Raw genomic sequence first — 54,107 nt, 5'->3', positions numbered from 1 at the left:
TCTTTGCCGAATTAGACCGAAAATCGGATGAATATCGTAATAGTTTGATTAATGCACAATATGTCATAGCGAATAAAGATTTATACAATCGGGTAAATCGCGGGGATAAAAACTATGCGACAACGACGGCGGATTATGTATTAAGTTCAGCGATAAGAGAAGGAAAATCTTATTATCAGCAAGCGGGTAAAGAAACCGTCAGCCAAGTTTATGGTAATGCTAGGGCTGAGGTAAACCGTTATCGTGAACTTGAGCAATATCACGCCAATCAGGAGAGTGATAAAGACGGGCAGCTGGCGAGAAAATACCGATATCAAGCAAATAACCTCTCAAGCTCCCTTTCTCAAAACTATCAAAGCGGCACAGGGTTGTTTAGTTTGGGTGAGCTTTATGCCAACAAGGAGCCGTTGGCTAAAACGATGTTTGAGACAATTGCAGAGAGTGGGTATGCGGTAGGGGTTGGTGGCACAGCGAAGGCTGGAACAATATTAAATTATGCTGAAACCAAACTACCGAAAGGCATAAATGCAAATGAAGCACTGCCGGTTGTTGGTAAAACGACAGGGTATGAAAATCAAACCACAAGGATTTCGGCAGGGGCAGAAAATATAGCGTTGTATCCCAAATTAAAAGAGGATTTAGCAAAGCAGCAACAAGCTGGCTTTGAAAAAGTTATCAAAGACTTAAGTAAAAAACCTGAAGGTAGTGTTTTGCTGATATCTGATTATCGTCAGCAGTTGGCTGAGGCTAGAGCTACTTTACCATCTAGTCTACAAGGGAAAGGAAATGCAGCAGTAGCTCAAATTAATATTGAAGGATTAGCGACTAAAACATTAGCTGGACATAGTCAAATAACAGAGGCCCAAGGTGTTTTTGTTGGAGAGGGAAAAACGAAATTCACATCTTTAAGTTTACCTAATAAGAAAGGGTTTTTAATAGATAGAAAGGTAGATTCTGAGTATAAGATACTATCCAATCTAGCCGATCAACTAGGATCAAATAGACAAGCAAAAGGTAATGTAACAATCTTTACTGAGCGCCCTGCTTGCCTAAGTTGTTTGAGGGTGGTCGATCAATTTAGTAAAAGTTATCCAAATATTAAGGTCAATGTTTTTGATAATAATGGGAAACAGGTTAAACTCAATGGAGAAAAATAATGAAAGAACGAATTAAATACAACATATTAAAACAATGGTTCTTTGAAGATGCCTATATTTGGTGTCAAAGAAAATTTGAAGAAGGAAAAATAAGGAATTGGCATAAAGGATTTAATGAATGGGGGGGGGCTTTAGATAGCTTTGATGGTCACTTTGATTTACCAATAGAAAGATTAATGCTAAATGTAATTTTCATTATAACTAATGGTGCAAGACACCTATTAAGTCATCAGATAGTATTTAATGAAATACAAGATATTTTGCGTAATCATAATTTTGATGATTTAGTTGCTGATCTAGGTGAAGAAGAAAAAAAAGATTTTCTTTATGATTTAAATTTGGTTCTAAATAATAGAGAAATTGAAGAATAACGATTTAAAACGAAAATAAATTACCACTAATAGGAAGTGAAAAGCATCAGTGCCGGCATTTCAACAGATATGGCACAAAATGCGAAAAACGATGTTTGAGACAATTGCGGAGAGTGGGTAGGGCTTATTTGCAAGCCCAGTATAGTTATGTTGATTTAGTAGATACAGGCGTTAATGGCGCAAGAAACTATGTACGTCACTCGCTAAAATCAATGGGTGAGCAACCTGTGGGAAGCGTGTTAAAAGGTGTTGCAACCTCAGCAGGTGTTAAAGCAGGGGTTGAAGCATATGATTATGCAAATGGAAAACCATTAACACTTGATAATCTAAAAAATTCAGGTGTGAATGTGGTTTATTCGGGCGGTTTAGCCTCTACAACTGCCGGAATTCCGATAATCCCAGCAACAGGTTTAGGCGTTATGGGAGATTGGGCTAAGGATGGAAAATATGATGTTGTTAAAACAACTGGAGGAACTTTAATTGGTAATGTTTTCGATAGTAAATTAGGTAATAACCCTTATGCACCTAGTTACAGGAAAAATACAATTAGTTCCATCAACGGTACATAATCCAACAGGACATATTGGCTGGGAAGGCATGAAAAAAGGTAAATAAAAGAGGTTAAAGATGAAAGGTTTTAATAGAGAAAATTCTTCCATTTTGGGATTTATAACTTTGTGTAAAGCAATGAAATCAATAACTGATGATGAATTTAAGCAGTTTTTTTATTCATTAATAAATGATTCTGATTTGGAAGAATTACCTTATTTTATTTGGGATTCAGTAGATCTTCGTGATTCAGATATGTCTGATATTTATAATATGGTTGGATTTGTTCCGAGTAGCAATCTTAATGATGATGAAATAAATGCTATTTATGGTATTACAGTTAAGAGATTTGGTTCTATCTTTGACATGCTAATTTCTAATGAGGAAGCACTGGATGCACTAGAAAGAAATCCACATATATTGGAACGTTTTAAAAGAGAATTTCCATTTATAAAACTAGATTTTGATGTATCTACAACAAAAGGGCTTGCTGAAATCCACGTACGCACGAATTAATTTTTCCGCGTGTGAAACTGTGTTTCACACAGGCTACGGTTGATTGAGAAGTTTAAGGCTTTAGAGAGATCTAAAAGATAAAGTGGAAGCCTATGTCGGTAAGGGTTATTTAAAAGGATAAGTGATTAAGAGAAAGAAAAAGCACCGATAAAATCGATGCTTTAAAATCTGGTTGCGGGGGTCGGATTTGAACCGACGGCCTTCGGGTTATGAGCCCGACGAGCTACCAAGCTGCTCCACCCCGCGTCTGACGTTGTGCACTATACGCTATTCAAAAAATTTTGCAAGCTTTCAACAAAAATTTATTGTGTGTTTGTTGTTAAAATGAACAGAATATTTATCAATTAGTGCGCTTAATTTTATCTAATAGGCTAGTTTTTATATAAAAAATACCTGTATTTGACGGCATTTTCTCAGAAACAGGTATTTATATAAGGATCAATCGGTTCTAAATAGCCAAACGAACTAGAATTTCATATTTAAACTTACAAAATAGTTTCGTCCTGGAGCTGCATAGCGAGCAATACTTCCATACTGACTTTCTGCGTGTACTGAGTTAGTCGAGCTACGACGAACGGATTCCCAAGTGCTATATTGTTTGTTTAAAAGATTATATATACCGGCATTAACCGTTATATTTTTTCCTATTTTATAATAGCCTAGCAAATCTATTGTTTTCCAAGATTTCGTTTCTATATGAGTCACCTTAAACTTGTTGTTTGGATGATTTGGATCTTTTGCAAGGAATCTTGTTGTGGCTAATTCGTTAGCATCTTTTGCTTTCGAGTAGGTCATAATCAGAGAACTTCCCCATTTTTCAGAAGGTGCATCATAATTAAGTCCGACAATAACACGAGCAGGTTGTATTGCATCAAATGGATAGAGTGTACCATGTATGAGATTATCGTCTATTCTCGTTGCTTTTTTAGGTTTAGATTTCTCATAGGTGATATTTGCGCTAAAACCCGATGGGATCATCTGCATTATTGAGTGAAGATCAAAGTATCCTTGAACGCCATATCCCTCAATCGTTGCATTAGAGAAATTGTAGTCTTGCCTAATTGATGATTTTCTCTCTGTTGCACGACTTATTAGATTTTCATAACGACTAATAAATTTATTGGCTTCTACATATCCCCAATCACCTTTAAACCCTATACTCACTTCACGATGAGTCGATGTTTCGGGTTTTAAATGATCAGTTGGTCTTTTCCCATGAGGTGACCAGCCATAAACTTCTTGACTACTTGGATTTCTAAACCCTGTAGAATAGTGATAGGCGATATGAATTTGCTCAATGGGTTTGAACATAACATTAAATTTATAGGTGGTATTGTCATATTCTCTTGAAACCAAAAATGTTTTATCCCCTGAGACGAAGTTACGATCTCGAAGGAAACCACCGCCAATATCCAGATATTTTCCAAAAGAGAGCTGATTGTACAAACTGAAATATTTATTTTTTCCTTTAAGTTTGAAAGAACAGCGTCTATCTTTGCTACATATATCGGCTCTCATGAGATCTCGTGAATCTACTCGTCCTAGATGATGGGGAATATAAATTTCATATCGTCCCCCATTTTTATTTGGTCTCAGTTCATTTTCTAGCCCGCCATATCGCATGACATAGGCGTGGTGATTCTGTGTAACCTGATAACGAGTAGCACCAGCGGTCATATTTATGCGGTAAGTTATTGGTTCAAACTGAAAAGTCTTATCATATTTTAGACCTAAATGTGAACGTTTTTCTTGATAGAATACATTGTCTAGATCTTCTGATGAGCCAGGTTTATCTCGACTTGCACGACAATTTTTATCTGCCACTGGATATTTACTACAACTCAAGGTACGATAATCCGAATCAATACTGATTTTTTGTAGATCCAAATTAAACTCAAGTTTATCTGCCCATTTATTTTTAGGTTCAATAATATAATAGAGGCTTTGACGTTGTTTACGATGTTCTTCGGTACTAAAACGAGTTTTTGTATAAGCCAAAGGTGCATACGGACCCATCGCTATATCGTCAAGATAGGCTCCCCCGCTACCGGGATGTGGGATCTGATTTACAAAATCTCTTATAGTCTGATCATATTCTCTTTTTAACTCATCATACGCTTTCCACGCTTTATCTTCCGGGGTATTTACTCCTGATTTATCGTATTCTTTCTTTTTTTCACGGAATTCAATTAATTTTTTCTTATATTCATCAAAGGCCTTGTAGTATCCATCCCAATCATATCCTTCCGGACAATCTTTGCAGTAAAAACCATCACCTGTAGGCGCTCTAGGGTATTTAGGTCTAGGATCCGGAACTGAAGGTGGCGGAGGTGGAACATAATAGTAAGCACGTTCCTTCATATCTCTAGTAGCGTAACGCTGTTTTGTATCCTCAAAGATTCCTCCGAGCAATTGGTTTGGCGCAATTTCATATTCAAGGCGTGCCAAATAAGAATAGGTTTTGCTTTTTAGCGGATCCGGTGCCTCTCTATCTGGACCTGTATAATCTTTGGCTGAAACCATTTCTGTTGGATGCACCATTTGCTTAAGTTGTTTGAGTTCTTCAGGGGTAAATTCTCTCCCTTTATTGGAATCTTTATAGTCGTCCATAGCGCTTTTTAAATCGTGAAACTTGGTAAAACGAGAGAAATAAAAAGGCTCTGTACAGGTTTCACATTTATAGAATATGCCGTTAGGATTCACTTCGTTTGGTGTTGAGGTGTCAAGTCGATATTTATCAACGTATACGCCTAAACGACGAAGTTCTACTTTTTTATTCATTACATCATTGTGAATTTTTGTTTCTTTGCCGTTACGATTGGTGTATTGAAAGAGTCCTTTTAAATTCCCGACATTAAATGCAGTCCCTAATGATTGCATGAATTGGCTGTTTTTACTGCTGTAAGCCGTTTTACTTGTTAGCGCAAACTTTTCTCCTTCGGATAAAATGTCATCTACGCTTTTCGTTTTAAAGTTAACTGAGCCACCCAGGGCACCATTGCGGGCTAGGAATGATTGGCTACCCTTATCAATTTCAACGCTAGAGATATTTTCGAGTTCTACCTCATTTCTTGCTCCACTTCCGACCGGTTCATAAAAATCACTGATATTCGTGGTGTGGGATTGTAGCTGTGGCATACCATCAACAGTGATAGCCACTCTATTTTTGTCAACGCCTCGTATTGCAAAGCCTGATGTTCCACCTCTGTTTTGTTCAACAACAGAAATACCGGCATCGTAACGAATAAGATCTCGGATGTCATTGACTTGCTGTTTTTCTAACTGTTCGGTGGTTTTAACAGTTTTTGAATTATTTGAGAGCTCACCGATATCAGCTTTAACGGTAATTTCTTCTAATTGCTCTATATCATTTTCTTGAGGATTAGCGAGAGCGAAGGGAATAAATATTGTTGGGCTCAGGAAAACAGCCTTGATGATGACAATTTTTTTGTTATGTCGGATATATTGATGAAATAATGGCATTTACCGTGTCTCCTTAAATGTCATATTTAAATAAAAATAAAGGGTTAATGTTAGCTTTTCCACGAACTACGGCGTATTTGTTCTGTTAAAGTTATGTTAAAGCCTAATGAGTATATTTAAAATGATAATAGTTATCAATATTAAATTTGAGATTTAAGAATATTGATGAGAAGTGGAGGAATAGATTGGGTAAATAATGCTAGTGGTTTTATATAATTTTTGATAGCGTATGCAACCCTATAAAAATTCATGTTTCGTTAGGAATTAAAGTATGAAATTTCGTCAAAATTTTGGTATTAAAGTTTTCAGTGTTTTAGCTGTTGCCTCAATTTTAGTGGCTTGTGGCGGTTCTTCTAATAAAACTATATCAAATAAAGATGGATCGTCGATACTTACGCCAACAGGTGATGACCCACAAAAATTTGGTGCAAAATATCGCGGTCGCAGCTATCAACAACCGATTTTATCGCCGGTGTCTCGTGTAGAAAATCAAAGTGCGGTCATTAATCAAGGAGATTTTTTAACACAGCTTTCTAATGTGAAAGCCTATTCTGGCAGATTGTCCGACCGTTTCTACGGTAATTATCAAAAAATTACCAATTGGGTGCTTGCCGGTGCGGATGTGAGAGAATTGTCGAAATATGGCATTTCCCCGCAAATTATGAAAGGTTTTGACGGTTATCAAAATGTGTTGATGACGGGGTATTATTCTCCGGTCATTCACGCCCGCCGCACACCGCAAGGGAGATATCAGCACCCGATTTATGCGCTACCGGCGAACAAACGTTTTACCCGTGCGCAAATTTATGCAGGAGCATTGGAAGGAAAAGGGTTAGAGTTGGCATATAGCGATTCGATGCTGGATAATTTCTTGCTCGGCGTACAGGGCAGTGGTTACGTGGATTTTGGTAATGGAAACCTGAATTATTTTGCCTATGCCGGACAAAATGGCTTTAAATATCAAGCGGTTGGGCGTTTACTGGTGGAAGATGGTGAAATTCCGAAAGAAAAAATGTCAATTCAAGCGATTCGTGACTGGGGCAAAGCGAATCCTTCACGGGTGCAAGGTTTGTTAGAACGTAATCCGTCTTATGTGTTCTTTAAAAATGATCCGAGCGGGAAAGTCAAAGGTTCTGCGGGTGTTCCTCTTGTTCCAATGGCGGCAGTGGCATCCGATCGTAATGTGATCCCGTCAGGTTCTGTGTTATTGGTGGAAGTGCCGGATATTGATGATAACGGCAACTGGAAAGGCACGCATAAATTGCATTTAATGGTAGCATTGGATGTGGGCGGTGCGGTGAACGGGCATCACTTTGATTTATATCGTGGCATTGGCGATCAAGCGGGGCATATTGCAGGGCTTTCAAAACATTATGGTCGTGTTTGGGTTTTACAATAATGGCACGTGTAGATAATTATGAACAACGTTTTGGCGGTATCGGGCGGCTTTATACCCCAGAGGGATTGGCACGTCTTCGCCAAGCGCACGTATGTGTTATCGGTATTGGCGGTGTGGGTTCGTGGGTGGTGGAAGCCTTAGCCCGTTCCGGGATCGGACAACTGACCCTGATTGATATGGACGATATTTGTGTCACCAATATCAACCGCCAACTTCCGGCGTTGAGTGGTAATATCGGTAAACTCAAAACGGAAGTGATGGCGGAGCGGGTGAAACTGATTAATCCGGAATGTACCGTTAATATTATTGATGACTTTATTTCGCCTGATAATCTGGCGGACTATCTTAATCGCGGCTACGATTATGTGATTGATGCTATTGATAATGTCAAAACCAAAGCGGCGATGATTGCTTATTGCAAACGCAATAAAATAAAAATTATCACTGTGGGGGGAGCCGGTGGACAAACGGATCCTGCACAAATTCAAATTACGGATTTAAGTAAAACGATTCAAGACCCTCTGTTGGCAAAAGTGCGGTCGGTTTTACGCAAAGATTTTAATTTTACCCAAAATCCACAACGCAAATTTGGTATCGATGCCGTGTTTTCCACCCAACCGTTGATTTTTCCCAAAATAGGGGAAGGGTGCGAAATCTCCGCCACAATGAATTGTGCCAATGGGTTTGGGGCTGCCACAATGATTACCGCAACCTTTGGTTTTTTTGCCGTTTCAAGAGTGATAGAGAAATTGTTGAGGAAATAAATATTTCACTAATCTTCAAGGCAACATAGGTTGCCTTTCTTTTTATACAAAATCATTGCAATTTATTTAAAAAAGTGTAGGCTTTGGTATCTCTTTGAGAATCATTATTAACAATTTAAGGAGACAAAATGAAAACCATATTAAAAATAAGCGCCATTTCAACCGCACTTTTCAGCCTTCCGATGATGGCAAATGCGGATGTATTGGTATCGGTAAAACCTCTTGGTTTTATTGCTTCAGCCGTTGCAAATGGTGTAACGGATACCCAAGTTCTTGTACCCACAGGTGCTTCTCCTCATGATTACAGTTTAAAATTATCCGATATTCAAAAAGTGAAATCGGCGGATTTGGTATTGTGGGTAGGCGAAGACATTGATTCATTTTTAGAAAAACCGGTGAGCCAAATTGACCGACAAAAAGTGATTACCATTGCTGATCTTGCTGAGGTTAAACCTTTATTAAGCCAAGCACACCACGAACATTTTCATGACGATGACGGACATGATCACAATCACAAACATGAGCATAAACACGAACACAAAGCCGGGGATGAACATCATCACGATCATAATGACGAAGGATTAAGTACCAACTGGCACGTTTGGTATTCACCGGCAATTAGCCAAATTGTGGCACAAAAAGTGGCGGATAAACTTATCGTACAATTCCCGACTAAAAAAGCCTTGATTGAGAAAAACCTTGCGGATTTCAACCGCACTTTGGCGGAACAAAACGATAAAATCAAAGTCCAACTCGCCCCTTTTAAAGAAAAAGGTTTCTTTGTTTTCCACGATGCCTACGGTTATTTCAATGATGCCTACGGTTTAAAACAAACCGGTTATTTCACCATTAATCCACTGGTCGCACCCGGTGCGAAAACCCTTGCCCATATCAAAGAAGAGATCGCTGAACATCGTGTCAACTGTTTGTTTGCGGAACCGCAATTTACCCCGAAAGTGATTGAATCTTTGGCGAAAGGCTCGGCGGTGAATGTGGGGCGTTTGGATCCCCTTGGTGATGGGATAACCCTAGGGATAAATTCCTATGCCAATTTCCTTCAAGCAACGGCCGACAGTTATGCGCAGTGCTTGGGTAAATAATCGTAATGTTTTGATAGATGGTGGGGAAACCCGCCATTTTTTGTTTCTGAAATCCATACTCACCTAATTTGAATGGAAACTTATGCTATAATCGCCAAAATTTTTTTCTTGAGATCCCAAATGAAACAACTATTCGCCACCACCTCCCGTGGCTTTGAAGAACTGCTAAAGGTTGAGCTGTCAGAACTCGGCGCTGTGGATACCAAAGTGGTACAGGGCGGTGTGCATTTTCAAGCCGATGAGGAAACCCTTTATCGCACCTTACTTTGGTCTCGCCTTGCCTCACGCATTTTATTGCCTTTAATTGAAACCAAAATTTACAGTGATTTAGATCTCTATGCAGCGGTTTCAGCCTTTAACTGGCTTGCACACTTTGATGAGCGGGTCACCTTTTTTGTGGATTTCAACGGCACTAACCGAGAAATTCGCCACACTCAATTTGGCGCAATGCGGGTGAAAGACGGCATTGTGGATTACTTTGAACGCCAAGGTAAAGCCCGCCCGAATGTGGATAAAATGCAACCGGATGTGCGTATTCATGCTTATTTGAATCGTGAAGAATTCGTGATTTCCCTTGATTTGAGCGGGGAAGCATTGCATTTACGGGGGTATCGTGAAGATACCGGTCAAGCCCCTTTGCGTGAAACCTTAGCTGCTGCAATGGTGATGCGTTCCGGTTGGGAAGTGGGGATGCCGTTGGTGGATCCTATGTGTGGCTCCGGAACCTTGCTTATTGAAGCGGCACAAATGGAAGCTCATATCGCCCCTCAATTACACCGGCTGCATTGGGGCTTTGATTTTTGGAAAGGGCATAATCAAACCCTTTGGGAAAAAGTGAAAAATGAAGCCATTGCGGAGGCGAAAGAAAAACAGGGCAAAATTTTACCGCACTTTTATGGTTTCGATCTTGATCATCGGGTGGTCAAAAAAGCCCAACGCAATGCAAAAAATGCCGGCGTTGCGCATTTAATAAAATGGCAGCAAGGTGATGTGAGCGCACTGATTAATCCGACACCAAATGAAACCGGCACGGTGATTTGTAACCCACCTTATGGGGAACGTTTAGGCACAACACCGGCGTTGATTGCCCTTTATTCTGTTTTCGGACAACGTCTGAAAAAAGCCTTTGGTGGTTGGAATGCCTCGATTTTGAGTAGTGAGCCAACCTTGCTAGATTGCTTGAGAATGCGGGCAAACCGTCAATTTAAAGCAAAAAATGGACCACTGGATTGTGTGCAGAAAAACTATCAGATTTCCGCTCGAATCAGTGAAGAAAATGCAGAGGTAAACGCCCTTGAATTTAACCGCACTTCAGAAGTGGCGGTGGATTTTGCCAATCGCTTGCAAAAAAATATCAAGAAAATTGAAAAATGGGCGAAACAACAGGGGGTAGAGGCTTATCGTCTCTATGATGCCGATTTGCCGGAATATAATTTGGCGGTAGATCGTTATGCCGATCATATCGTGGTACAGGAATATGCCGCTCCTAAGAATATTGATGAAAATAAAGCCCGTCAACGTTTGTTAGATGCGGTGACCGCAACCTTGAACGTGACAGGTGTGGAAACCAATAAACTCATTTTAAAAGTCCGCCAAAAACAAAAAGGCACAAACCAATATGAAAAGTTAGCCAATAAAAGCGAGTATTTTTATGTGAACGAATACGGCGCACAACTTTGGGTGAATTTGACCGATTATTTGGACACCGGGCTCTTTTTGGATCATCGTCTTACCCGAAAAATGCTAGGCGAGCTTGCGAAAGGGAAAGATTTCTTGAATTTATTTGCCTATACGGGCTCTGCCACCGTCCATGCGGCTTTAGGGGGGGCAAAATCCACCACCACAGTGGATATGTCGAATACTTACCTTAATTGGGCGGAACAAAACCTGATCCTCAATGATCTTGAAGGCAAGCAACATAAATTAATCCAAGCAGATTGCCTGCAGTGGCTGGAAAAATGTGATCGTCAGTTTGATTTAATTTTTGTGGATCCTCCGACTTTTTCCAACTCAAAACGCATGGAAGCCAGTTGGGATGTTCAACGGGATCACATTCAATTAATGGGGAACTTAAAACGTATTTTACGCCAAGGCGGCACCATTATTTTTTCCAACAATAAACGAGGCTTCAAAATGGATTTTGCAGGGCTAGAAGCCTTGGGGCTTAATGCGCTGGAGATTTCTCACAAAACCTTACCACTTGATTTTGAACGCAATAAACAAATTCATAATTGTTGGGTGGTGACGGAAAAATAGCCTAGTATGTCTCCATTATAAAAATCAATTATTGCAATAAGTTAAAATGAGGGCACACGTAGTGTGTCCCTACAAGCGGCCCTAACTCACAACCCGTTCATCGCATTAATCAGCCGAATTTCATCAAATTTTTCAATATCTTTTGCATAAATGGTGGCTTCGGTAATTTTCCCTTCCCGTAATAATTTTTCCCGTTGCGTGCCTTTTAATAATGGGGTATTAGGTGTGAACCATTGGTTGCCTTGGCGAAAAATGAGATTACCAATGGCGCAATCTGTCACTTTTCCGTTTTTAATAATCATAATTTCATCGCAATTTCCCCGCTGGGCAAAAAGGGCATTGAGTAAATCCCGATTGGTATATTTCAAGTGGTAATCAATGTCATCACAGACTATTGGTTGAAAAGTGCGGTAGGTTTTTCGTTGATATTCAAAATATTGAATTTGTATGCTTTGGGCATTGTAATCAATACGGCAACGCACCAACTGATTTTGTAAGTGAGTTGGTAATCGGATTAGCTCAAAAAGATTGAAAATTTTGACCGCACTTTTACCATAAAATTGGCGTAAGCTTCGTTCATAACGGGCTTGATGATATTCAATGTTTTGAATGTTGCCCTGTTCAATGGCAAGGGTTTCAAACAGGGGAAACATTAGTTTTTCTCCTGAGTTTGGTAAAACGCGGGTAAATAGACTTTCTCAAGCAATTCTTGGTATTCCTCTTCCACACGGCTTTGAATGGTGATGCCGCCGCCGCTGTGAAAGTAATATTTCTCCCCTTTCTGAGCAATAAAGCGAATGGCTACGGCACTTTGTAGGCTTTCACCGTCAAAAATCCCAAAAATCCCGGTGTAATAACCACGGGGTTGCTGTTCCGCTTGTTGGATAATTTGTACGGTTTTTTCTTTAGGTGCACCGCTGATTGAACCGGCGGGTAATAATGTGGCAAGCAGATTGCCAATCTTGTGCCGCCAATTTTCATCTAATTCACCGCAAATTTTGGAACTTGTCTGCAAAATTTCGCCTTTTTGCGTGGCAATGCTTTCCACATAACGAAATTTTGTCACCTGAATATTGCTTGCTACTATCGCTAAATCATTACGCATTAAATCTACAATGGTGTAGTGTTCACGCTGTTCTTTTTCATCATTTAACAAGCGGTTTTCCGCATCCGGTAAATTGGCATTGATGGTGCCTTTCATTGGATAGGTGAAAATTTTATTATCTCGGATATGGATAAAACATTCCGGTGAAAAGCAGACAAATTGATTTTTTAGCCATAATTTATAAGGGACATCTGCTTGATAAAAAAGCGATTCAAAATCAATATTGCCTGTAATTTCAGTGGGGTAGGTTAAGTTTAGTAAATAGGAGTTTCCCTGTTGTAATTGTTGTTTTACCACATCAAAACCTTTCTGATATTGGGCAAAGGCAGGAGGATGTTTTTCAATATAAATAGCTTGTTGGGCTTGACCGAGATAGTTGGTTTTGCCTTGAAAATTAAAATAAATCCCTTGGTTTGCCGCTTCTTCTAAAGGAAAAATTAAGGGTTTTTGCTGTTCAAAATCAATCAAAAAAAAGAAGGGGAGGGAGTTTGCCCCATAATGATTGGCTTGGCGGATAAAATGTTGCATTGTGCTATTTCTAATTTAGCGTAAAATTGCCCGATTATAACGAAAGCCGAGCAGTTATGAAATTACTCATTATTGATAATCACGATTCTTTCACTTTCAATTTAGTGGAACTGGTTCGCCGCCTTGGTGTGGTTTTTGATGTGCGAAATGTAGAAGCGCTTCAAGAAACTACGCCTGAATCTTATACCCATATCTTAATTTCACCGGGGCCCGATGTACCAAGGGCTTATCCTCAACTTTTTGCGATGTTGGAGCGGTATCATCAGCAAAAATCCATACTTGGCGTATGTTTAGGGCATCAAACTTTGTGTGAGTTTTTTGGTGGCAAGCTTTATAACCTCGAACAAGTTCGCCATGGGCAAAAGCGGACGTTAAAAGTGCGGTCAAATTCACCGTTGTTTTTAGGATTACCCATGGAATTTGATATTGGGTTATACCATTCTTGGGCTGTGCAGGCTGAACATTTTCCCGAAGAATTAGCGATCACCGCCGTTTGTGATGAAAATGTGGTGATGGCAATGCAACATAAATCTTTACCGATTTATGGTGTCCAGTTTCATCCGGAATCTTATATGTCGGAATATGGTGAGCAAATTTTGCTAAATTGGTTAAATATTACCCGATAATAGGGCTTGATTCTTCAAATAAAATTCGTATTATAGCCGTCTATACGTCAATACTTCTAAATCGAAAAGAGAGAAATTATGTCTAGTTATTTATTTACCTCGGAATCCGTGTCTGAAGGACATCCGGATAAAATTGCCGATCAGATTTCTGATGCGGTACTTGATGAAATTTTAAAACAAGATCCCAAAGCCCGTGTAGCCTGTGAAACCTATGTGAAAACCGGTATGGCATTAGTGGGCGGTGAAATCACCACATCGGCGTGGGTGGATATCGAAAATCTCACCCGCAAAGTCATTTGTGATATTGGTTATGAACATTCCGATATGGGCTTTGACGGCCATTCTTGTGCTGTGTTAAATGCCATTGGTAAGCAGTCTGCAGATATTAATCAAGGCGTGGATCGTGAAAATCCTTTAGATCAAGGGGCGGGCGACCAAGGGATTATGTTCGGTTATGCCACCAATGAAACAGAGGTATTCATGCCTGCCGCCATTACTTATGCGCATCGCCTCATGCAAAAACAAGCAGAAGTGCGTAAAAGCGGTAAATTAGCTTGGTTGCGTCCCGATGCGAAAAGCCAGGTAACGCTAAAATACGAAAATAACAAAATTGTCGGTGTGGATGCGGTGGTGCTTTCTACTCAACATTCAGAAGAAATTAATCAAAAAGATCTTCACGAAGGGGTGATGGAAGAAATCATCAAACCGGTATTGCCAAGTGAATGGCTTGCAAAAGACACCAAATTTTTCATCAACCCAACGGGGCGTTTTGTAATTGGCGGGCCAATGGGCGATTGTGGGCTAACCGGTCGTAAAATCATTGTGGATACTTATGGTGGCGCAGCACGCCATGGTGGTGGGGCATTTTCCGGTAAAGACCCGTCAAAAGTGGACCGTTCAGCCGCTTATGCCGCACGTTATGTGGCGAAAAATATCGTGGCTGCCGGTTTAGCAGATCGCTGTGAAATTCAACTTTCTTATGCCATTGGCGTAGCAGAACCCACTTCCATTATGGTGGAAACCTTTGGTACGGGTAAAGTGGCCAATGAATTGTTGGTGGCATTAGTGCGTGAATTCTTTGATTTACGCCCCTATGGTTTAATTAAGATGCTTGATTTGATTAAACCGATTTATCGTGAAACAGCGACTTATGGCCATTTCGGCCGTGAGCAATTCCCATGGGAAAAAACCGACCGCGCAGAGGAATTACGCGTAGCGGCCGGGGTGAAATAATCTAAGCTTGAAATTTTGTAGGGAAGTGATTATATTGGGAAGACAATAGCGCATAGCGCTATTGTCTTAGTTGGTGTTTAGGTTGCTACCAAGCTGGGGAGCTGTGAGACAGCAACGCTAAACTGATAAATATCATAAGTAAGATTTTTATCATAAGCATCATCTCCTTTCAGAATTGTTAAACAAAGCTGATCGAGATTAAGTTACTGTCTGACCCGCCAGTCAGGCAATAACGAACCTGACCAACCGCTGGATATATTACCATATAAAACCGCGCTTTAGCGGTTTTTTGTTTTTCTTAATATTATGTTTTCATCACAGACTCAATTTCGTCATTTAAAAATGCAGGTTCAGCGCAAACTTGCGGGATCTTTGCGTCTTGCGGAACAGTATTTTAAACGTGATTTTCCTATGCCGACGGTCCATTATGATTTGCGGGGGGTAAAAGCCGGAGTGGCGTATTTGCAAAAAAATGAAATCAAATTTAACCGCACTTTATTGATTGAAAATACGCACGAGTTTATTCACCAAGTGGTGCCTCATGAATTGGCACATCTCATTGTGTATCAAGTATTCGGACGGGTTAAACCCCATGGAAAAGAATGGCAGGCTGTGATGAATAGGGTTTTTCATTTACCGGCAGATACTTGCCACCAATTTGATGTGAAAAATGTTCAGGGAAAAACTTTTGAATATCGTTGTGCCTGCCAAACCCATCTTCTAAGCCTCCGCCGCCATCATCGAGTTTTAAAAGAGGGAGTAGAATATTTATGCCGAAGATGTAAAGAGAGATTGGTATTGATGAAGGATAATTGATTACAAATAAAGTAAAAAAAGTGCGGCAATTCAGCGGGAGCATTTTTAATACTCATTAAAAATGATTATATACACCTGAATTTATAACCGCACTTTTCCTGAAATTTATCCCCAATCAACATTGGTAAAGGCATTATAAACCGCCCAAACGAAGAGTACTGCGATGATGGCAAGCACTAATTTTTCCCATTTGTTCAGATTGAATTTTCCGCCTTGGTATTGATAGCGGGAATATAAAAATAACCCGATTCCCGGCACATAAAGCAGAACGGAAAGCAGCAAATAATCCAGTCCGGCGGCGTATAAAATCCATAGCCCGTAGAGCGATGCCAGAAAACCTGTGAGTTTAATATACCAAGGGGAATTTTGTTGAATTGAGAGCTTCAATAAATATGCGCCAATTAAAAAATAAGGTACTAAAATCATTGAAGTTGAGATCAGTAATAATGCGTTATAACTTTTACCTGTGAGCAAAACCAATAACAAACAAAACTGTACGACAAATCCGGTAAACCAAAGGGAATGAATCGGAGTGCCGTTTTGGTTGAGTTTGTCTAAAATTTTGGGGAAAGCACCATTTTTTGCGCCACGATAAGGCACTTCGGCAGAGAACATTGTCCAGCTGATGTAAGAGGCGAGAACGGAAACAATTAAACAGGCGGTGATGATGATTTTTCCCGTGCCGCCCATCATATTTTCCAACAATCCTGCCATTGAGGGATTTGACATAGCGGCTATGGTTTCACGGGGTAAAATCCCTAATGAAAGCACGGTGATTGCCACATATAAGGCGAGGGCGATCAAAATGCCTAATACGGTGGCAAGCCCAACATCGGAACGTTTTTTGGCATGAGCGGATAATACCGCTGCCCCTTCAACACCGGTAAACACCCAAAGAGTAATCAACATCGTATTTTTCACTTGGTCGGATACACTATTATTTAACGCAGTAGCTTTCACATCTTGGCTAAAGGTTTCCGGATTGAAATACCACAGGGCAAGCAAAATAAACAAGATCAGCGGAAAAACTTTCACAAAAGTAGCAATTAGGTTCACGGTGGCAGCTTCTTTTACCCCTTTGGCAATTAAAATATGTACCAGCCAGACAATGATGGAAGAGCCGATAAATGAAGCGATAGTATTTCCTTGCCCGAAAATGACCGCACTTGGGCTATCGGTAAACGTGCCTATGCCTTCAAAGGCAACGACTAAATAACCCACGATGCCGATAGTTGCGCAGAGCCAATAACCCCAAGCGGACATAAAGCCCATCAGTTCACCAAAGCCTTCTCGTGCATAGGTGTAAATGCCTCCGTCTAACTCAGGACGAAGACGGGAAATGAAAAAGAAGGAGAGACCGAGAAAAATAATCCCGATACCGGTAATCGTCCAACCAATAATGAGTGCTTCCGACCCAGCCACTTCCGCCATATTCTGTGGCAAGCTGAAAATACCGGAGCCAATCATTGAGCTTAACACTAATGCAGTCAGAGACAGTAAGCCAATTTTTTTGTTTGACATAATGCTTTCCTAAAAAATAATAAAAAATTAAATGGAGAGAATGGTTTTCACATATTGTTGTAATGTTGGGATCACTTCTTGTTCAAACCATGGATTTTTTTGTAACCAAAGTTGATTACGTGGAGAAGGGTGAACTAAAGGAAAAAAGTGCGGTAGAAATTCACGATAGTTTTTTACGGTCTCCGTCACGTTTAAGGCATTTTGCGGTAAATAATATCTTTGCGCATATTGCCCTATTAAAATCGTGAGTTGGATATTGGGTAAAGTGGCTAAAATTTGAGGGTGCCATTTTTCCGCAAAACCTTTGCGTGGAGGTAAATCGCCCGATTTGCCTTTTCCGGGGTAGTAAAAATCCATAGGGATCACTGCAAACAGCCCCGAATGATAAAACATATCACGATCAACCCCCAGCCATTCACGCAGGCGATCCCCGCTTTTGTCGTTCCAATAAAGACGGGTTTGTTCCGCTTTTAAACCGGGCGCCTGACCCACAATATTAATGCAGGCTGTGCTTGGAGCGGCAAAAAGCGGTTCGATATGGCGAGCGGTGAAATCTTGATTTTGAGGATCATTGATAATCGCCCTTTTGATTTGATTGATCGTTTGCATAATCTGTTTAATTTATCTCATTTTATGGTTGGTTTTGGTTCATTGATAAAAACTTAGCCAAATTTTTCTGCTAATGCTTGGATATGTTCGGGACCAATACCACAACAACCACCAATAATGGTTGCACCGCTTTCAACCCATTTTTCTACCCAAATGAGATATTGTTGTGGATTGAGATCTTCTCGGATTTCATCAAGCCCGTCATTTGCCGTGGCATCTTTCGGTTGGGGTGGAAAGGCATTAGCGTAAGCACCGATACGAATATTTGTTGCGTGATGGATTTTTAACGTTTCCTGTGTGACGAGCAATGCCTGTTGAATCACTTCAGGTTGGCAACAGTTAAACAAAATCGCTTCTACGCCTAATTCAACCATTTTTTCAACCGCACTTTGCACGGTTTCACCAGAGCGTAAACGAGGAACGTTAGTAGGTTCATCGTCTTGTAAAGTGAAAGAAACCCAGAGTGGACGATCATCTTTTGGCAGCAAAGGTTTAATGGCTTGAGGTTCGGTCGCCGAACTTTGGGTTTCGCATAGCCAAAAATCCACATAAGGCGAAAGTCCGTTAATGATTGGTTGAGCGACCTCTTGTACCCGTTGAGGTTGGAATAAATCAAAACGGTAAGAACCGAATAATGGCGGAATTGATCCGGCAATTTTGATATGAGAAACATCTGAATTTTCAACCGCACTTTTAGCTAAACGCCCGGCAAGATCTGCCAACATTTTTCCATCAGCCTGAAAACGTTGCTCTCCAATATGAAAGGGCACGACAGCATAACTGTTGGTGGTAATCACCTGTGCGCCACTTTTGATAAAATCCTCATGCACGGATTGAACAGCACTTGGCTGTTGATAGAGGGCGAGTGCTGACCATTCAGGTTGTTGAAAAGGGGCTTTGCGACGTGCCAATTCACGCCCCATACCACCGTCTAAAATGATGATGTTTGACATTTTGCTTCCCTAAAATTTTCTAAAAAAAGACCGCACTTTAAGCGTGCGGTCGTGGTTGATTAAATTTATACATTAAAACGGAAGTGCATCACATCGCCGTCTTGTACGATGTAATCTTTTCCTTCTAAACGCCATTTTCCTGCTTCTTTTGCGCCGTTTTCCCCTTTGAATTGGATAAAATCTTCATAGGCGATGACTTCAGCACGGATAAAGCCTTTCTCGAAATCTGTGTGAATAACGGCAGCGGCTTTCGGTGCGGTTGCCCCCACAGAAACCGTCCAAGCACGCACTTCTTTCACACCGGCGGTGAAATAGGTTTGCAGATTTAACAAGGCGTAACCGGCACGAATTACACGGTTTAAACCCGGTTCTTCAATGCCTAAATCTTGTAGAAATTCTGTTTTTTCTTCATCGTCTAATTCTGCAATTTCCGCTTCAATGGCGGCACAAACTGGCACAACCACCGAGCCTTCTTTTTCGGCAAATTCACGAACTTTGTCAAGATATGGATTGTTTTCAAACCCGTCTTCATTCACATTGGCGATATACATTGTCGGTTTTAGGGTGAGGAAGTTATAGCTTTTAATGGCATGAAGCTCTTCTTTATCGAGAGGAACAGAACGAATCATTCCTGCTTCAGAAAGCACAGGAAGGATTTTCTCCATCACAGAGAGTTCAAATTTTGCTTCTTTATCGCCCCCTTTGGCCCGTTTTTGTAAACGTTGAATGGCACGCTCGCAGCTGTCTAAATCCGCAAGGGCAAGTTCGGTATTGATGGTTTCAATATCGTTTAACGGATCGATTTTTCCGGCAACGTGAACAATATCGTCATTTTCAAAACAGCGAACAACGTGGCCAATGGCGTCGGTTTCACGGATATTGGCTAAGAATTTATTACCTAAACCCTCACCTTTACTCGCACCAGCCACTAACCCTGCGATATCCACAAATTCCATTGTGGTGGGAAGAACACGTTCCGGTTTTACGATTTCCGCCAACGCATCAAGGCGAGGGTCGGGCATAGGGACAACACCAGTGTTAGGTTCGATTGTACAGAATGGATAATTTGCCGCTTCAATACCGGCTTTGGTGAGTGCATTAAAAAGGGTGGATTTGCCCACATTTGGCAAACCGACGATACCACATTTAAATCCCATAATTTTTCCTTATTAAGTCAAAAAAGCGGCGAAAATGACCGCACTTTTAAATTTTAAAACTGTTTAAACGGTTGGTGGCTTTCACCATGCCGTCTTTAAAAATCATCTCCACGCAATCCGTGGCTTCATCAAGGGCTTTTTCAAGGGCTTGACGATCGCTCGGAGAGGGTTTGTTCAGCACATAACCGGCAACCAAATCACGATGTCCCGGGTGCCCGATGCCTAAACGTAAACGATGGAAATTGTTGTTATTGCCAAGTTTCGCTACAATGTCTTTCAAACCGTTATGCCCACCGTGTCCGCCACCCAGTTTAAGCTTTGCACTGCCCGGTGGTAAATCCAGTTCATCGTGAATCACCAGAATTTCTTCCGGTTGAATACGATAAAATCCGCTCAACGCCGCCACTGCTTTACCGCTTAAATTCATAAAAGTAGTTGGTACAAGCAAGCGGACTTCTTTTCCGTTCACCAAAGTGCGGGCTGTTTTTCCGAAGAATTTATTTTCAGGATTAAGTGGAGCATTGAAACGGTGGACTAAACGTTCTATTAACCATTCCCCGGCATTATGGCGGGTTTCCGCATATTTATCTCCGGGATTGCCAAGTCCGACGATGAGTTTGATTTCAGACATATTGTGTAATGATTAAAAGCCTAATAATAAAAATAGTGGCGTATTGTAGCGAAATGCCGCTAAATTCTCAATCTATAACGCAAGAACAAGCACTCCCGCTAAAATCAATAAGCCTCCTATGATGAGTTTCAAACTCAATGGCTCACCCAAAATCACCACGCCCAAAATAATGGCGATGACCACACTTAATTTATCGATAGGTGCGACCCAAGAAGCTGGGGCAAGTTGCAAGGCTCGGTAATAGCATAACCAAGATAATCCTGTTGCGATACCGGATAAGACTAAGAAAGTGAAGGGCTTTGTCGTGATATGTTGTGGCAATTGCCATTCATTACGGGCGGAAATAATACCGGCGGTGACGAGCAATACTATGATAGTGCGTATAAAGGTGGCGAGGTTGCTGTTCATCCCTTCCACGCCCAATTTACCTAAAATCGCAGTGAGTCCTGCAAAAAATGCCGAACCAACGGCAAAAACTACCCAGTTCATTTTGTTTCCTTAATATCGCTAAAATTATTCACAAACTTGCTTACTCGTTTGTTCGCTTCTATTTGACTCCTTGGCAAGCCAACATTCAAAAAACGTTGTTTTTTGTGACCGCTCTTTTCCGCTATAATAGCCCAAAATTTTAAGATGAAGAAATCCATGATGAGCCAGATTAATATTGAAATCGCCTATGCTTTGCCGGAACGCTATTATTTAAAATCCTTTCAAGTGGAAGAGGGCACAATGGTGCAAAGTGCCATTTTGCAATCCGGTATTTTGCAACAATTTACCGATATTGACTTGCGTGAAAATAAAGTCGGCATTTTCAGTCGTCCGGCAAAATTAACCGATCTCTTAAAAGAGGGTGATCGCATTGAAATTTATCGTCCTTTACTGGCTGATCCAAAAGAAATCCGCCGTAAACGTGCCGCTGAACAAGCCGCTCAAGCCAATAAAGAAAAAGGAGTTCAAAAATGACCGCACTTTCCCAGACTGATTTTTGCTTACCTGAAAACATCACCCCTGAAATTTTCTTGCGAGATTATTGGCAGAAAAAGCCGTTGATTATCCGCAACGGGTTGCCTGAAATTGTCGGGCAGTTTGAACCGCAAGATATTATTGCGTTGGTGCAAAATGAAGATGCTACCGCTCGTTTGGTGAAAACCTTTGCCGATGATGATTGGAAAGTGTTTTTTAGCCCGCTAACGGAAAAAGATTTTAAAAATCTCCCGCAGAAATGGTCGGTGCTGGTGCAAAATTTGGAACAGTGGTCGCCACAATTGGGGCAGCTTTGGAACAAATTTGGCTTTATTCCCCAATGGCAACGGGACGATATTATGGTGTCTTATGCGCCAAAAGGTGGTTCGGTAGGCAAACATTATGACGAATATGATGTGTTTTTAGTACAAGGTTATGGCAGCCGCCGTTGGCAGTTGGGGAAATGGTGTGATTCCAGCACGGAATTTAAACCGAATCAGCCGATTCGTATTTTTGACGATATGGGCGATTTAGTGATTGATGAAGTGATGAACCCGGGCGATATTCTCTACATTCCAGCACGAATGGCGCATTATGGAGTGGCTGAGGAGGATTGTTTAACCTTTTCTTTTGGCTTGCGTTATCCGAATTTAACGCATCTCATTGAGGGCATCAGTAAAGGTTTTTGCCATCAAGATCCGGATTTGAATTTAAGCGAATTTGATTTGCCGCTTCGCTTAACCCAATCGGTGCAGCGTACCGGCAAACTTGCTGATGAAAATATTCAGATGATGAAACAACAACTCTTAGATAAACTCGCCCATTCTGAAGCCTTTGACAAATTATTCAAACAAGCGGTGGCAACGGCTGTGAGTGAACGCCGCTATGAACTTTTGATCTCTGAAGAGATGAGTGATCCTGAAGAGGTGCGTGCTGATTTAGAAGAAGGCGCATTAGTCCGTCAGGATAACAATTGCAAGTTAGTTTATACGGAAAATCCCCTTCGTATTTATGCCAACGGTGAATGGTTGGACGAATTGAATTTGATTGAAACGGAAGTTTTGAAGCATTTAGCCGATGGTGAGGCGTTAGATTGGGCATTTTTAACGGATTTAACAAATCAAACAGAAGATCCTGACACGGCGATGGTGTTATTGTTAGACAGCATTTGTAATTGGTTGGATGATGGTTGGGTATTAATCAATGACAATGTCTGAGAAGATTTATTCCGTTTCCCAACTTAATAGTGCCACACGCCAAATGTTGGAAAGCTATTTTTCCCAAATTTGGCTTACCGGCGAGATTTCTAATTTTACTCAGCCGGTATCCGGGCATTGGTATCTGACCTTAAAAGATGAAAATGCCCAGGTACGCTGTGCCATGTTTCGTATGAAAAATTTGCGTGTGGCATTTCGTCCGCAAAATGGTATGCAGGTTTTAGTGCGGGCTAATGTGAGTTTATACGAGCCTCGAGGCGATTATCAGCTGATTATTGAATCCATGCATCCGGCGGGAGAAGGGCTGCTACAGCAGCAATTTGAAGCGCTGAAAATGAAACTGGCGGCAGAAGGATTATTTGCTCAAAATCTCAAGAAAAATTTACCGCACTTTAGCAAAGCCGTGGGGGTGATTACCTCATCAACCGGGGCGGCCTTGCAAGATATCTTGCATATTTTGGCACGTCGAGATCCCAGTTTGAAGGTGGTGATTTATCCTACAGCGGTACAGGGCAAGGAGGCAGTGGCTGAGATTGTGCAGATGATCGAACTGGCGAATGCAAGACAAGAAGTCGATGTGCTGATTGTAGGAAGAGGAGGTGGTTCGTTAGAAGATCTATGGTGCTTTAACGAAGAAGCCGTAGCCCGTGCCATTTTTCGCTCTCAGCTGCCGATTATCAGTGCTGTAGGTCATGAAACGGATGTGACTATTGCGGATTTTGTTGCGGATCTCCGTGCCCCTACGCCCTCTGCTGCGGCAGAATTAGTGAGCCGAAATCAAGAAGAGCTAATTCAACAGCTCCGCCATCGAAAACAGCGTTTGGATATGGCTTTTGATCGTTTATTTAGCGAAAAAAGCCAAAAATTAAAACAGCTTATATTGCGTTTGCAAAATCAGCATCCACAAAATCAATGGCGTCTTCAACAAGCGAAGCACGAACAACTTGCTCGCCGTTTAGGCTTTGCAATGCAACGTCAGTTTGAAAAAACACAACAAAAGCTGACCGCACTTTCTTCTCGTTTGGCACAAAACCCTTTACCTTATCGCCTTCAGCGTCATCAACAACAATGGGTACAATTGCAAGGGCGGTTACATTTCAACGCAAGCCGCCACCTGACAGAACGCCAAAATAAACTGGCGATATTATGTGGAAAATTAGACGTATTAAGCCCTTTAAAAGTGCTCGCTCGCGGCTATTCCATTGCTCAAACTGCCGATGGAAAGGCGATCACAAGGGTGAAAGATGTACAAAAAGACACCATTATCACAACAAAAGTGGCTGATGGAGATATTGTCAGCCGGGTTGTGGAAATTCAGACAAAGAATATTTAATGGAAAAATACTGTAAAAGAGGTAAAAGTGTGTTCAATTTTGACCGCACTTTTTACGTTTAGGCGCAGTAAAAATTTTGGCTGGCAAGAATGAACACAAATTTGTACAATAGCCGACTGTTTTTATTGGATTGATGATAATTTTGGAAAGATGACGCAAAAATTACATATTAAAACTTGGGGTTGCCAGATGAACGAGTACGATTCATCAAAAATGGCGGATTTGCTATTAAGTACCCATGGACTTGAATTGACCGATATACCGGAAGAGGCGGATGTTTTATTATTGAATACCTGCTCTATCCGTGAAAAAGCGCAGGAAAAAGTGTTCCACCAGTTGGGCCGTTGGAAAGAATTAAAGAAAAATAATCCGAATTTAGTGATAGGGGTAGGCGGTTGTGTGGCATCGCAAGAGGGAGAGCATATTCGCCATCGTGCCCCTTATGTGGATATTATTTTTGGGCCGCAAACCCTGCATCGATTGCCGGAAATGATTAACCAAATTCGTGGTGGCAAAAGTTCGGTGGTGGATGTCAGCTTCCCTGAAATTGAAAAATTTGATCGTTTACCGGAGCCTCGTGCAGAAGGGCCGACTGCTTTTGTTTCCATTATGGAGGGCTGTAACAAATATTGCACCTTCTGTGTGGTGCCTTACACCCGTGGTGAAGAAGTCAGCCGACCGTTGGATGATGTTCTCTTTGAAATTGCCCAATTGGCAGAACAGGGCGTGCGTGAAGTGAATTTGCTCGGTCAAAATGTGAATGCCTACCGTGGGCCGACTCATGACGGGCAGATTTGTAGTTTTGCCGAATTACTTCGTTTAGTAGCTTCCATTGACGGTATTGACCGTTTGCGTTTCACCACAAGCCATCCTATTGAATTTACCGATGATATTATTGATGTGTATCGTGATACGCCGGAATTAGTGAGTTTCTTGCATTTACCGGTTCAATCCGGTTCGGATCGGGTATTGACGATGATGAAACGTAGCCATACCGCATTAGAATATAAATCCATTATTCGTAAACTACGCGCAGTTCGTCCGGATATTCAAATCAGCTCTGACTTTATTGTGGGTTTCCCGGGAGAAACCGCAGAAGATTTTGAGCAAACTATGAATCTTATTGCACAAGTCAATTTTGATATGAGCTTTAGTTTTGTTTATTCTGCCCGTCCGGGAACACCGGCTGCCGATATGCCTGATGATGTGACGGAAGAAGAGAAAAAACAACGCTTATATGTTTTGCAAGAACGCATTAATCAGCAAGCTGCACAATTTAGCCGTCGTATGCTGGGAACAGAGCAACGGGTGTTGGTGGAAGGCCCATCGAAAAAAGACATTATGGAACTGACCGGTCGAACGGAAACAAACCGCATTGTGAATTTCCAAGGTTCACCGGCGATGATTGGAAAATTTGTCGATGTGAAAATCACCGATGTCTATACTAATTCTTTACGTGGCGAAGTGGTGCGCACCGAAGAGGAAATGGGATTACGTATTGCCCAATCACCGCAAGAAGTGATGAACCGGACACGAAAAGAAGATGAATTAGGTGTAGGGCGTTATCACGGATAATTTCAAATAGGTCGGTTTTAACCGACCTTCATTTTGTCTGATGCTTTTCTCTCACCCGCCAGTAGGTGGCAAATTTGGGTTTGCCGGAATTTGTTAATCCCCGATATTTATAGGTAATGACAGCGCCTATTGGTGGGGGACTTTCACGTTCACTCAAATTAAACCCCGAGCCGATCTTGAATTCTCCCCGATGATTTTTACAGGTTAATGATCCCATTACATTTTCAAATTGCCCTTTGCCCTTGTGGTGTGCTATCACGGTACATTCTTCATCGTAGGCGGTTTTTAGCTTAAGGATTTGCGTACTGCGTTTTCGTTCATAAGGCGCTTTGGGATTTCTCAGTACGATACCTTCTCCCTGTAGGTTTTCCACTTCTTTTAAAAATCCATATAAGTGGGTTTTGTCCCTTATAGGAATTTGCTCAATGATTTGAATATAAGGTGTAGGATGGCTGGAAAGATAGGTTTTTAACATATCAAGCCGTTCAAATAGATCTCCCTTTGCATCAGGCACATCGAATACGTAAAGTTTTAATTTTTCCCAACGATCACCTTTGAAGGATTTTGTTATGGAGGAAATTTCTTCAAAATGGTTGCGCTCGCTAAACAATTCACCGTCTATCGCAAAAGGTGGGAAATCCTTGGTGAAATAAACCGGTGGAGAAAGCCGCTGTCCTTGGCGTGAGAGAAGTTGCGTTCCGTCCCAATAGCCTCGCACACCGTCAAGTTTTTCCGACATCACCCAGCCTTCAATATTTTGGTTTTCATAGTTTTTTAGAAGCATTACATCAATATCGGCATAAGTTTTTATGCTAACCAACAATATAAAAATAGTGCGGAGTAAGTTCATAAGATTCCTGATTTGTGGGTCAAAATTGACTAAAGGCTAAAAAAGTGCGGTTGTTTTTCAAAGTGTTTTAAATGTATTTTGCGATCTTGATCGAGAAAATAATACGTGATCAGTAAAAAAACAAAACATTCACAGACCCTAGATAAAAGATGTTATCTACTATAAAATGTTGCGAAAATTTCTCATTTCCTAAAAGGAGCAAAAATGTACTTAGAGCAAATCAAAGCAGAACTTGTGGAAGCGCAAGAAGTATTAAATAAATTTATTTCAGATGAAAATAACATTAAATTAATTCAGCAGGCGGCACGGTTAATTTCTGACAGTTTCAAACAAGGTGGCAAAGTTTTATCCTGTGGTAATGGTGGCTCCCATTGTGATGCGATGCATTTTGCGGAAGAACTCACGGGGCGTTATCGTGAAAATCGCCCGGGGTATCCGGCTATTGCGATTTCTGATGTCAGCCATTTAAGTTGTGTGAGCAATGATTTTGGCTATGATTATGTCTTTTCACGCTATGTTGAGGCTGTAGGGCAAAAAGGGGATGTACTCTTTGGCTTATCCACCTCGGGGAATTCTAAAAACGTTCTCAATGCTATTGAAGCGGCGAAAGCGAAGGGAATGAAAGTGATTGCGATGACAGGAAAAGACGGCGGAAAAATGGCAGGGCTTGCCGATGTAGAAATTCGTGTACCGCATTTCCGTTATGCGGATCGTATTCAAGAAATTCATATTAAAGTGATCCATATTTTGATGATGCTGATTGAGTTTGAAATGGCAAAAACAGCGTAAAGTGCGGTCATTTTTGGCATAGTTTTGGAAATCCCAAATTATTTTGGGATTTTTTTATTTTCAGTGCTTGCATAAATATGCATAAAAACGTAATATTTGTTCAATTTGTGAAATAAGAGAGTTGAAATGGCTATCAGTGTTAAAAATTTAAACTTTTTTTATGGTACTTCCCAAGCGTTATTTGATATTAATTTGGAAGCGGAAGAAGGGGATACGGTGGTATTACTTGGTCCCAGTGGTGCGGGGAAAAGTACGTTAATCCGAACGTTGAATTTATTAGAAGTCCCAACCTCAGGGCAATTAAGCATTGCCAATAATGAATTTGATTTATCAAAAGCCACGACAAATCCGAAAGCGATTCGTCAGTTACGCCAAGATGTGGGTATGGTGTTTCAACAATATCACCTTTGGCCCCATTTAACGGTGATTGAAAATTTAATTGAAGCACCGATGAAAGTGCTTGGGATCAATGAAACGCAAGCCAAAGCAGAAGCAATGGAATTATTAAAGCGTTTACGTTTGGAAGAATATGCTGATCGTTTCCCACTCCATTTATCGGGAGGGCAACAACAACGGGTAGCAATCGCTCGGGCACTGATGATGAAACCGCAAGTGTTGCTATTTGATGAACCCACTGCTGCATTGGATCCGGAAATTACCGCACAAGTAGTGGATATTATTAAGGAATTACAAGAAACCGGCATTACGCAGGTGATCGTGACCCATGAAGTGAATGTAGCACAAAAAGTCGCCACTAAAGTGGTGTATATGGAACAAGGCAAAATTGTGGAAATGGGATCGGCTGAGTGTTTTGAACATCCACAAACCATACAATTTAAACAATATCTTTCACATTAAAAATAAGGAGACTTATGATGAAAAAATTACTTTTAAGCGCCGTATTATTGGGATCAGCAGCAATGGCAAATGCACAAGACATCACTTTCGCCATGGAACCAAGTTATCCGCCATTTGAGTTTACCAATGAAAAAGGCGAAATTATCGGTTTTGATGTAGATGTAGCGAAGGCGATTTGTCAAGAAATTCAAGCGACCTGTAAATTTAAAGGGGAAGCCTTTGATTCCCTTATTCCAAGTTTAAGAGCAAAACGTTTTGATGCGGCGATTTCTGCGATGGATATTACCGAAGCGCGATCAAAACAAGTGCTATTTTCTGATGCCTATTATGACAGTACGGCAAGTTATGTGGCATTAAAAGGCAAAGCGACCCTTGAGACAGCAAAAAATATCGGTGTGCAAAATGGCACCACTTTCCAACAATATACAGTAGCGGAAACGAAACAATACACACCGAAAGCCTATGCCAGTTTACAAGATGCGATTTTGGATTTAAAAAATGGGCGTATTGACATTATTTTTGGTGATACCGCCGTACTTGCGGATATGATTGATAAAGAGCCTGAAATTCAGTTTGTCGGTGAGAAAGTCACCAATAAAAAATATTTTGGCAATGGTTTGGGTATCGCAGTGAATAAATCCAGTAAAGCGCTCGCCGAAAGTTTAAATAAAGGTTTGGCGACTATTAAAGCGAATGGCGAATATCAAAAAATCTATGATAAATGGATGACGAAGTAATTTATGTTTGTCGATTTTCTTTCTTTAATGTTTACCGCAGCCCTAATGACATTGGGGCTTGCGGTCTGTTCGTTAATCGTGGGTTTGCTATTAAGTATAGTCTTCGCTCTTTTGGAGGCTAACCATTTTATCGGTAAACCGATGGTGGTTCTTGTGGCACTGTTGCGTGGCTTGCCTGAAATTTTGGTGGTATTGCTCGTGTATTTTGGCTCAACCGAAGTGGTGGAAATGCTGACCGGCGAATATATTGAATTCAGTGCATTTGGCTGTGGCGTGTTTGCGTTATCCCTTATTTTTGCCGCCTATGCTTCACAGACCCTGCGTGGTGCGATTCAGGCTATCCCTAAAGGTCAGTGGGAATCAGGCGCAGCATTGGGGTTGAGCAAAGGTTATACTTTTACGCATATTATTATGCCACAAGTTTGGCGTCACGCTTTGCCGGGGCTAAGTAACCAATGGCTGGTATTATTGAAAGATACCGCATTAATTTCTCTTATTGGCGTTGATGATTTAATGCGTCAGGCGCAGTTAATTAATACTAATACCCATCAACCGTTTACTTGGTATAGTATTGCCGCATTAATTTATTTGGTTGTCACACTAATCAGTCAGTTTGGTATTCATCGTCTAGAACAACGTTTTACCCGCTTTGAAAGAGGACTAAAATAATGTTTCAAGAATATTTATCAGTCATTGCGCAGGGGATACCAACGAGTTTACTATTGACCGTGGTTTCATTATTGATTGCTTTTTTCTTTGCGTTATTCCTCACATTTTTGCTTTCTATGGAAAATAAATGGGTGAAAAGTGCGGTCAATTTATACCTTACTTTGTTTACCGGTACACCGTTGCTTGTGCAGTTTTTCTTAATTTATGCCGGACCGGGGCAGTTTGAATGGATCGTGAAAAGCCCTTTTTGGCATATCTTATCAAACGCTTGGTTTTGTGCGGCATTGGCATTGGCATTAAACAGCGCCGCCTATTCCACGCAATTATTTCATGGTGCTGTCAAAGCTATTCCAAAAGGGCAATGGGAAGGCTGCGCCGCATTGGGGTTAAGCCGTGTGCAAACATTGAAAATTTTGATTCCTTATGCATTAAAGCGGGCATTGCCTTCTTATAGTAATGAAATTATTTTGGTATTTAAAGGAACGGCATTGGCTTCAACCATCACGATTATGGATATTATGGGGTATGCACGTCAGCTTTACGGTACGGAGTATGATGCTCTCACGATCTATGGTATTGCCGGGGGGATTTATCTTGTGATTACAGGCATCGCCACCTTATTATTGCGTAAGCTCGAGAATAAAGTGCTTGCTTTTGAACGTTTGGATGCGAAAAAAGCATAAAGTTCGGTCAATATTTTAAGAGAATGAATGGGTTGCAATCGCAACCCATTTTTTTATGATTGAGTAATGACGCTTGCAATAATAAGAAATAAGGCAAAAATACAGAACCAGATTAAGTGAAGTTTTGTACTTTTTCGGTTAATTTCCGTATTTTGCAAATGTCTTTCTTCTAATTTTTGTTTATAGATTTCTAAATTTTCCTGTTTAAAAGAAAAACCGCAATTTGGACAGATTTTAGCCGATTCACTGATTTTTTTACGGCATTCGGGGCAACGAGTGAGTGCCATTTCTTTAATCCTTATTAAGTATGATTTAGAAGATATTATTTTATTCTGAAAAACCAAGTGATAGTTAATGTGAGATTTGTCACAATTTTGTGGAAATTTCGTAAATTAAATTTTTGGTTTAATAGAATTTAGCATAAAATACCCCGGCTTGTTTAGAGCGTTTTAAACAATCGTATGATTATTTCTTGAGGTGCTTTTATGTTGTGGTTTTTCTTTTGTGTAGCCATTTTAATTCTTGGCTATCTTATCTATGGAAAAATTATCGAAAAAATCTTTGTCATTAATCCTAAACGTCAAACACCCGCCTATCAAATCAATGATGGCGTGGATTATATGCCCATGTCTAAAACCAAAATCTGGTTAATTCAATTGTTGAATATTGCAGGGACAGGACCAATTTTCGGACCAATTCTCGGTGCGTTATACGGGCCGGTTGCCATGCTTTGGATTGTGATTGGCTGTATTTTTGCCGGTGCGGTGCATGACTATTTTTGTGGTATGTTAAGTATTCGTCACGGTGGGGCAACCATGCCTTATTTGGCGGGGAAATTTTTAGGTCGCCCTGTTAAAGTTTTTATCAACGTTCTTGCATTAGTGCTCTTATTATTGGTTGGGGTCGTCTTCGTGGCAAGCCCTGCACAATTACTGGGCACCATTACTATGGATGTGCTAGGCGCTTCTCAGGGGGCATTGCAATTAGGTGATGCTGAGGCTGTTCATCAAGCGATAGAAGCCGGTGGGATCAAAGTATGGGGAATGGATAAAGCGACAGTGGTTGCGGTGTGGACTGTGATTATTTTTGCTTACTATATTCTTGCCACTTTATTACCGGTAGATAAAATCATCGGTCGAATTTACCCGCTCTTTGGTGCATTATTGCTCTTTATGTCCGTGGGAATGGTCTATGGTTTAGTCTCTGCTCACCTCAGTGCGGCTGATCCTATTGAGTTTTTCCGCACTGTTAATGCAGACGGACAAGGTTTAACTTGGGATAAATTTGCACAAAACTTCCAAGTGAAAGGTGATGTGCCAATTTGGCCTTTATTATTCTTAACCATCTCTTGTGGTGCATTATCCGGTTTCCATGCGACACAAACACCGCTTATGGCACGCTGTGCTGAAAATGAGAGCGAAGGTCGTTTCATTTTCTATGGTGCGATGATTACAGAAGGGGTGATCGCATTAGTATGGTGTATGGTCGGACTTGCATTCTATGAAAATCCACAAGCCTTACAAGATGCCATTTCAGCAGGTTCGCCATCTAAAGTCGTCTATGACAGTTCATTACACTTCCTTGGTTTCATTGGTGGTATCTTTGCGGTGCTAGGTGTCGTGGTGCTTCCAATCACATCTGGCGATACAGCCTTCCGTGCAGCCCGTTTGCAATTAGCGGAAATCTTTAATATTGATCAACGTTCTCTTCCTAAACGTTTAATGATTGCGGTGCCATTGTTCGTATTAGGCTATTTTGTTTCAACGGTGGACTTTAGTATCTTATGGCGTTATTTCACTTGGGCAAACCAAATGACTGCTATGGTGATGTTATGGACTGCGGCAGCGTATTTATATCGTTACCACAAATTCCACTGGGTGGCTTCTATCCCGGCGTGGTTTATAACCACCGTATGTGCGACCTATTTGTATTACAACAAAATTGGTTTCAACCTTGATTATCAATTATCTGTCTATCTTGGTTTAGCAACTACGGTGCTATGTATCCTGTTATTCTTCACCCTGTTAAAACCATTAGGTGAACGTGATGAAGAAGCCTATGTAAATACTACAAATCTATAAATGATTTTAAAGTGAGGAAAACCGCTTAAGTAAAAGTTTAAGCGGTTTTTTATTGGGTAAAATTTACTAAATTTTACATTGGAATAACTTGCAACTTTATCTTACAACCGATAAACTTACGAAGAAGTGGTGAAAAGTGGTTTTTTGTGGTGATTTTTCCAAAATTTAAACTCCTAAAGGCTTAAAAATGTTTCGTGGTGCGGCAGCGGTAAATTTAGATTCCAAGGGGCGGGTGGCTATCCCAACTCGTTACCGTGCCGAAATTATTGAAAAAAATCAAGGTCAGATGGTTTGTACCGTTGATATTCGCCAGCCTTGTTTGTTGCTTTATCCTTTAGATGAATGGGAAAAAATTGAGCAAAAACTCCTCTCACTCTCTAACTTTGATCCGGATCAACGTCGTCTACAACGTGTGATGCTTGGTTATGCCACTGAATGTGAAATGGATGCACAAGGGCGTATTTTACTGAGTGGACCATTGCGACAACACGCAAAATTGGAAAAAGGCTTAATGTTGGTCGGTCAATTAAACAAATTTGAAATTTGGAGCGATACAGAATGGAACGCTCAAATTGAAGAAGATATTGCAGTAGCGGCAACTGCCGAATTTGCAATGGATTCGAATTTAAATATGCTGTCACTCTAAATGAGAAAAGAACAGCAGCACTAGCAGGATAATCGGTGCTTTGCACCGAATTATCTTTTTCCAATTTATTTTTTATTAGCTAATGCGATGACAATGCAACATTCCTTTTCTTCACCTGAACATACCACGGTTTTACTCAATGAAGCGGTGGACGGTTTGGCGTTGAAAGAAAATGGAATTTATATTGATGGTACATTTGGTCGTGGCGGACATTCCCGTTTAATCCTTTCAAAACTTTCTCAACAGGGTCGTCTTATTGGAATTGACCGTGATCCCCGTGCGATTGCTGAAGCACAAAAAATCCAAGACCCTCGCTTTCATATTGAACACAGTAGTTTTTCACATCTTTCTGAAATTTGTGAGAAATTAGATTTAGTGGGCAAAGTGGATGGTATTTTGCTGGACCTTGGGGTGTCTTCTCCTCAACTTGATGAAGCGGAGCGTGGCTTTAGTTTTATGAAAGATGGTCCGCTTGATATGCGAATGGATCCTACCCAAGGTTTATCTGCAGCCGAATGGTTAAAACAGGTTTCGGTAGAAGATTTGACTTGGGTGTTAAAAACCTTTGGTGAAGAGCGTTTTGCCAAACGTATTGCAACAGCCATTGTGGAATACAATAAAAGTGCGGTCAAAAATGGCGAAGAATTTTTATCACGTACGACACAACTGGCGGAGTTGATTGCACAATCAGTACCTTTCAAAGATAAACACAAACACCCAGCCACCCGCAGTTTTCAAGCTATTCGAATTTTTATTAATTCCGAATTAGATGAATTAGAGAGCGTGTTAAATTCCGCCTTGGATATGTTAGCGCCACAAGGACGGTTGTCCATTATTAGTTTCCATTCTTTAGAAGATCGAATGGTTAAACATTTTATGAAAAAGCAAAGTAAAGGGGAGGCAATTCCTAAAGGTTTGCCGCTACGGGAAGACCAAATTCAACGAAATCAAAGATTGAAGATAATAGGCAAAGCGATTCAGCCATCAGAAGCCGAAATTCAAGCGAATCCACGTTCAAGAAGTGCGGTATTACGCATAGCGGAAAAAATAAATTAGGAGGGGGAATGTTAGAAAATAGCGAGCGTTACCCTTTGCAAAATATTTTGATGGAAGATTTATTTTCGTCAACTAAATTAGTGATCTTATTATTATCACTGATTTTAATTTCTGCGATGGCGACAATTTGGGTCACCCATCAGACCCGGGGATTAATTTCTGAGAATGGTCAATTAATTCTGCAACGTCAAGCACTAGAAGATGAATATCGGAATCTACAGTTGCAAGAGGCAACGGAAGGTGACAGCACAAGAGTTGAATCTATTGCTATCAGCACATTAAAAATGAAAAGAGTGGATAGTAACCAAGAGGTTGTTATTTTGGAGTAAGAGAAGGGATTAGTTGGAATAGGATAAGCGCAAATGGTTCGGTTTAATTCGCCAAAAAAATCAAATAAGTCTAAAAAGACGATCAGAAAATTGACCACTTCTACGGCGGCAGTCAAAGCTAATAAGCCTAAAATGGTATTTGAAAAGTGTTTTTTGCGTGGGCGTTATATTATTGCGACAAGTGCTATTTTCTTAGGTTTGGCGGCATTGGTTGCCCGTGCAGGGTATGTTCAATCTATTAATGCCGATATCCTTTCAGGCGAAGCGGACAAACGTTCTTTGCGTAAAGATGAAATTCTTTCTGTTCGTGGTTCAATTTTAGATCGTAATGGTCAATTATTATCGGTTAGCGTACCTATGAGTGCGGTGGTGGCCGATCCAAAACATATTCTTAAAGAAGGCTCGCTGAACGATAAAGAACGTATTAAAGCCCTCGCAGAGGTGCTGGACATCAGCTATAACGATCTTGTCAAAAAAATTGAGAAAAATCCAAAATCCGGTTTTTTATATTTAGCCCGTCAAGTGGAAGCCGGCAAAGCACAATATGTTCGAGAGCTTAAAATTAAAGGTATTAGCTTAGAAAATGAACCAAGACGTTTTTATCCTCGAGTAGAAGAAACTGCCCATCTCATTGGTTATACGGATATTGATGGTAATGGTATTGAAGGCATTGAAAAAAGTTTTAATTCAATGCTGGTGGGAAAAGACGGCGCCCGTTTGGTTCGTAAAGATAAACGGGGTAACGTAGTTGAACATATTGCAGATCAGAAAAAATACGATGCGCAAGATGTGACATTGAGTATTGACGAAAAATTACAGTCAATGGTCTATCGTGAAATCAAAAAAGCGGTGGCAGAGAATAAAGCGGAATCCGGTACTGCGGTACTTGTGGATGTTCGTACCGGTGAAGTGCTGGCGATGGCAAATGCCCCTTCTTATAACCCGAATAATCGTGTGGGGGTGAAAGCAGAGTTAATGCGTAACCGTGCGATTACCGATGTGTTTGAACCGGGTTCGACAGTAAAACCTTTTGTCGTTTTGACCGCACTTCAGCGTGGTGTTGCACAACGTAATGAAGTAATTAACACGGGTTCTTTTACTGTTAGCGGTAAAGAAATTGTGGATGTTGCCCCTCGTCCTCAGCAAACTTTAGACGAAATTTTAATTAATTCCAGTAACCGTGGGGTAAGCCGTCTTGCATTGCGTATGCCGCCAAGTGCATTAATGGATACCTACCAGGCCGCAGGCTTAGGAAAAGCCACGGATTTGGGATTAGTCGGAGAACAAGCCGGTGTGCTCAATGCCAATCGTAAACGTTGGGCGGATATTGATCGTGCGACTGTAGCTTATGGTTATGGTATTACCGCAACCCCTCTACAAATGGCACGTGCCTATGCGACTTTAGGAAGTTTCGGTATTTATCGTCCGCTTTCTATTACGAAAGTGGATCCTCCTGTAATTGGTCAACGTGTTTTCTCTGAGAAAACTACAAAAGAAATTGTGAATATGCTCGAAAAAGTGGCGATTAAAAATAAGCGTGCCATGGTGGAAGGTTATCGTGTTGGTGTAAAAACCGGTACAGCACGCAAAATTGAAAATGGTCGCTATGTAAATAAATATGTTGCATTTACTGCCGGTGTTGCTCCAATTAGTGATCCGCGTTATGCCTTAGTCATTTTAATTAACGATCCAAAAGCGGGACAATATTATGGGGGCGCTGTATCTGCGCCGGTATTCTCAAGTATTATGGGTTATGCGTTGCGTGCAAATGGGATTGCACCGGATGCACAGCCGAGCGATAAAACGGCAAAACGTACCGTTCGTCTGACCCCTCGTCAAGTTGAACAAGGTCAGACAGAGCGAGTGAATTAAGGAAAAACAATGAAAAAATTAACCGCACTTTTTGATTTACCGCCACACTCAACTGAAGTTGAGATTAATGCGTTGGTTTTAGACAGTCGAAAGGTAAAAAACGGCGATTTGTTTGTGGCAATAAAAGGACATCAAATTGATGCGACCCGTTTTATTGAACAAGCCATTTTAGCCGGCGCGAGTGCGGTTGTTGCAGAAACAGAAGATGAAGGCAAGCATTTATCTCTCACCTACCAACATCAAACACCGGTGGTTTATTACTATGGACTGTCGGCAAACCTGTCCGAAATTGCCGATAAATTTTATGATTCACCTTCTAAAAAATTAACGCTTGTTGGTGTAACCGGTACCAATGGAAAAACTACCATTTCCCAACTGTTAGCGCAGTGGGTTCAACAGTTAGGGAATAAACCTGCGGTGATGGGAACAATTGGAAACGGTTTGTTGGGGCAACTTGTTGAGGCTAAAAATACCACAGGTTCGCCTATTGAAATTCAATCTTCACTTGCTTCGTTTGTTGATAATGGGGCGGATTTTGCCGCAATTGAAGTCTCTTCTCACGGTTTGGTTCAACACCGTGTGGACGCATTAGATTTTAAAGCTGCAATTTTTACTAATTTAAGTCGTGATCATTTAGATTATCACGGCACGATGGAAAACTATGCTCAAGCTAAAGAACGCTTGTTCTTTGAGTTAAAACCTGATCTGAAAATTATTAATGCAGATGATCCGGTGGGGGCTTTGTGGTTAAATGAGTTACCAAATAGTATTGCGGTGAGTACTGATGTAAATTTTCATCCAAGCAGAGAAAAATGGCTAAAAGCTACATCGGTACGGTTTACCCAAGAAGGTGCAATCATTGATTTTGCCTCCACTTGGGGAAACGGTGCGCTGCATAGCCCATTAATAGGGGCGTTTAATGTGAGTAATTTACTATTGGTAATGGCAACATTATTAGCGTTAGGTTATTCATTAGATGATTTAACAACCCATGTTTCCAAATTAAAAGGAGTTTGTGGAAGAATGGAAATGATTAAAGTAAACGGAAAACCGGCTGTTATTGTTGATTATGCACATACACCGGATGCTTTGGAAAAAGCTCTCATTGCAGCCCGCCAACATTGTACCGGCAGAGTTTGGTGTGTTTTTGGTTGTGGTGGTGATCGTGATGTGGGCAAACGTCCGTTAATGGCAAAAGTCGCAGAGCAATTTGCGGATAGGGTTATTGTTACTACCGATAATCCACGTACGGAGGATCCCGATAAAATTGAGGCGGATATTGTGGCGGGCTTTAGTCGTATGGACAATGTGGGTCTTATTTCTGATCGTGAACAAGCCATTGAATTTGCCATTGAAGGGGCTGGTGAAGATGATCTTATCCTCATTGCAGGGAAAGGGCATGAAGATTATCATATTGTTGGTCACGAAACTTTGCATTTTTCAGATCAAGAAACGGCAATCGCTTATTTAAGCCGATAAATTTATTTGATTTAGCTATGATTAATTTAACCACGCAACAACTGGCTCAGCTGCTAAATGCCGAATTAATCGGTGATGGGGCTGTGATTGTTGAAAATATTAATACAGATACCCGTTTATTCGTTCCCAATCACGTTTTTTTTGCCTTAAAAGGTGAGAAATTCGATGCCCATCAATATCTTCACCAAGCAGTGGCGCAAGGTGCTGTTGCTTTGGTTGTTCAACAAGCGAATGTAGATATTTCTCTTCCTCAACTTGTGGTTAAAGATACCCGTTTGGCATTGGGGCAGTTGGGGCGGTGGTTGCGTGAAAAAATTAATCCCCATACCGTAGCGATGACAGGCTCTTCCGGTAAAACTACGGTAAAAGAAATGACAGCGGGCATTTTGCAACATACCGCAGGGAACCCCGAGGCAGTGCTTTTTACGCACGGGAATTTTAACAATGATGTCGGTGTGCCGCTAACTTTATTGCGTTTAGAGGAAAAACACCGTTTTGCTGTGATTGAGCTTGGTGCGAATCATCAAGGTGAAATTGCTTATACCACGATGCTTGCTCAGCCTGATGTGGCGTTAATCAATAATATCGCCCCGGCTCATTTGGAAGGTTTTGGTTCTTTAGCAGGTGTTGTTCAAGCAAAAGGCGAAATTTATCGAGGTTTAACGACCGATGGCATCGCAATTATCAATGCGGAACATAATCATCTTGATATTTGGCAAAAAGAAATTGGCAAACATTCGATTCAATATTTTAACGGAAAGGATTTTTACGCTGAAAATATCCAATATCATAAACAAGGTTCCACTTTTACTTTGGTTTCGCCACAGGGAAAAATAGATATTCATTTACCCTATTTAGGTGAACATAATGTAAAAAATGCCTTAGCCGCAACGGCACTTGCAATGAATGTGGGGGCGAGTTTGGCGGACGTGAAAAAGGGATTAGAGCAACGTTCTCAGGTAAAAGGGCGTTTGTTTCCGATTCGGGTGAATGACAAGTTGCTTCTATTGGATGATACCTATAATGCCAATCAGGATTCTTTATGTGCGGCAATTGATGTGCTTAAAAATTATTCTGCTTTTCGCATTTTGTGTGTGGGAGATATGAAAGAATTAGGGGAAAATTCCCTTGAAATTCACCGTGAAGTAGGGCAATACGCTAAAACGGCAAAGTTGGATTTGGTTTGTTCTTTTGGTAGTGAAAGTGCGGTCATTTCTGAAGCGGTTTTAGGAAAACATTTCACCAACAAAGAAGAGATAGTGGATTTTCTTATTCCGATTATTGAAGAAAAAATAGAAAATAATCAATCTGTCGTGGTGCTAGGGAAGGGTTCCCGTTCAATGAAAATGGAAGATGTGATTTATTCATTAAAGGATAAAATTAAATGTTAGTTTGGCTTGCTGAATTTCTTGTTCGTTATGAAACGGCGTTTAATGCGATTTCATACATTACGGTGCGTGCAATTCTTGCGTTATTGACCGCACTTTTTATTTCCCTTTGGATTGGACCTAAGGTGATTAAACGCTTACAGATTTTAAAATTCGGCCAAGAGGTGCGTAATGACGGACCTGAAAGCCATTTTGCCAAAAAAGGCACACCAACGATGGGCGGAGTGATGATTCTTTTCTCCATCGGCGTTAGCACGTTGCTTTGGGCGAATTTAGCCAATCCTTATATTTGGGTTTGCTTATTTGTTTTGTTTGGCTATGGTGCAATTGGTTTTGTGGATGATTATCGTAAAATTACCCGAAAAAATACCGATGGTTTAATTGCCCGTTGGAAATATTTTTGGATGTCCGTTGTAGCGTTGGTGGCGATTATTTGGCTTTACTGGTTGGGGCAAGGCACGGATGCCACCCGTTTGGTTGTACCGTTCTTTAAAGATATTATGCCTCAATTAGGGCTTTTTTATATCGTGTTATCCTATTTTGTGATTGTGGGGACAGGGAATGCCGTCAATTTAACAGATGGATTGGATGGCTTGGCGATTATGCCGACCGCCTTGGTCGCCGGTGCTTTTGCCTTAATTGCATGGGCGACTGGAAATGTGAATTTTGCCGAGTATTTGCATATTCCTTATATTAAGTATAGCTCCGAAGTGGTGGTATTTTGTACGGCTATTGTGGGCGCAGGATTAGGTTTTCTCTGGTTTAATACTTATCCTGCACAAGTGTTTATGGGGGATGTGGGCTCATTGGCGCTAGGTGGGGCTTTAGGTGTTGTCGCCATTTTGGTTCGTCAAGAGTTTTTATTAGTGATTATGGGTGGGGTTTTTGTGGTTGAGGCCCTTTCAGTGATTTTACAAGTGGGCTCTTACAAATTGCGTAAGCAACGAATTTTCCGAATGGCACCCATTCACCACCACTTTGAATTGAAAGGTTGGCCGGAACCGAGAGTAATTATAAGATTTTGGATTATTTCCTTGATGCTGGTGTTAATGGGATTAGTAACGTTAAAATTACGCTAAAAAATTAGGATTCGCTCTTTCAGATGCTGAAAGAGCGGTCTGTTTTTTATGAATTTTCAAATAATAAAAACGAACGAAAAATAAAATGGCAATTTCATATCAAAATAAAATCGTGACGATTATCGGGTTGGGGAAAACAGGATTATCCTGTATTGATTATCTTCAATCCCAACAGGCGAATATTCGCGTAATTGATACCCGAGAAAAACCAGCAGGTGTGGATAAACTCCCTAAAAATATCTCTCTCCATACAGGCAGTTTAAATCAACAGTGGTTAAATGAAAGCGATATTATTATCATCAGTCCGGGGCTTTCGATAAAAACAGCGGAAATTCAGACCGCACTTTCCAAAGGCGTGGAAGTGATGGGGGATATTGAATTATTCTGCCGTGCTGCTACGAAACCGATTGTGGCGATTACCGGTTCAAACGGTAAAAGCACGGTGACGACACTGGTGTACGAAATGGCAAAAGCAGCGGGGATAAAAGTGGCAATGGGCGGAAATATCGGCATTCCTGCTCTGTCGTTATTGGAAGGTGGCTATGATCTCTATGTGTTGGAATTATCCAGTTTCCAGTTGGAAACTACGCAGAGTTTAAAAGCCGCCGCCGCAACGGTGCTGAATGTGACGGAAGATCATATGGATCGTTATGAAAATTTAGAAGAATATCGTCAAGCCAAATTGCGTATTTATCGAAATGCTGCTGTTGCTGTGGTGAATAATGAAGATCCACTGACTTTTGGGGAGGGGAAGAATCGAGCAAAACAGATTTTGTCTTTCGCCGAGCATAATGCGGATTATTGGCTGAAAACCGAAAATGGTAAACAATATTTAATGGCGAAAGATGAGGTTATTTTACCTTGTGAAGAAGCGGGGCTTGTGGGGCGGCATAATTATATGAATATTCTTGCTGCGGTGGCATTGGCACAATCGGTAGGCATAAATTTAGCGGCAATTCGCACCGCACTTCGTCAATTTAAAGGTTTGGATCACCGTTTTCAACTTGTCCATCAAGCAAATGGAGTGCGTTGGATCAATGATTCTAAAGCAACGAACGTTGGCAGTACCGTTGCCGCACTGACCGGTTTATTTGTGGAGGGTAAATTGCATCTGTTACTGGGTGGAGATGGTAAAGGGGCTGATTTTTCGGAATTGGCAACCTTGATAAATCAACCGAATATTATTTGCTATTGTTTTGGTCGGGACGGTGCATTATTGGCAAAACTTTCATCACAAAGCCGTTTATTTGACACCATGGAACAAGCGGTAGAATGTTTACGTCCGACCTTAAAAGATGGCGATATTGTATTATTGTCTCCTGCTTGTGCAAGCCTTGATCAGTTCGCTTCCTTTGAAAAACGCGGTGAAGAATTTACCCGTTTAGCAAAATTAAGTTAATCAATAAAACCATGGAATTTTTTCGGAAAATTAAACAGAATCTTGAAAATTGGATAAGAATTACGCCTCAAGGATTACTCTATGATCGTGCGTTATTCTTGCTCTTTGTTACTTTATTAATCATCGGTTTGATTGCTGTGACATCGGCTTCTATTCCTTACAGTTCAAGATTATTTAATGATGCGTTTTATTTTGCAAAACGTGATGCACTTTACGTTTTTCTTTCTCTTCTGACGTGCTATTTCACTATGCAAATTTCCACGGCAAAATGGGAAAAATGGCATGCCAAACTTTTCTTTCTCGCCATTGCGTTATTAATTGCCGTATTAATTGTCGGTTCTTCGGTAAACGGGGCAAAACGTTGGATTTCCCTTGGGGTAATGAATTTCCAACCGGCAGAATTTGCAAAATTGGCACTGACTTGCTTTTTAGCCAGCTATTTCACCCGCCGTTATGATGAAGTGCGGTCAAATAAACTGAGTGCTTTTAAACCTTTCATTGTGATGGGGGTGATGGGGGCATTTTTATTGTATCAGCCGGATCTGGGTAGTACCGTTGTGTTGTTTATTATCACTTTTGGTATGCTCTTTATCGTTGGCGCAAATTTTTGGCAATTTGTTGCGTTGATAGGAACTGGGGCATTATTGCTTTTTTGGTTAGTTATTTCAGCCTCCTATCGTTTAAAACGTTTTACCGGTTTCTTAGAACCCTTCAAAGATCCTTATGGTACGGGATTTCAGCTTACCAACTCCCTGATGGCATTTGGTCGGGGCGAAATTACCGGTGAAGGTTTAGGCAATTCCATTCAAAAATTAGATTACTTACCGGAAGCGCATACGGATTTTATTATGGCGATTATTGGTGAAGAGTTCGGTTTTATCGGAATTTTCGTCGTCGTGTTTTTACTCGGACTATTAGTTTTCCGAACACTCAAAATCGGACGTGAGTCTTTACAATTAGAACAACGTTTCCGAGGATTTTTTGCCTTTGGTATCGGATTTTGGATTTTCTTCCAAGGTTTTGTCAATTTAGGTATGGCATTAGGAATGTTACCGACCAAAGGATTGACGTTTCCCTTAGTGAGTTATGGGGGCTCAAGTATTATTATTATGTCGGCAACCATTGGTATTTTGCTTCGCATTGACCACGAAAATCGTTTACAACGGGGTGGGCAGGCACGTTTGCGTGATGATTAGGAATAACAATGAATAAACAGAAAAAATTATTAGTAATGGCCGGAGGGACAGGCGGTCATATTTTCCCTGCCATTGCGGTGGCACAAAAATTACAAAAACAGGGATGGGAGATATGTTGGTTAGGCACCAAAGATAGGATGGAAGCCCAACTTGTTCCTCAATATGGTATCCCTATTCGTTTTATTCAAATTTCAGGTCTTCGAGGTAAGGGCATTAAAGCACTCCTTACCGCACCTTATGCGATTTTACGGGCAGTTCTTCAGGCAAAAAAAATTATTCAAGAAGAAAAGCCGGAGGCGGTGCTCGGCATGGGCGGTTATGTTTCCGGTCCGGGTGGTGTGGCGGCAAAACTTTGTGGCGTGCCTATTATTTTACATGAACAAAATGCCATTGCCGGTTTAACCAATAAATGGTTGGCGAAGATTGCGACCCGTGTATTGCAAGGTTTCCCAAAAGCCTTTTTAGATGCCGAAGTGGTAGGGAATCCCGTTCGTCAGGATTTATTTTCTATGCCGACACCGCAAGTGCGTTTTGCCGGACGTGATGAAAAATTGAGAGTACTGGTGGTGGGAGGCAGCCAAGGGGCGAAGGTGTTAAACGAAACACTACCTAAAGTAGTGGCACAACTTTCGAATAAATTAAAGGTTCGCCATCAAGTGGGGAAAGGGAATGTCGAAAATGTGATTGCTCTTTATGGCGAAAATGCCGCTCAAGTAAACATTACCGAATTTATTGACGATATGGCGGAAGCCTATGCTTGGGCAGATGTAGTGATTTGTCGTTCTGGTGCCTTAACGGTATGTGAATTGGCGGCGATAGGGGCGGCGGCAATTTTCGTTCCTTTTCAACATAAAGACAAGCAACAATATCTTAATGCGAAATACCTCGCAGATGTTGGGGCGGCTAAAATTGTAGAACAGGCTGATCTGACACCGGGTATTTTAATTGATTATTTACAACATTTTACTCGGGATGATCTTTTAGCAATGGCAATAAAAGCCAAAGCGATGGCTACCCCATTTGCTGCACAACGTGTTGCGGATGTGATTATTGAAAATGCAAAATAATGTAAAAAAACTCATGTAAAAAATTTTGGAATTTTTGACCGCACTTTTAGAATGGTCGGAAATTTTCTAAAGAGTTAAAGGAAAAAGAAAACAAGATGAAACATTCTCACGAGGAAATTAGAAAAATCATTCCGGAGATGCGCCGGGTTCAGCAAATTCATTTTATCGGTATTGGCGGTGCAGGTATGAGCGGCATTGCCGAAATTTTGCTAAACGAAGGTTATCGGATTTCCGGTTCGGATATTGCGGACGGTGCGGTGACACAGCACCTCGCACAGGCAGGAGCGAAGGTTTTTATCGGACATTGTGCTGAAAATATTGAAGGAGCGAGCGTGGTGGTGGTATCCAGTGCTATTCGCGATGATAACCCTGAGCTTGTTGCTGCAAAACAGAACCGTATCCCGGTGATTCAGCGCGCACAGATGTTGGCGGAAATTATGCGTTTTCGTCATGGCATTGCGATTGCCGGGACTCATGGGAAAACAACAACCACGGCGATGATTTCCATGATTTATACCCAAGCAAAATTAGATCCGACATTCGTTAATGGCGGATTAGTGAAATCAGCGGGAAAAAATGCTCATCTCGGTGCAAGCCGTTATTTGATTGCGGAAGCGGATGAAAGTGATGCTTCTTTCTTACATTTGCAGCCTATGGTATCCGTTGTGACGAATATGGAGCCGGATCATATGGATACTTATGAAGGCGACTTTGAAAAAATGAAAGCCACTTATGTGAAGTTTCTCCATAATTTACCTTTTTACGGTTTAGCGGTGATGTGCGCCGATGATCCCGTGTTGATGGAACTTGCCCCGCAAGTCGGGCGACAAGTGATCACCTATGGTTTTAGTGAGCAGGCAGACTATTGTATAGAAGATTACGAACAGACAGGTTTCCAAGGGCATTACACGGTGATTTGCCCGAATGGTGAACGAATTAATGTGTTGTTAAATGTACCGGGTAAACATAATGCCTTAAATGCAACAGCGGCATTGGCGGTAGCAAAAGAAGAAGGCATTGAAAATGAAGCAATTTTAGCTGCACTTGCGGATTTCCAAGGAGCGGGGCGCCGTTTTGATCAACTGGGCGAGTTTATTCGTCCGAACGGAAAAGTGCGTTTGGTAGATGATTATGGTCATCATCCGACAGAAGTGGGCGTAACCATTAAAGCCGCCCGTGAAGGTTGGGAAGGCAAACGTGTGATTATGATTTTCCAACCGCACCGCTATTCCCGCACGCGCGATTTATTTGATGATTTTGTTCAGGTGCTTTCACAAGTGGATGCACTGATTATGTTGGATGTTTATGCTGCCGGTGAAGCACCGATTGTTGGAGCGGATAGTAAAGCCCTTTGTCGTTCAATCCGCAATTTGGGAAAAGTGGATCCGATTTTAGTGTCTGATACTACACAATTAGGTGATGTGCTTGATCAAATTATTCAAGACGGTGATTTGGTATTGGCACAAGGGGCGGGCAGTGTGAGTAAAATTTCTAGAACTTTAGCGGAGTCCTGGAAAAATTAATCTAAGACAAAAATTGCCACTAATAGTATAAAATCAAACGTCATAAAGAGAGTGATAAAGGATAAAAAAATGAATTTAAAACAAGAAAAAATTGCCGTGTTATTGGGGGGAACTTCTGCGGAGCGTGAGGTTTCGTTAAATTCAGGGAAAGCGGTGTTAGAGGCACTTATTGCACAAGGTTATAATGCCCACCCTATTGATCCGAAAGAATATCACGTGGCAAATCTCAAAGAAGACGGTTTTGACCGAGTATTTAATATTTTGCATGGTCGGGGCGGTGAAGACGGCACAATGCAGGGATTATTGGAACAAATCGGTTTACCTTACACCGGTTGCGGTGTGATGGCATCTGCGTTAACCATGGATAAAATGCGTACAAAAATGTTGTGGAAAGCTTTTGGTTTGCCGGTGGCTGAGATGGAGGTGGTGACTCGTGAAACCTTCGCTCAATTAGATTCACAAGCAATTGTGGCAAAATTGGGTTTGCCGTTAATGGTTAAACCCTCTTTGGAAGGTTCAAGTGTAGGTCTTACCAAAGTCAATGCCGTGGAAGAACTGAAAAGTGCGGTTGAATTTGCGCTTAAATTTGATAATACGATTTTGATTGAAGAATGGCTTGCCGGTGATGAATTGACCGTGCCAGTATTGGATAATCAAGTGTTACCGGCAGTGCGTATTGTACCGGAAGGGGAGTTTTACGATTATGAAGCAAAATACGTTTCTGATAGCACGCAGTATTTCTGTCCTGCGGGGCTGACACCAGAACGTGAACAGGAGCTGGCTTTATTGGTAAAACGTGCTTATGAGGCGGTAGGTTGTCGTGGTTGGAGCCGTATTGATGTGATGTGTGATGCTAAAGGAGATTTTCGTTTGGTCGAAGTTAATACCAATCCGGGCATGACCAGCCATAGCTTATTTCCAAAATCAGCAGCGACGGTGGGAATTTCTTTTGAGCAACTCGTAGTAAAAATTTTGGAGCTGAGTGCATAATGAATGTACTGAAACGCAAAAGTACATCAAATGTTCGATATGGTGAATCAACTTTTAAATATCTCATACAACTTCGTTTGTTGATTGTATTATTGTGTGTCGGAACCGGGTATTTTGTTTATTCAAATTGGCAAAGTTGGTTGGATCAATTTGATTCTAAGCCAATTACAGCCTACGCCTTAGTGGGAAAAAACGAATTCACCGATTATGCCGATGTACAAGATGTGCTACTTAAAATGGGAACCTTGAAAGGTTTTTGGGGACAAGATGTTAAATTAATCCAAGAACAGTTGGAAACACTACCTTGGGTAAAAGGAGCCGTGGTTCGTAAAATTTGGCCAAACCGTTTAAGTATTTGGTTGACGGAATATATTCCGGTAGCGGTTTGGAATAAAACAGAATTCTTGACGAAAGAGGGAACGGTTTTCCAATTACCTATGGAACGCCTAAAAAATAAAACATTGCCCTATTTAGGCGGTCCCGATTACCAAAGTTTAAAGGTGCTTGAGGCTTGGAACCAAATCTATGCGGATTTTAAAGCCAAAAATTTAAATGTAAAAGGTGTGACAATTGATGACCGAGGTGCTTGGCAAGTGACTCTTGATAATGATATTGTGCTGAAGCTTGGACGGGGTACATGGAAAAATAAATTGGAGCGCTTTGTGACAATTTATCCGCAAATTGAAGTCCCGGAAAATAAGCGAATTGATTATGTGGATTTACGCTATACTTCGGGAGCGGCAGTCGGAATGGTCGATAAATAAAATTCAGTGGGTGTAATAAAGAAATGGCAAAAATAGTAGAAACAAAGGCAATTGTTGGGCTTGAAGTCGGCACATCAAAAGTGGTTGCTGTTGTGGGGGAAGTGCTACCCGATGGCGTGGTCAATGTGCTTGGTGTGGGAAGTTGCCCTTCAAAAGGAATTGATCGTGGTAGCATTACGGATTTAGATGCCGTAGTAAATTCAATTCATCGAGCCATTGAGGCGGCAGAATCAATGGCTGATTGTCAAATTATGAGCGTGACTTTAGCGATTACCGGTGAACATATCCAAAGTTTAAATGAAAACGGATTTGTGCCGATTGGCGAAAGCGAAGTAACTCAAGATGAAATTGATTCCGCCTTATACAATGCAAGTACAATTAAATTACCTGAAGGCGTTTCTTTATTACACGTGATTCCACAGGAATATGCTGTCGATCGCCAATTAAATATAAAAAATCCTCTTGGTTTACAAGGCGTTCGTTTAAATGCTCAGGTTCATTTAATTGCTTGTCATCAAGATTGGCAAAATAATTTGAAAAAAGCAGTTGAACGTTGTGGCTTGCAAGTGGATAAAGTGGTGTTTTCCGGTTTTGCGGCGACTCATTCGGTTCTAACGGAAGATGAAAAAGATCTTGGTGTCTGCTTGGTTGATTTTGGTGCCGGCACTATGAATGTTATGGTGTTTACTAACGGGGCGTTACGTTTTAGTAAAGTCATTCCTTATGCCGGAAACCTTGTGACCAATGATATTGCCCATGCTTGTACGATTTCCCGTGCGGAAGCCGAGCGGATAAAAGTGAACTACGCCAGTGCAAGATATCCGGTACGTTTACATGGTGATAAAAAAATTGAAGTGGCAGGTATTGGAGGCCGAGCTCCCCGCTCTTTAACAAAAAATGATTTATCTTTAATCACTTCAGCACGTTATACGGAACTTCTTGGCGTTGTGAAAGACGAATTAGATAAATTAAAATCAGATTTAGAGCGAAAACATATTAAGTTTGAATTAATTGCCGGTGTGGTGATCACCGGTGGCGGTGCACAAATTGAAGATCTAAAAGAATGTGCGATGGATGTTTTTGGTTGTCAGGTGAGAATTGGTAGTCCGTTAAATATTACGGGATTAACCGATTATGTTAATCGTCCGCAATATTCAACTGTCGTGGGGCTATTACAATACAGCCATAGCAACAGCGATGATGAACTTATCGGCAGTGATCATTCTGAAGGCAATTTTCTAGGTGCAACCTGGTCTTGGATTAAAAAAATTGCAAATAAAGTGCGGTCAGAATTTTGATTATTTTGATTTTTCATCTACAATACGGAAAATTTAACTTTTATTAATGCGCTAGCAGAGTATTAGCGGAACGGAGAACACAAATGTTATACCCAGATTACGGTGATTTTGAAGAACAATCAGGCGCACTGATTAAAGTCGTCGGTGTTGGTGGTGGCGGTGGTAACGCTGTTAACCATATGGTTGCTAATATGATTAAGCAAGACATCGGTGGGACTTTTCTTGGGGAAAATTCGTTTGACAGTGAAGAGCATGGGAAAATTATTTTCTATGCCGTAAATACTGATGCACAAGCATTGCGTAAAAGCCAAGTTCAGCAAACCGTACAGATTGGCGGTGCTACCACAAAAGGTCTTGGAGCAGGTGCCAATCCGAATGTAGGGCGTAAAGCGGCTGAAGATGATCAAGAAGAAATCCGTAAAATGCTTGAAGGGGCAGATATGGTTTTCATCGCTGCCGGTATGGGTGGCGGTACTGGTACTGGGGCCGCACCGGTTGTAGCGAAAATTGCAAAAGAATTAGGTATCTTGACTGTTGCTGTAGTGACTAAACCTTTTGTCTTTGAAGGCAAAAAACGTATGCAGTTCGCCGAGTTGGGGATTAAAGATCTCGCACAATACGTTGACTCAATGATCATTATTCCAAACCAACAAATTCAAAAAGTTCTCCCTAAAAATGCAACATTAATTGATGCCTTTGCTGCCGCAAATGATGTATTACGCAACTCTGTGATGGGTATTTCCGATATGATTACCTCTCCGGGAATGATTAACGTCGACTTTGCCGATGTGCGAACCGTGATGTCTGAAATGGGCCAAGCAATGATAGGTTTCGGTTCGGCAAAAGGTGCGCCGGGTGAGGGAAGAGCAGAAGAAGCGGCGAGAATTGCTGTTCGTAACGATTTATTGGAAAAAGTTGATTTAACAAATGCTAAAGGTATCCTCATCAACATTACCGGGGGCTTTGATATTGCCTTTGATGAATTTAATGTTGTGGGCGATACGATTCATAGTTTTGCATCAGAAGATGCAACTATCGTTGTTGGTACAACATTGGTGCCGGAAATGAGCGATGAAATTCGCGTGACTATTGTAGCGACAGGGTTAGGGGAAATTGCACCAAATGAGACAATTCAGGTTAAAAAAACACCTTTACATCATCCGGATGAGAGTCCTCAGCCTATTTCATTAAGAACACAGGAGCAAACAATTACTCGATTCAATCCGTCTGATCGGGCTGATCCGATTCGTCCTTATTCCCAAGAGCCGGTTCAACAGCCAAAAGAATATCGTAGCGAATTGGAAAGACCGATTACTGAACGTTTATCTTCTTTTCAAAAATTTGATCCAAAAATGATGGATCAAAACGATAAATAGCAAATGAGATCTTGTTGTAAAACAATAAGGTAAAAATTATGGTTAAACAAAGAACATTAAAACAAAGCATTAAGGTGACAGGCGTAGGCTTGCATAGTGGTAAAAAAGTAACTTTAACTTTACGTCCTGCGATGCCGAATACTGGTGTGATCTATTGCCGTACGGACTTAAATCCGCCGGTCACTTTTCCGGCAAATGCGGAATCAGTGCGTGACACGATGCTTTGTACCGCCCTTATTAATGAACAAGGCGTACGGGTTTCCACTGTTGAGCATTTAAATGCTGCATTAGCAGGGCTTGGTATTGATAATATTATTATTGAAGTGGATGCACCTGAAATTCCGATCATGGACGGTAGTGCCAGCCCATTCATTTACTTGCTCTTAGATGCCGGTATTGAAGAACAAAACGCACCGAAAAAATTTATTCGTATCAAGCAAAAAGTACGGGTAGAGGAGGGTGATAAGTGGGCGGAATTTAAACCTTATAACGGTTTCCGATTAGATTTTACCATTGATTTTGAACATCCTGCGATTGGTAAAAACGTGCGTAACTATATGATGGATTTTTCTACCCAAGCCTTTGTTCACCAAATTAGTCGAGCAAGAACTTTTGGTTTTATGAAAGATATTGAATATCTTCAATCACAAGGTTTAGCATTAGGTGGTAGTTTGGATAATGCTATTGTGTTAGATGACTACCGCATTTTGAACGAAGAAGGTTTACGCTTTAAAGATGAATTGGTTCGTCATAAAATGTTAGATGCCATCGGTGATCTTTATATGGCTGGTTATAACATTATTGGTGATTTTAAAGCTTATAAATCCGGTCATGGATTAAATAACAAGTTATTGCGTGCAGTACTTGCAAATCAAGAAGCCTGGGAGTTTGTGACTTTTGAAGATAAAGAACAAGTTCCACAAGGCTATGTTGTTCCTACTCAAGTATTAATTTAATGGTTTTTTTATTGAAAGAGCTATATTTCTGCAAAGAAGTATAGCTTTTTTATTGTTTTGCTTTGAAAAGAGCGGTCAATTTAGGATGAGTTTTTTATGAAAAGATTATTTACTTTTTTGCCTTTAGTTCTTGCAACTTCTACGGCGATGGCATATGAGCAAGATAAAACCTATCACTTCACTGTGCTTCACACTAATGATACCCACGGACACTTCTGGCCAAATAGCAAAGGCGAGTATGGTTTCCCAGCACAAAAAACGATTATTAATCGAGTAAAAGCCGAAGTGGAGAAGAAAGGCGGCTCGGTAATTTTATTAAATGCAGGGGATTTTAATACCGGAGTACCGGAATCGGATATGCAAAATGCCGAACCGGATATCCAAGCGATGAATGCAATGGGCTATGAAGCAACGGTATTAGGTAACCACGAATTTGATAACCCCTTACAAATGCTTGCGATGCAAGAGTCTTGGGCTAAATTTCCTTTCTTATCTGCCAACGTATTTAATAAAAAAACCAATCAACCACTGGTTAAACCTTACATTGTTTTAGACAAACAAGGCTTAAAAATTGCTGTCGTTGGATTAACTACGGAAGATACAGCCAAATTAGGCAACCCGGAATATACGGGCAATGTGCTTTTTAAAGATCCAACAGAATTGGCAAGAGAAACATTGAAAGCCCTAAACGAACAGGAAAAACCGGATGTAAAAATTGCCTTAACCCATATGGGCTACTATTATGATGCACAGTATGGCTCCAATGCACCGGGAGATGTTTCTCTTGCCCGTAATCTCGATAAAGGGGCATTTGATATGATTGTTGGCGGACACAGCCACGATCCGGTATGTGTTGATGAAAAAGGCGTGTGGATCAAAGATTATAAACCGACCCAACCTTGTAAACCGGATTTCCAAAACGGCACTTGGATCATGCAGGCTTACGAGTGGGGAAAATATGTGGGACGTGCGGATTTTGAATTTAAAAATGGTGAATTAACACTACGCCATTATGAGTTAATCCCTGTGAACTTGAAGAAAAAAGTGACAAAAGAAGACGGCAAAACCGAATATGTCACTTACGGTGAAGAAATCCCACAAGATCCGGAAATGGAAGGTTTGTTAAAAGTCTATCAAAATAAAGGCGATGAATTATTAGGTCGGGAGTTAGGCGAATTAAAAGGTAAGTTAGAAGGCGATCGTAATATTATTCGTTTCCAACAAACCAATCTCGGTCATCTCATTGCTGAGGCGCAACGTGAACGTGCCGGGGCAGATATTGGCATTATGAATTCCGGAGGCATTCGGGATTCTATCCAACCGGGCAAAGTGACCTACCGTGATATTCTTAAGGTTCATCCATTTGGTAATATTGTGAGCTATGTGGATTTAACCGGCAAAGCGTTGATTGATTATTTGAACGTGGTGGCACTAAAAGAAGTGGATTCCGGTGCTTATGCACAATATTCCGGTATTACGATGGTCGTGAATAAAGAAGCCAAAAAAGTTGAAGAGGTGAAAATTCAAGGTAAGCCATTAGATCTTAATAAAACCTATCGTGTTTCTATGCCAAGCTATAACGCCGCAGGAGGCGATGGTTATCCGGTGGTAACAACGAATCCGACTTTCTTAAATACCGGTTTTATTGATGCGGAAGTTTTAGCCAAATATATTTGGAAACATTCACAAAAAGCCCCACTTGATGCATCGAAATATGATCCTAAAGATGCAGTCATTTTTAAATAAGGACAAATATGGCTTTAGAATTATCAGAAATTCGACAACTCATTACACAGATTGATCGGAACCTTTTAAAGTTACTCTCTGAACGTCATCGTTTGGCTTTTGATGTCGTAAGAAGTAAAGAAATTACACAAAAATCCTTACGCGATGAAAAACGTGAGCAAACGCTTTTACAAGATCTCGTCCGCTTTGCGGAGAATGAAAACTATCAGCTTGAACCCCAATACATTACGGCTATTTTCCAAAAGATCATTGAAGATTCTGTATTAACGCAGCAAGTTTATTTACAAAATAAATTAAATGAGCAACGCGCCCAAAATTTGCATATTGCCTTTTTAGGAAAACGGGGGTCTTATTCTAATTTAGCGGCACGCAATTATGCCGCTCGCTACCAAAAACAGTTTGTCGAATTAGGTTGTCAATCATTTGATCAAGTTTTTGAAAAAGTGAAAAACGGTGAAGCCGATGTGGGTATTCTTCCTCTAGAAAATACCACCTCAGGTGCGATTAATGAAGTTTATGATCTGCTTCAGCATACGGATTTATCCCTCATTGGTGAGCTTGCTTATCCGATTAAACATTGCGTTTTAGTCAATGGCACAAAGGATTTAAGCCAAATTGATACCTTGTATAGTCACCCACAAGTGATTCAGCAATGTAGCCAATTTATTCAAAGTTTAGATCGTGTTCATATTGAGTATTGCGAAAGTAGTTCGCACGCCATGCAGTTGGTTTCCAGTTTAAATAAGCCCAATATTGCAGCACTTGGAAATGAAGACGGGGGCAAGCTCTATGGATTAACGGTGTTAAAAAATAACATTGCCAACCAAGAAAATAACATTACCCGTTTTATTGTTATCGCAAAAACACCTCGTGAAGTCTCACCACAGATTCCGACAAAAACCTTATTGCTAATGACAACGCCACAAAAAGCGGGGGCTTTAGTTGATGCCCTTTTAGTCTTCAAAAAATACCAAATTAATATGACAAAGCTTGAATCCCGCCCGATTTATGGCAAGCCTTGGGAAGAAATGTTTTATTTAGAAATCGAGGCGAATATTCACCATCCGGAAGTACAAAAAGCTTTGGAAGAATTGAAAGATTATAGTCATTACCTAAAAATCTTAGGTTGCTATCCAAGTGAGATTGTAAAACCGGTGAATCCTTAGAGAAAAGTGCGGTCATAAAAATGGTATGATGTAGAAAACGCACAAAATCATTATTTCAGTAAAAGACAGGGTGAATTTACTCTAATTAATATAATAATGCTTTCCTCTCGCCCGCTTGCGGGAGAGAGACGACGGAAATTGCGTTCGGCAATTTCCGTCAGATAGAGGGGAAGGTGCTGCTTTACAGTGATATCGCCTATTCCCCTCTCCCTCCGAAAATCCTACGGATTTGGTACAACCTGATAACA

51 protein-coding genes and 1 tRNA gene are annotated in these 54,107 nt (G+C 40.9%); 40 read left to right on the top strand and 12 right to left on the bottom strand.

The window, feature by feature from the left end; translation table 11 throughout:
- The 5 genes from BKK52_RS13910 to BKK52_RS09915 form a co-directional block, all read left to right on the top strand.
- The coding region (locus BKK52_RS13910; RefSeq protein ID WP_244160239.1) for a deaminase domain-containing protein at positions 1-1,157 on the top strand (1,157 nt) is incomplete at its 5' end.
- Entirely contained in the window at positions 1,157-1,528 is a 372-nt protein-coding gene (locus BKK52_RS09925) for a hypothetical protein (protein WP_077474448.1), read from the top strand. The genes BKK52_RS13910 and BKK52_RS09925, both read left to right, overlap by 1 nt.
- Positions 1,529-1,656: 128 nt before the next feature.
- The gene (locus BKK52_RS09920) at positions 1,657-2,097 is read left to right on the top strand and encodes a hypothetical protein (protein WP_131826468.1); all 441 of its coding nucleotides are present in this window, start codon (positions 1,657-1,659) and stop codon (positions 2,095-2,097) included.
- On the top strand, positions 2,069-2,143 hold the full coding sequence (locus BKK52_RS14240) for an HNH endonuclease (RefSeq protein WP_423227667.1): 75 nt from the start codon (positions 2,069-2,071) through the stop codon (positions 2,141-2,143). Before BKK52_RS09920 ends, BKK52_RS14240 begins: the two co-directional genes overlap by 29 nt.
- Positions 2,144-2,155: 12 nt before the next feature.
- A complete protein-coding gene (locus BKK52_RS09915) occupies positions 2,156-2,593 on the top strand; it encodes a hypothetical protein (protein WP_077474446.1) in 438 nt (145 codons plus the stop codon).
- Between the two features lie 169 nt (positions 2,594-2,762).
- Here BKK52_RS09915 and BKK52_RS09910 read toward each other — a convergent pair.
- Positions 2,763-2,839, bottom strand: a tRNA-Met gene (locus tag BKK52_RS09910).
- 219 nt (positions 2,840-3,058) lie between these two features.
- On the bottom strand, positions 3,059-6,076 hold the full coding sequence (locus tag BKK52_RS09905; RefSeq protein WP_077478588.1) for a TonB-dependent hemoglobin/transferrin/lactoferrin family receptor: 3,018 nt from the start codon (positions 6,074-6,076) through the stop codon (positions 3,059-3,061).
- Between the two features lie 271 nt (positions 6,077-6,347).
- On the opposite strand from BKK52_RS09905, the gene mltA reads away from it, so the two are divergent.
- The 4 genes from mltA (at position 6,348) to rlmKL (ending at position 11,595) form a co-directional block, all read left to right on the top strand.
- Entirely contained in the window at positions 6,348-7,475 is a 1,128-nt protein-coding gene (mltA, locus tag BKK52_RS09900; protein WP_077474444.1) for a murein transglycosylase A, read from the top strand.
- Entirely contained in the window at positions 7,475-8,239 is a 765-nt protein-coding gene (gene tcdA, locus BKK52_RS09895; protein WP_077474443.1) for a tRNA cyclic N6-threonylcarbamoyladenosine(37) synthase TcdA, read from the top strand. Before mltA ends, tcdA begins: the two co-directional genes overlap by 1 nt.
- Positions 8,240-8,367: 128 nt before the next feature.
- Positions 8,368-9,339, top strand: coding sequence for a zinc ABC transporter substrate-binding protein ZnuA (gene znuA / locus BKK52_RS09890; protein WP_077474442.1), 972 nt, complete (start codon positions 8,368-8,370; stop codon positions 9,337-9,339).
- Between the two features lie 120 nt (positions 9,340-9,459).
- On the top strand, positions 9,460-11,595 hold the full coding sequence (rlmKL, locus tag BKK52_RS09885; protein WP_077478587.1) for a bifunctional 23S rRNA (guanine(2069)-N(7))-methyltransferase RlmK/23S rRNA (guanine(2445)-N(2))-methyltransferase RlmL: 2,136 nt from the start codon (positions 9,460-9,462) through the stop codon (positions 11,593-11,595).
- An 86-nt stretch (positions 11,596-11,681) separates the two neighbouring features.
- Here the strand turns inward: rlmKL and BKK52_RS09880 are convergent, their stop codons facing one another.
- On the bottom strand, positions 11,682-12,248 hold the full coding sequence (locus BKK52_RS09880) for an aminotransferase class IV family protein (protein ID WP_077421608.1): 567 nt from the start codon (positions 12,246-12,248) through the stop codon (positions 11,682-11,684).
- Entirely contained in the window at positions 12,248-13,228 is a 981-nt protein-coding gene (locus BKK52_RS09875) for an aminodeoxychorismate synthase component I (RefSeq protein ID WP_077421607.1), read from the bottom strand. The genes BKK52_RS09880 and BKK52_RS09875 overlap by 1 nt, the downstream gene beginning before the upstream one ends.
- Positions 13,229-13,284: 56 nt before the next feature.
- Between BKK52_RS09875 and BKK52_RS09870 the strand changes: the two genes are divergently transcribed.
- From BKK52_RS09870 to BKK52_RS09860, 3 genes are all read left to right on the top strand, one after another.
- A complete protein-coding gene (locus BKK52_RS09870; protein ID WP_077421606.1) occupies positions 13,285-13,854 on the top strand; it encodes an anthranilate synthase component II in 570 nt (189 codons plus the stop codon).
- A gap of 78 nt (positions 13,855-13,932) precedes the next feature.
- Positions 13,933-15,087 (top strand): methionine adenosyltransferase, encoded by a 1,155-nt coding sequence (gene metK, locus BKK52_RS09865; RefSeq protein WP_077421605.1) that lies wholly within the window; start codon positions 13,933-13,935, stop codon positions 15,085-15,087.
- Positions 15,088-15,393: 306 nt separating this feature from the next.
- On the top strand, positions 15,394-15,903 hold the full coding sequence (locus tag BKK52_RS09860) for a SprT family zinc-dependent metalloprotease (protein ID WP_077421604.1): 510 nt from the start codon (positions 15,394-15,396) through the stop codon (positions 15,901-15,903).
- Between the two features lie 105 nt (positions 15,904-16,008).
- Here the strand turns inward: BKK52_RS09860 and BKK52_RS09855 are convergent, their stop codons facing one another.
- The 6 genes from BKK52_RS09855 to BKK52_RS09830 all read right to left on the bottom strand — a co-directional run bounded on the left by BKK52_RS09855 (position 16,009) and on the right by BKK52_RS09830 (position 21,263).
- Positions 16,009-17,424, bottom strand: coding sequence for a basic amino acid/polyamine antiporter (locus tag BKK52_RS09855; protein ID WP_077421603.1), 1,416 nt, complete (start codon positions 17,422-17,424; stop codon positions 16,009-16,011).
- A gap of 27 nt (positions 17,425-17,451) precedes the next feature.
- Positions 17,452-18,033, bottom strand: coding sequence for a uracil-DNA glycosylase family protein (locus BKK52_RS09850; protein WP_077474436.1), 582 nt, complete (start codon positions 18,031-18,033; stop codon positions 17,452-17,454).
- Positions 18,034-18,086: 53 nt separating this feature from the next.
- On the bottom strand, positions 18,087-18,986 hold the full coding sequence (locus BKK52_RS09845; RefSeq protein WP_077474435.1) for a homocysteine S-methyltransferase family protein: 900 nt from the start codon (positions 18,984-18,986) through the stop codon (positions 18,087-18,089).
- A gap of 65 nt (positions 18,987-19,051) precedes the next feature.
- The gene (ychF, locus tag BKK52_RS09840) at positions 19,052-20,143 is read right to left on the bottom strand and encodes a redox-regulated ATPase YchF (RefSeq protein WP_077421600.1); all 1,092 of its coding nucleotides are present in this window, start codon (positions 20,141-20,143) and stop codon (positions 19,052-19,054) included.
- Between the two features lie 46 nt (positions 20,144-20,189).
- Positions 20,190-20,774 (bottom strand): aminoacyl-tRNA hydrolase, encoded by a 585-nt coding sequence (gene pth, locus BKK52_RS09835; RefSeq protein WP_077421599.1) that lies wholly within the window; start codon positions 20,772-20,774, stop codon positions 20,190-20,192.
- Between the two features lie 72 nt (positions 20,775-20,846).
- Positions 20,847-21,263, bottom strand: a complete 417-nt coding sequence (locus tag BKK52_RS09830; RefSeq protein WP_077421598.1) for an EamA family transporter — start codon at positions 21,261-21,263, stop codon at positions 20,847-20,849.
- A 159-nt stretch (positions 21,264-21,422) separates the two neighbouring features.
- Here BKK52_RS09830 and BKK52_RS09825 point away from each other — a divergent pair, with 159 nt between their 5' ends.
- The 4 genes from BKK52_RS09825 (at position 21,423) to miaB (ending at position 25,862) form a co-directional block, all read left to right on the top strand.
- Positions 21,423-21,737: an RnfH family protein gene (locus BKK52_RS09825; RefSeq protein ID WP_077415047.1), complete on the top strand. Its 315-nt coding sequence runs from the start codon at positions 21,423-21,425 to the stop codon at positions 21,735-21,737.
- Entirely contained in the window at positions 21,734-22,954 is a 1,221-nt protein-coding gene (locus BKK52_RS09820) for a ribosomal protein uL16 3-hydroxylase (protein ID WP_077478586.1), read from the top strand. Before BKK52_RS09825 ends, BKK52_RS09820 begins: the two co-directional genes overlap by 4 nt.
- Positions 22,947-24,287: an exodeoxyribonuclease VII large subunit gene (gene xseA / locus BKK52_RS09815; RefSeq protein ID WP_077421612.1), complete on the top strand. Its 1,341-nt coding sequence runs from the start codon at positions 22,947-22,949 to the stop codon at positions 24,285-24,287. Before BKK52_RS09820 ends, xseA begins: the two co-directional genes overlap by 8 nt.
- A gap of 150 nt (positions 24,288-24,437) precedes the next feature.
- Positions 24,438-25,862, top strand: a complete 1,425-nt coding sequence (gene miaB, locus BKK52_RS09810) for a tRNA (N6-isopentenyl adenosine(37)-C2)-methylthiotransferase MiaB (protein WP_077478585.1) — start codon at positions 24,438-24,440, stop codon at positions 25,860-25,862.
- A 28-nt stretch (positions 25,863-25,890) separates the two neighbouring features.
- On the opposite strand, the gene BKK52_RS09805 is transcribed toward miaB, so the two are convergent.
- Positions 25,891-26,712: a DNA ligase gene (locus BKK52_RS09805; protein ID WP_077421595.1), complete on the bottom strand. Its 822-nt coding sequence runs from the start codon at positions 26,710-26,712 to the stop codon at positions 25,891-25,893.
- Between the two features lie 204 nt (positions 26,713-26,916).
- Here BKK52_RS09805 and lpcA point away from each other — a divergent pair, with 204 nt between their 5' ends.
- The 5 genes from lpcA (at position 26,917) to artM (ending at position 30,448) form a co-directional block, all read left to right on the top strand.
- Positions 26,917-27,501, top strand: coding sequence for a D-sedoheptulose 7-phosphate isomerase (lpcA, locus tag BKK52_RS09800; protein WP_077415789.1), 585 nt, complete (start codon positions 26,917-26,919; stop codon positions 27,499-27,501).
- A 126-nt stretch (positions 27,502-27,627) separates the two neighbouring features.
- The gene (gene artP / locus BKK52_RS09795) at positions 27,628-28,359 is read left to right on the top strand and encodes an arginine ABC transporter ATP-binding protein ArtP (protein WP_077415787.1); all 732 of its coding nucleotides are present in this window, start codon (positions 27,628-27,630) and stop codon (positions 28,357-28,359) included.
- 17 nt (positions 28,360-28,376) lie between these two features.
- Entirely contained in the window at positions 28,377-29,096 is a 720-nt protein-coding gene (locus tag BKK52_RS09790; RefSeq protein WP_077415785.1) for a lysine/arginine/ornithine ABC transporter substrate-binding protein, read from the top strand.
- 3 nt (positions 29,097-29,099) lie between these two features.
- Positions 29,100-29,765 (top strand): arginine ABC transporter permease ArtQ, encoded by a 666-nt coding sequence (gene artQ / locus BKK52_RS09785; protein WP_077421594.1) that lies wholly within the window; start codon positions 29,100-29,102, stop codon positions 29,763-29,765.
- Positions 29,765-30,448: an arginine ABC transporter permease ArtM gene (gene artM / locus BKK52_RS09780; protein WP_077415780.1), complete on the top strand. Its 684-nt coding sequence runs from the start codon at positions 29,765-29,767 to the stop codon at positions 30,446-30,448. Before artQ ends, artM begins: the two co-directional genes overlap by 1 nt.
- A gap of 53 nt (positions 30,449-30,501) precedes the next feature.
- Here the strand turns inward: artM and BKK52_RS09775 are convergent, their stop codons facing one another.
- On the bottom strand, positions 30,502-30,735 hold the full coding sequence (locus BKK52_RS09775) for a zinc ribbon domain-containing protein (RefSeq protein ID WP_077415778.1): 234 nt from the start codon (positions 30,733-30,735) through the stop codon (positions 30,502-30,504).
- Positions 30,736-30,933: 198 nt separating this feature from the next.
- Here BKK52_RS09775 and BKK52_RS09770 point away from each other — a divergent pair, with 198 nt between their 5' ends.
- The 19 genes from BKK52_RS09770 to BKK52_RS09680 all read left to right on the top strand — a co-directional run bounded on the left by BKK52_RS09770 (position 30,934) and on the right by BKK52_RS09680 (position 53,859).
- Positions 30,934-32,529, top strand: coding sequence for a carbon starvation CstA family protein (locus BKK52_RS09770; protein ID WP_077421593.1), 1,596 nt, complete (start codon positions 30,934-30,936; stop codon positions 32,527-32,529).
- A gap of 187 nt (positions 32,530-32,716) precedes the next feature.
- A complete protein-coding gene (mraZ, locus tag BKK52_RS09765; RefSeq protein ID WP_077415774.1) occupies positions 32,717-33,175 on the top strand; it encodes a division/cell wall cluster transcriptional repressor MraZ in 459 nt (152 codons plus the stop codon).
- A gap of 87 nt (positions 33,176-33,262) precedes the next feature.
- Entirely contained in the window at positions 33,263-34,231 is a 969-nt protein-coding gene (gene rsmH, locus BKK52_RS09760; protein WP_077415772.1) for a 16S rRNA (cytosine(1402)-N(4))-methyltransferase RsmH, read from the top strand.
- Between the two features lie 8 nt (positions 34,232-34,239).
- Positions 34,240-34,560, top strand: a complete 321-nt coding sequence (gene ftsL, locus BKK52_RS09755) for a cell division protein FtsL (protein ID WP_077415770.1) — start codon at positions 34,240-34,242, stop codon at positions 34,558-34,560.
- A 33-nt stretch (positions 34,561-34,593) separates the two neighbouring features.
- The gene (gene ftsI / locus BKK52_RS09750) at positions 34,594-36,432 is read left to right on the top strand and encodes a peptidoglycan glycosyltransferase FtsI (RefSeq protein WP_077478584.1); all 1,839 of its coding nucleotides are present in this window, start codon (positions 34,594-34,596) and stop codon (positions 36,430-36,432) included.
- A 9-nt stretch (positions 36,433-36,441) separates the two neighbouring features.
- The gene (gene murE / locus BKK52_RS09745; protein WP_077421589.1) at positions 36,442-37,911 is read left to right on the top strand and encodes a UDP-N-acetylmuramoyl-L-alanyl-D-glutamate--2,6-diaminopimelate ligase; all 1,470 of its coding nucleotides are present in this window, start codon (positions 36,442-36,444) and stop codon (positions 37,909-37,911) included.
- A 17-nt stretch (positions 37,912-37,928) separates the two neighbouring features.
- Positions 37,929-39,302, top strand: a complete 1,374-nt coding sequence (murF, locus tag BKK52_RS09740; RefSeq protein ID WP_077421588.1) for a UDP-N-acetylmuramoyl-tripeptide--D-alanyl-D-alanine ligase — start codon at positions 37,929-37,931, stop codon at positions 39,300-39,302.
- Positions 39,296-40,378: a phospho-N-acetylmuramoyl-pentapeptide-transferase gene (gene mraY, locus BKK52_RS09735; protein ID WP_077421587.1), complete on the top strand. Its 1,083-nt coding sequence runs from the start codon at positions 39,296-39,298 to the stop codon at positions 40,376-40,378. Before murF ends, mraY begins: the two co-directional genes overlap by 7 nt.
- Positions 40,379-40,463: 85 nt before the next feature.
- The gene (gene murD, locus BKK52_RS09730; RefSeq protein ID WP_077478583.1) at positions 40,464-41,777 is read left to right on the top strand and encodes a UDP-N-acetylmuramoyl-L-alanine--D-glutamate ligase; all 1,314 of its coding nucleotides are present in this window, start codon (positions 40,464-40,466) and stop codon (positions 41,775-41,777) included.
- A gap of 11 nt (positions 41,778-41,788) precedes the next feature.
- Complete coding sequence (gene ftsW, locus BKK52_RS09725; protein WP_077474433.1) at positions 41,789-42,973, top strand: putative lipid II flippase FtsW; 1,185 nt, start codon at positions 41,789-41,791, stop codon at positions 42,971-42,973.
- An 8-nt stretch (positions 42,974-42,981) separates the two neighbouring features.
- Complete coding sequence (murG, locus tag BKK52_RS09720; protein ID WP_077421584.1) at positions 42,982-44,040, top strand: undecaprenyldiphospho-muramoylpentapeptide beta-N-acetylglucosaminyltransferase; 1,059 nt, start codon at positions 42,982-42,984, stop codon at positions 44,038-44,040.
- Positions 44,041-44,135: 95 nt separating this feature from the next.
- Positions 44,136-45,563 carry a UDP-N-acetylmuramate--L-alanine ligase gene (gene murC / locus BKK52_RS09715; RefSeq protein ID WP_077421583.1) on the top strand — a complete coding sequence of 476 codons (1,428 nt, stop codon included), beginning with the start codon at positions 44,136-44,138 and terminating at the stop codon, positions 45,561-45,563.
- A gap of 69 nt (positions 45,564-45,632) precedes the next feature.
- Positions 45,633-46,553 carry a D-alanine--D-alanine ligase gene (locus BKK52_RS09710; RefSeq protein ID WP_077421582.1) on the top strand — a complete coding sequence of 307 codons (921 nt, stop codon included), beginning with the start codon at positions 45,633-45,635 and terminating at the stop codon, positions 46,551-46,553.
- Positions 46,553-47,317, top strand: coding sequence for a cell division protein FtsQ/DivIB (locus tag BKK52_RS09705; protein WP_077421581.1), 765 nt, complete (start codon positions 46,553-46,555; stop codon positions 47,315-47,317). The genes BKK52_RS09710 and BKK52_RS09705 overlap by 1 nt, the downstream gene beginning before the upstream one ends.
- Before the next feature lie 23 nt (positions 47,318-47,340).
- Positions 47,341-48,615 carry a cell division protein FtsA gene (ftsA, locus tag BKK52_RS09700; RefSeq protein ID WP_077421580.1) on the top strand — a complete coding sequence of 425 codons (1,275 nt, stop codon included), beginning with the start codon at positions 47,341-47,343 and terminating at the stop codon, positions 48,613-48,615.
- Between the two features lie 83 nt (positions 48,616-48,698).
- The gene (gene ftsZ / locus BKK52_RS09695; protein WP_077421579.1) at positions 48,699-49,991 is read left to right on the top strand and encodes a cell division protein FtsZ; all 1,293 of its coding nucleotides are present in this window, start codon (positions 48,699-48,701) and stop codon (positions 49,989-49,991) included.
- A gap of 38 nt (positions 49,992-50,029) precedes the next feature.
- The gene (gene lpxC / locus BKK52_RS09690) at positions 50,030-50,947 is read left to right on the top strand and encodes a UDP-3-O-acyl-N-acetylglucosamine deacetylase (RefSeq protein ID WP_077421578.1); all 918 of its coding nucleotides are present in this window, start codon (positions 50,030-50,032) and stop codon (positions 50,945-50,947) included.
- A gap of 96 nt (positions 50,948-51,043) precedes the next feature.
- Positions 51,044-52,693 carry a bifunctional UDP-sugar hydrolase/5'-nucleotidase UshA gene (gene ushA, locus BKK52_RS09685; RefSeq protein ID WP_077421577.1) on the top strand — a complete coding sequence of 550 codons (1,650 nt, stop codon included), beginning with the start codon at positions 51,044-51,046 and terminating at the stop codon, positions 52,691-52,693.
- Between the two features lie 8 nt (positions 52,694-52,701).
- Positions 52,702-53,859 carry a chorismate mutase gene (locus BKK52_RS09680; RefSeq protein WP_077421576.1) on the top strand — a complete coding sequence of 386 codons (1,158 nt, stop codon included), beginning with the start codon at positions 52,702-52,704 and terminating at the stop codon, positions 53,857-53,859.
- Positions 53,860-54,107: the final 248 nt, after the last annotated feature.

Origin of the sequence: Rodentibacter trehalosifermentans, from assembly GCF_002000545.1 — a bacterium.
In the GTDB taxonomy this organism is placed as follows: Bacteria; Pseudomonadota; Gammaproteobacteria; order Enterobacterales; family Pasteurellaceae; genus Rodentibacter; species Rodentibacter trehalosifermentans.
Note: the sequence above shows the minus strand (reverse complement) of the source record. Positions and strands in the feature narration are given on the sequence as shown.

Coding starts and splice junctions, on each gene's coding strand:
- BKK52_RS09925 (WP_077474448.1), top strand. CDS start 1,157: ATGAAAGAACGAATTAAATACAACATATTAAAACAATGGTTCTTTGAA.
- BKK52_RS09915 (WP_077474446.1), top strand. CDS start 2,156: ATGAAAGGTTTTAATAGAGAAAATTCTTCCATTTTGGGATTTATAACT.
- BKK52_RS09905 (WP_077478588.1), bottom strand. CDS start 6,076: ATGCCATTATTTCATCAATATATCCGACATAACAAAAAAATTGTCATC.
- mltA (WP_077474444.1), top strand. CDS start 6,348: ATGAAATTTCGTCAAAATTTTGGTATTAAAGTTTTCAGTGTTTTAGCT.
- tcdA (WP_077474443.1), top strand. CDS start 7,475: ATGGCACGTGTAGATAATTATGAACAACGTTTTGGCGGTATCGGGCGG.
- znuA (WP_077474442.1), top strand. CDS start 8,368: ATGAAAACCATATTAAAAATAAGCGCCATTTCAACCGCACTTTTCAGC.
- rlmKL (WP_077478587.1), top strand. CDS start 9,460: ATGAAACAACTATTCGCCACCACCTCCCGTGGCTTTGAAGAACTGCTA.
- BKK52_RS09880 (WP_077421608.1), bottom strand. CDS start 12,248: ATGTTTCCCCTGTTTGAAACCCTTGCCATTGAACAGGGCAACATTCAA.
- BKK52_RS09875 (WP_077421607.1), bottom strand. CDS start 13,228: ATGCAACATTTTATCCGCCAAGCCAATCATTATGGGGCAAACTCCCTC.
- BKK52_RS09870 (WP_077421606.1), top strand. CDS start 13,285: ATGAAATTACTCATTATTGATAATCACGATTCTTTCACTTTCAATTTA.
- metK (WP_077421605.1), top strand. CDS start 13,933: ATGTCTAGTTATTTATTTACCTCGGAATCCGTGTCTGAAGGACATCCG.
- BKK52_RS09860 (WP_077421604.1), top strand. CDS start 15,394: ATGTTTTCATCACAGACTCAATTTCGTCATTTAAAAATGCAGGTTCAG.
- BKK52_RS09855 (WP_077421603.1), bottom strand. CDS start 17,424: ATGTCAAACAAAAAAATTGGCTTACTGTCTCTGACTGCATTAGTGTTA.
- BKK52_RS09850 (WP_077474436.1), bottom strand. CDS start 18,033: ATGCAAACGATCAATCAAATCAAAAGGGCGATTATCAATGATCCTCAA.
- BKK52_RS09845 (WP_077474435.1), bottom strand. CDS start 18,986: ATGTCAAACATCATCATTTTAGACGGTGGTATGGGGCGTGAATTGGCA.
- ychF (WP_077421600.1), bottom strand. CDS start 20,143: ATGGGATTTAAATGTGGTATCGTCGGTTTGCCAAATGTGGGCAAATCC.
- pth (WP_077421599.1), bottom strand. CDS start 20,774: ATGTCTGAAATCAAACTCATCGTCGGACTTGGCAATCCCGGAGATAAA.
- BKK52_RS09830 (WP_077421598.1), bottom strand. CDS start 21,263: ATGAACTGGGTAGTTTTTGCCGTTGGTTCGGCATTTTTTGCAGGACTC.
- BKK52_RS09825 (WP_077415047.1), top strand. CDS start 21,423: ATGAGCCAGATTAATATTGAAATCGCCTATGCTTTGCCGGAACGCTAT.
- BKK52_RS09820 (WP_077478586.1), top strand. CDS start 21,734: ATGACCGCACTTTCCCAGACTGATTTTTGCTTACCTGAAAACATCACC.
- xseA (WP_077421612.1), top strand. CDS start 22,947: ATGTCTGAGAAGATTTATTCCGTTTCCCAACTTAATAGTGCCACACGC.
- miaB (WP_077478585.1), top strand. CDS start 24,438: ATGACGCAAAAATTACATATTAAAACTTGGGGTTGCCAGATGAACGAG.
- BKK52_RS09805 (WP_077421595.1), bottom strand. CDS start 26,712: ATGAACTTACTCCGCACTATTTTTATATTGTTGGTTAGCATAAAAACT.
- lpcA (WP_077415789.1), top strand. CDS start 26,917: ATGTACTTAGAGCAAATCAAAGCAGAACTTGTGGAAGCGCAAGAAGTA.
- artP (WP_077415787.1), top strand. CDS start 27,628: ATGGCTATCAGTGTTAAAAATTTAAACTTTTTTTATGGTACTTCCCAA.
- BKK52_RS09790 (WP_077415785.1), top strand. CDS start 28,377: ATGAAAAAATTACTTTTAAGCGCCGTATTATTGGGATCAGCAGCAATG.
- artQ (WP_077421594.1), top strand. CDS start 29,100: ATGTTTGTCGATTTTCTTTCTTTAATGTTTACCGCAGCCCTAATGACA.
- artM (WP_077415780.1), top strand. CDS start 29,765: ATGTTTCAAGAATATTTATCAGTCATTGCGCAGGGGATACCAACGAGT.
- BKK52_RS09775 (WP_077415778.1), bottom strand. CDS start 30,735: ATGGCACTCACTCGTTGCCCCGAATGCCGTAAAAAAATCAGTGAATCG.
- BKK52_RS09770 (WP_077421593.1), top strand. CDS start 30,934: ATGTTGTGGTTTTTCTTTTGTGTAGCCATTTTAATTCTTGGCTATCTT.
- mraZ (WP_077415774.1), top strand. CDS start 32,717: ATGTTTCGTGGTGCGGCAGCGGTAAATTTAGATTCCAAGGGGCGGGTG.
- rsmH (WP_077415772.1), top strand. CDS start 33,263: ATGACAATGCAACATTCCTTTTCTTCACCTGAACATACCACGGTTTTA.
- ftsL (WP_077415770.1), top strand. CDS start 34,240: ATGTTAGAAAATAGCGAGCGTTACCCTTTGCAAAATATTTTGATGGAA.
- ftsI (WP_077478584.1), top strand. CDS start 34,594: ATGGTTCGGTTTAATTCGCCAAAAAAATCAAATAAGTCTAAAAAGACG.
- murE (WP_077421589.1), top strand. CDS start 36,442: ATGAAAAAATTAACCGCACTTTTTGATTTACCGCCACACTCAACTGAA.
- murF (WP_077421588.1), top strand. CDS start 37,929: ATGATTAATTTAACCACGCAACAACTGGCTCAGCTGCTAAATGCCGAA.
- mraY (WP_077421587.1), top strand. CDS start 39,296: ATGTTAGTTTGGCTTGCTGAATTTCTTGTTCGTTATGAAACGGCGTTT.
- murD (WP_077478583.1), top strand. CDS start 40,464: ATGGCAATTTCATATCAAAATAAAATCGTGACGATTATCGGGTTGGGG.
- ftsW (WP_077474433.1), top strand. CDS start 41,789: ATGGAATTTTTTCGGAAAATTAAACAGAATCTTGAAAATTGGATAAGA.
- murG (WP_077421584.1), top strand. CDS start 42,982: ATGAATAAACAGAAAAAATTATTAGTAATGGCCGGAGGGACAGGCGGT.
- murC (WP_077421583.1), top strand. CDS start 44,136: ATGAAACATTCTCACGAGGAAATTAGAAAAATCATTCCGGAGATGCGC.
- BKK52_RS09710 (WP_077421582.1), top strand. CDS start 45,633: ATGAATTTAAAACAAGAAAAAATTGCCGTGTTATTGGGGGGAACTTCT.
- BKK52_RS09705 (WP_077421581.1), top strand. CDS start 46,553: ATGAATGTACTGAAACGCAAAAGTACATCAAATGTTCGATATGGTGAA.
- ftsA (WP_077421580.1), top strand. CDS start 47,341: ATGGCAAAAATAGTAGAAACAAAGGCAATTGTTGGGCTTGAAGTCGGC.
- ftsZ (WP_077421579.1), top strand. CDS start 48,699: ATGTTATACCCAGATTACGGTGATTTTGAAGAACAATCAGGCGCACTG.
- lpxC (WP_077421578.1), top strand. CDS start 50,030: ATGGTTAAACAAAGAACATTAAAACAAAGCATTAAGGTGACAGGCGTA.
- ushA (WP_077421577.1), top strand. CDS start 51,044: ATGAAAAGATTATTTACTTTTTTGCCTTTAGTTCTTGCAACTTCTACG.
- BKK52_RS09680 (WP_077421576.1), top strand. CDS start 52,702: ATGGCTTTAGAATTATCAGAAATTCGACAACTCATTACACAGATTGAT.